This is a genomic window from Marivita sp. (assembly GCF_020055635.1).
In the GTDB taxonomy this organism is placed as follows: Bacteria; Pseudomonadota; Alphaproteobacteria; order Rhodobacterales; family Rhodobacteraceae; genus Marivita.
On the sequence record NZ_JAIPUT010000011.1, the window covers coordinates 1 to 55,743 of the forward strand.

56 protein-coding genes and 2 tRNA genes (1 of these 58 only partly in view) are annotated in these 55,743 nt (G+C 64.3%); 29 read left to right on the forward strand and 29 right to left on the reverse strand.

Features of this window, described 5'->3' with window-relative positions; all coding sequences use genetic code 11:
* Positions 1-1,675, forward strand: a 1,675-nt coding sequence (locus tag LCF60_RS07655) for an ASKHA domain-containing protein (protein WP_292290865.1), incomplete at its 5' end; no start/stop codon positions are given.
* 216 nt (positions 1,676-1,891) lie between these two features.
* Here the strand turns inward: LCF60_RS07655 and LCF60_RS07660 are convergent.
* Entirely contained in the window at positions 1,892-2,428 is a 537-nt protein-coding gene (locus LCF60_RS07660) for a hypothetical protein (RefSeq protein ID WP_292290866.1), read from the reverse strand.
* Positions 2,429-2,548: 120 nt separating this feature from the next.
* A complete protein-coding gene (locus tag LCF60_RS07665; protein WP_292290867.1) occupies positions 2,549-3,214 on the reverse strand; it encodes a cyclic nucleotide-binding domain-containing protein in 666 nt (221 codons plus the stop codon).
* Between the two features lie 261 nt (positions 3,215-3,475).
* Between LCF60_RS07665 and LCF60_RS07670 the strand changes: the two genes are divergently transcribed.
* Positions 3,476-3,549, forward strand: a tRNA-Gly gene (locus LCF60_RS07670).
* Positions 3,550-3,577: 28 nt separating this feature from the next.
* On the opposite strand, the gene LCF60_RS07675 is transcribed toward LCF60_RS07670, so the two are convergent.
* From LCF60_RS07675 to LCF60_RS07685, 3 genes are all read right to left on the reverse strand, one after another.
* Positions 3,578-5,233, reverse strand: coding sequence for a BCCT family transporter (locus LCF60_RS07675; RefSeq protein ID WP_292290868.1), 1,656 nt, complete (start codon positions 5,231-5,233; stop codon positions 3,578-3,580).
* Positions 5,234-5,314: 81 nt separating this feature from the next.
* Positions 5,315-8,791 carry a transcription-repair coupling factor gene (gene mfd / locus LCF60_RS07680; protein WP_292290869.1) on the reverse strand — a complete coding sequence of 1,159 codons (3,477 nt, stop codon included), beginning with the start codon at positions 8,789-8,791 and terminating at the stop codon, positions 5,315-5,317.
* A gap of 33 nt (positions 8,792-8,824) precedes the next feature.
* Positions 8,825-9,352 (reverse strand): component of SufBCD complex, encoded by a 528-nt coding sequence (locus LCF60_RS07685; protein WP_292290871.1) that lies wholly within the window; start codon positions 9,350-9,352, stop codon positions 8,825-8,827.
* Between the two features lie 174 nt (positions 9,353-9,526).
* On the opposite strand from LCF60_RS07685, the gene thpD reads away from it, so the two are divergent.
* From thpD to LCF60_RS07700, 3 genes are all read left to right on the forward strand, one after another.
* Positions 9,527-10,468, forward strand: a complete 942-nt coding sequence (gene thpD, locus LCF60_RS07690; protein ID WP_292290872.1) for an ectoine hydroxylase — start codon at positions 9,527-9,529, stop codon at positions 10,466-10,468.
* A gap of 94 nt (positions 10,469-10,562) precedes the next feature.
* Positions 10,563-11,564: a porphobilinogen synthase gene (hemB, locus tag LCF60_RS07695; RefSeq protein ID WP_292290873.1), complete on the forward strand. Its 1,002-nt coding sequence runs from the start codon at positions 10,563-10,565 to the stop codon at positions 11,562-11,564.
* A 127-nt stretch (positions 11,565-11,691) separates the two neighbouring features.
* Positions 11,692-12,249 carry a YSC84-related protein gene (locus LCF60_RS07700; protein WP_292290875.1) on the forward strand — a complete coding sequence of 186 codons (558 nt, stop codon included), beginning with the start codon at positions 11,692-11,694 and terminating at the stop codon, positions 12,247-12,249.
* Positions 12,250-12,530: 281 nt separating this feature from the next.
* Here LCF60_RS07700 and LCF60_RS07705 read toward each other — a convergent pair whose 3' ends face one another.
* Entirely contained in the window at positions 12,531-13,154 is a 624-nt protein-coding gene (locus LCF60_RS07705) for a thiamine phosphate synthase (RefSeq protein WP_292290877.1), read from the reverse strand.
* Positions 13,155-13,287: 133 nt separating this feature from the next.
* Here LCF60_RS07705 and LCF60_RS07710 point away from each other — a divergent pair, with 133 nt between their 5' ends.
* The 3 genes from LCF60_RS07710 to LCF60_RS07720 all read left to right on the forward strand — a co-directional run bounded on the left by LCF60_RS07710 (position 13,288) and on the right by LCF60_RS07720 (position 16,712).
* Complete coding sequence (locus tag LCF60_RS07710; protein ID WP_292290878.1) at positions 13,288-14,031, forward strand: RNA methyltransferase; 744 nt, start codon at positions 13,288-13,290, stop codon at positions 14,029-14,031.
* 63 nt (positions 14,032-14,094) lie between these two features.
* Positions 14,095-15,243 carry a heme A synthase gene (ctaA, locus tag LCF60_RS07715; RefSeq protein WP_292290879.1) on the forward strand — a complete coding sequence of 383 codons (1,149 nt, stop codon included), beginning with the start codon at positions 14,095-14,097 and terminating at the stop codon, positions 15,241-15,243.
* Positions 15,240-16,712 (forward strand): carboxypeptidase M32, encoded by a 1,473-nt coding sequence (locus LCF60_RS07720; protein ID WP_292290880.1) that lies wholly within the window; start codon positions 15,240-15,242, stop codon positions 16,710-16,712. The genes ctaA and LCF60_RS07720 overlap by 4 nt, the downstream gene beginning before the upstream one ends.
* Positions 16,713-16,794: 82 nt before the next feature.
* Here the strand turns inward: LCF60_RS07720 and LCF60_RS07725 are convergent, their stop codons facing one another.
* Positions 16,795-17,067, reverse strand: a complete 273-nt coding sequence (locus tag LCF60_RS07725; RefSeq protein ID WP_292290881.1) for an aspartate-semialdehyde dehydrogenase — start codon at positions 17,065-17,067, stop codon at positions 16,795-16,797.
* A gap of 204 nt (positions 17,068-17,271) precedes the next feature.
* Between LCF60_RS07725 and gyrA the strand changes: the two genes are divergently transcribed.
* Positions 17,272-20,016 carry a DNA gyrase subunit A gene (gene gyrA / locus LCF60_RS07730; protein WP_292290882.1) on the forward strand — a complete coding sequence of 915 codons (2,745 nt, stop codon included), beginning with the start codon at positions 17,272-17,274 and terminating at the stop codon, positions 20,014-20,016.
* Positions 20,017-20,779: 763 nt separating this feature from the next.
* Here the strand turns inward: gyrA and LCF60_RS07735 are convergent.
* The 3 genes from LCF60_RS07735 to LCF60_RS07745 form a co-directional block, all read right to left on the reverse strand.
* Positions 20,780-21,607, reverse strand: coding sequence for a lysophospholipid acyltransferase family protein (locus tag LCF60_RS07735; RefSeq protein ID WP_292290883.1), 828 nt, complete (start codon positions 21,605-21,607; stop codon positions 20,780-20,782).
* The gene (locus LCF60_RS07740; RefSeq protein ID WP_292290884.1) at positions 21,604-22,374 is read right to left on the reverse strand and encodes a GNAT family N-acyltransferase; all 771 of its coding nucleotides are present in this window, start codon (positions 22,372-22,374) and stop codon (positions 21,604-21,606) included. The genes LCF60_RS07735 and LCF60_RS07740 overlap by 4 nt, the downstream gene beginning before the upstream one ends.
* A 128-nt stretch (positions 22,375-22,502) precedes the next feature.
* Complete coding sequence (locus tag LCF60_RS07745; RefSeq protein ID WP_292290886.1) at positions 22,503-22,685, reverse strand: DUF3553 domain-containing protein; 183 nt, start codon at positions 22,683-22,685, stop codon at positions 22,503-22,505.
* A 33-nt stretch (positions 22,686-22,718) separates the two neighbouring features.
* On the opposite strand from LCF60_RS07745, the gene LCF60_RS07750 reads away from it, so the two are divergent.
* Positions 22,719-23,348, forward strand: a complete 630-nt coding sequence (locus tag LCF60_RS07750) for a histidine phosphotransferase family protein (RefSeq protein ID WP_292290887.1) — start codon at positions 22,719-22,721, stop codon at positions 23,346-23,348.
* Here the strand turns inward: LCF60_RS07750 and LCF60_RS07755 are convergent.
* The 4 genes from LCF60_RS07755 to bamE form a co-directional block, all read right to left on the reverse strand.
* Positions 23,328-24,431, reverse strand: coding sequence for an acetoin utilization protein AcuC (locus LCF60_RS07755; RefSeq protein WP_292290888.1), 1,104 nt, complete (start codon positions 24,429-24,431; stop codon positions 23,328-23,330). The genes LCF60_RS07750 and LCF60_RS07755 overlap by 21 nt on opposite strands.
* A gap of 88 nt (positions 24,432-24,519) precedes the next feature.
* On the reverse strand, positions 24,520-26,337 hold the full coding sequence (locus tag LCF60_RS07760) for an ABC-F family ATP-binding cassette domain-containing protein (protein WP_292290889.1): 1,818 nt from the start codon (positions 26,335-26,337) through the stop codon (positions 24,520-24,522).
* 9 nt (positions 26,338-26,346) lie between these two features.
* On the reverse strand, positions 26,347-27,141 hold the full coding sequence (locus LCF60_RS07765) for a GNAT family N-acyltransferase (protein ID WP_292290891.1): 795 nt from the start codon (positions 27,139-27,141) through the stop codon (positions 26,347-26,349).
* Between the two features lie 4 nt (positions 27,142-27,145).
* Positions 27,146-27,601: an outer membrane protein assembly factor BamE gene (gene bamE, locus LCF60_RS07770; protein ID WP_292290893.1), complete on the reverse strand. Its 456-nt coding sequence runs from the start codon at positions 27,599-27,601 to the stop codon at positions 27,146-27,148.
* A gap of 87 nt (positions 27,602-27,688) precedes the next feature.
* Here bamE and LCF60_RS07775 point away from each other — a divergent pair, with 87 nt between their 5' ends.
* The 8 genes from LCF60_RS07775 to LCF60_RS07810 all read left to right on the forward strand — a co-directional run bounded on the left by LCF60_RS07775 (position 27,689) and on the right by LCF60_RS07810 (position 33,371).
* Positions 27,689-28,246 carry a DUF177 domain-containing protein gene (locus LCF60_RS07775; RefSeq protein WP_292290895.1) on the forward strand — a complete coding sequence of 186 codons (558 nt, stop codon included), beginning with the start codon at positions 27,689-27,691 and terminating at the stop codon, positions 28,244-28,246.
* A 165-nt stretch (positions 28,247-28,411) separates the two neighbouring features.
* Entirely contained in the window at positions 28,412-28,618 is a 207-nt protein-coding gene (rpmF, locus tag LCF60_RS07780; RefSeq protein ID WP_292290897.1) for a 50S ribosomal protein L32, read from the forward strand.
* Positions 28,619-28,643: 25 nt separating this feature from the next.
* On the forward strand, positions 28,644-29,753 hold the full coding sequence (gene plsX, locus LCF60_RS07785; protein ID WP_292290899.1) for a phosphate acyltransferase PlsX: 1,110 nt from the start codon (positions 28,644-28,646) through the stop codon (positions 29,751-29,753).
* Positions 29,750-30,721 carry a beta-ketoacyl-ACP synthase III gene (locus tag LCF60_RS07790; RefSeq protein WP_292290900.1) on the forward strand — a complete coding sequence of 324 codons (972 nt, stop codon included), beginning with the start codon at positions 29,750-29,752 and terminating at the stop codon, positions 30,719-30,721. The genes plsX and LCF60_RS07790 overlap by 4 nt, the downstream gene beginning before the upstream one ends.
* 93 nt (positions 30,722-30,814) lie before the next feature.
* Positions 30,815-31,117 (forward strand): integration host factor subunit alpha, encoded by a 303-nt coding sequence (gene ihfA / locus LCF60_RS07795; RefSeq protein WP_292066769.1) that lies wholly within the window; start codon positions 30,815-30,817, stop codon positions 31,115-31,117.
* Between the two features lie 5 nt (positions 31,118-31,122).
* Complete coding sequence (locus tag LCF60_RS07800) at positions 31,123-32,046, forward strand: MerR family transcriptional regulator (RefSeq protein ID WP_292290902.1); 924 nt, start codon at positions 31,123-31,125, stop codon at positions 32,044-32,046.
* A 70-nt stretch (positions 32,047-32,116) separates the two neighbouring features.
* A tRNA-Pro gene (locus tag LCF60_RS07805) sits at positions 32,117-32,193 on the forward strand.
* 98 nt (positions 32,194-32,291) lie between these two features.
* Positions 32,292-33,371 (forward strand): 2'-deoxycytidine 5'-triphosphate deaminase, encoded by a 1,080-nt coding sequence (locus tag LCF60_RS07810; RefSeq protein WP_292290904.1) that lies wholly within the window; start codon positions 32,292-32,294, stop codon positions 33,369-33,371.
* Here the strand turns inward: LCF60_RS07810 and LCF60_RS07815 are convergent.
* The 8 genes from LCF60_RS07815 to LCF60_RS07850 all read right to left on the reverse strand — a co-directional run bounded on the left by LCF60_RS07815 (position 33,368) and on the right by LCF60_RS07850 (position 42,046).
* A complete protein-coding gene (locus LCF60_RS07815) occupies positions 33,368-33,508 on the reverse strand; it encodes a hypothetical protein (RefSeq protein ID WP_292290905.1) in 141 nt (46 codons plus the stop codon). The genes LCF60_RS07810 and LCF60_RS07815 overlap by 4 nt on opposite strands.
* A 159-nt stretch (positions 33,509-33,667) precedes the next feature.
* Positions 33,668-34,279, reverse strand: a complete 612-nt coding sequence (gene scpB / locus LCF60_RS07820) for an SMC-Scp complex subunit ScpB (RefSeq protein ID WP_292290988.1) — start codon at positions 34,277-34,279, stop codon at positions 33,668-33,670.
* Positions 34,280-34,329: 50 nt separating this feature from the next.
* The gene (locus LCF60_RS07825; protein WP_292290906.1) at positions 34,330-35,118 is read right to left on the reverse strand and encodes a ScpA family protein; all 789 of its coding nucleotides are present in this window, start codon (positions 35,116-35,118) and stop codon (positions 34,330-34,332) included.
* The gene (locus tag LCF60_RS07830; RefSeq protein WP_292290989.1) at positions 35,115-36,125 is read right to left on the reverse strand and encodes a glycoside hydrolase family 3 N-terminal domain-containing protein; all 1,011 of its coding nucleotides are present in this window, start codon (positions 36,123-36,125) and stop codon (positions 35,115-35,117) included. The genes LCF60_RS07825 and LCF60_RS07830 overlap by 4 nt, the downstream gene beginning before the upstream one ends.
* Positions 36,125-37,117, reverse strand: a complete 993-nt coding sequence (locus LCF60_RS07835) for an SPOR domain-containing protein (protein ID WP_292290908.1) — start codon at positions 37,115-37,117, stop codon at positions 36,125-36,127. Before LCF60_RS07835 ends, LCF60_RS07830 begins: the two co-directional genes overlap by 1 nt.
* A 75-nt stretch (positions 37,118-37,192) precedes the next feature.
* Entirely contained in the window at positions 37,193-38,938 is a 1,746-nt protein-coding gene (argS, locus tag LCF60_RS07840) for an arginine--tRNA ligase (RefSeq protein ID WP_292290910.1), read from the reverse strand.
* Between the two features lie 56 nt (positions 38,939-38,994).
* On the reverse strand, positions 38,995-40,824 hold the full coding sequence (locus LCF60_RS07845; RefSeq protein WP_292290912.1) for a sodium:proton antiporter: 1,830 nt from the start codon (positions 40,822-40,824) through the stop codon (positions 38,995-38,997).
* Positions 40,825-40,885: 61 nt separating this feature from the next.
* Entirely contained in the window at positions 40,886-42,046 is a 1,161-nt protein-coding gene (locus LCF60_RS07850) for a deoxyguanosinetriphosphate triphosphohydrolase (RefSeq protein WP_292290913.1), read from the reverse strand.
* Positions 42,047-42,130: 84 nt separating this feature from the next.
* Between LCF60_RS07850 and LCF60_RS07855 the strand changes: the two genes are divergently transcribed.
* Positions 42,131-42,454, forward strand: a complete 324-nt coding sequence (locus LCF60_RS07855) for an iron-sulfur cluster assembly accessory protein (RefSeq protein ID WP_292290915.1) — start codon at positions 42,131-42,133, stop codon at positions 42,452-42,454.
* 8 nt (positions 42,455-42,462) lie between these two features.
* Here the strand turns inward: LCF60_RS07855 and LCF60_RS07860 are convergent, their stop codons facing one another.
* Together LCF60_RS07860 and LCF60_RS07865 are read right to left on the reverse strand one after the other, a co-directional pair.
* Entirely contained in the window at positions 42,463-43,539 is a 1,077-nt protein-coding gene (locus LCF60_RS07860) for a hypothetical protein (protein WP_292290917.1), read from the reverse strand.
* 58 nt (positions 43,540-43,597) lie between these two features.
* Positions 43,598-44,080, reverse strand: coding sequence for a DUF6749 domain-containing protein (locus tag LCF60_RS07865; RefSeq protein ID WP_292290918.1), 483 nt, complete (start codon positions 44,078-44,080; stop codon positions 43,598-43,600).
* Between the two features lie 343 nt (positions 44,081-44,423).
* On the opposite strand from LCF60_RS07865, the gene xth reads away from it, so the two are divergent.
* The 4 genes from xth (at position 44,424) to grxD (ending at position 46,118) form a co-directional block, all read left to right on the forward strand.
* The gene (gene xth / locus LCF60_RS07870; RefSeq protein ID WP_292290920.1) at positions 44,424-45,206 is read left to right on the forward strand and encodes an exodeoxyribonuclease III; all 783 of its coding nucleotides are present in this window, start codon (positions 44,424-44,426) and stop codon (positions 45,204-45,206) included.
* Positions 45,207-45,279: 73 nt separating this feature from the next.
* Positions 45,280-45,522 carry a BolA family transcriptional regulator gene (locus tag LCF60_RS07875; protein WP_292290921.1) on the forward strand — a complete coding sequence of 81 codons (243 nt, stop codon included), beginning with the start codon at positions 45,280-45,282 and terminating at the stop codon, positions 45,520-45,522.
* Between the two features lie 103 nt (positions 45,523-45,625).
* Positions 45,626-45,763 (forward strand): hypothetical protein, encoded by a 138-nt coding sequence (locus LCF60_RS07880; RefSeq protein WP_292290923.1) that lies wholly within the window; start codon positions 45,626-45,628, stop codon positions 45,761-45,763.
* Entirely contained in the window at positions 45,756-46,118 is a 363-nt protein-coding gene (gene grxD / locus LCF60_RS07885; protein ID WP_292290925.1) for a Grx4 family monothiol glutaredoxin, read from the forward strand. The genes LCF60_RS07880 and grxD overlap by 8 nt, the downstream gene beginning before the upstream one ends.
* 76 nt (positions 46,119-46,194) lie before the next feature.
* Here grxD and LCF60_RS07890 read toward each other — a convergent pair whose 3' ends face one another.
* Complete coding sequence (locus LCF60_RS07890) at positions 46,195-46,587, reverse strand: cell division protein ZapA (RefSeq protein ID WP_292290928.1); 393 nt, start codon at positions 46,585-46,587, stop codon at positions 46,195-46,197.
* Positions 46,587-47,144 (reverse strand): hypothetical protein, encoded by a 558-nt coding sequence (locus LCF60_RS07895; protein ID WP_292290929.1) that lies wholly within the window; start codon positions 47,142-47,144, stop codon positions 46,587-46,589. The genes LCF60_RS07890 and LCF60_RS07895 overlap by 1 nt, the downstream gene beginning before the upstream one ends.
* Positions 47,145-47,379: 235 nt before the next feature.
* Here LCF60_RS07895 and tkt point away from each other — a divergent pair, with 235 nt between their 5' ends.
* Positions 47,380-49,425, forward strand: coding sequence for a transketolase (gene tkt, locus LCF60_RS07900; protein ID WP_292290930.1), 2,046 nt, complete (start codon positions 47,380-47,382; stop codon positions 49,423-49,425).
* A 236-nt stretch (positions 49,426-49,661) separates the two neighbouring features.
* On the opposite strand, the gene LCF60_RS07905 is transcribed toward tkt, so the two are convergent.
* Genes LCF60_RS07905 through LCF60_RS07915 form a run of 3 tightly spaced genes read right to left on the reverse strand, consistent with a single transcriptional unit; the run spans position 49,662 to position 51,350 of the window.
* A complete protein-coding gene (locus LCF60_RS07905) occupies positions 49,662-49,958 on the reverse strand; it encodes a hypothetical protein (RefSeq protein WP_292290932.1) in 297 nt (98 codons plus the stop codon).
* Between the two features lie 46 nt (positions 49,959-50,004).
* Positions 50,005-50,961: a DUF808 domain-containing protein gene (locus LCF60_RS07910; RefSeq protein ID WP_292290934.1), complete on the reverse strand. Its 957-nt coding sequence runs from the start codon at positions 50,959-50,961 to the stop codon at positions 50,005-50,007.
* A complete protein-coding gene (locus LCF60_RS07915; protein ID WP_292290935.1) occupies positions 50,958-51,350 on the reverse strand; it encodes a DoxX family protein in 393 nt (130 codons plus the stop codon). The genes LCF60_RS07910 and LCF60_RS07915 overlap by 4 nt, the downstream gene beginning before the upstream one ends.
* 181 nt (positions 51,351-51,531) lie before the next feature.
* Between LCF60_RS07915 and gap (LCF60_RS07920) the strand changes: the two genes are divergently transcribed.
* The 5 genes from gap (LCF60_RS07920) to gap (LCF60_RS07940) all read left to right on the forward strand — a co-directional run.
* On the forward strand, positions 51,532-52,536 hold the full coding sequence (gene gap, locus LCF60_RS07920; RefSeq protein ID WP_292290936.1) for a type I glyceraldehyde-3-phosphate dehydrogenase: 1,005 nt from the start codon (positions 51,532-51,534) through the stop codon (positions 52,534-52,536).
* 276 nt (positions 52,537-52,812) lie between these two features.
* Complete coding sequence (locus tag LCF60_RS07925) at positions 52,813-53,010, forward strand: hypothetical protein (protein WP_292290937.1); 198 nt, start codon at positions 52,813-52,815, stop codon at positions 53,008-53,010.
* A gap of 241 nt (positions 53,011-53,251) precedes the next feature.
* A complete protein-coding gene (locus LCF60_RS07930) occupies positions 53,252-54,511 on the forward strand; it encodes an MFS transporter (protein WP_292290939.1) in 1,260 nt (419 codons plus the stop codon).
* A gap of 88 nt (positions 54,512-54,599) precedes the next feature.
* Positions 54,600-54,743: a glyceraldehyde-3-phosphate dehydrogenase gene (locus LCF60_RS07935; RefSeq protein WP_292290941.1), complete on the forward strand. Its 144-nt coding sequence runs from the start codon at positions 54,600-54,602 to the stop codon at positions 54,741-54,743.
* Between the two features lie 113 nt (positions 54,744-54,856).
* Positions 54,857-55,743, forward strand: the 5' portion of a protein-coding gene (gap, locus tag LCF60_RS07940; protein ID WP_292290942.1) for a type I glyceraldehyde-3-phosphate dehydrogenase. The gene runs 115 nt beyond the window's last position; the window shows 887 of its 1,002 coding nt (coding positions 1-887); the start codon lies at positions 54,857-54,859; the stop codon falls past the right edge of the window.

Here is a 55,743-nt window from a genome sequence, read left to right on the forward strand (position 1 = left end):
GATCGAGATGGACCCGGCCACGCGGCTTTACTATATCGTCGTCGACGAGCCCGACATGCACACGCCCACCGGCGATCTGGAGCGCGTCTCGCGCGCCCTTCAGGACCAGTGGGACATCCCCGCGATCACCTGTGAATTCCCCGTCCTGACGCAGCTGCAAATCACCCTGCGTAGAGGCAAATGGGCGATCACCGTCGCCCTGCACAAGACCAGCGCCGATGCCACACCCAGCATCATCGCGACATGGCCCGGCCTGCACGAAACCGGGCTTTACGGGCTGGCCATCGACCTCGGCTCCACCACCGTCGCGGCCCACCTGACCAATCTCGACACCGGGCAGGTTATCGCGTCCTCGGGCATCATGAACCCGCAGATCCGCTTTGGCGAAGACCTGATGAGCCGTGTCAGCTATGCCATGATGAACCCCGGCGGTGATGCCGAGATGACCCGCGCGGTGCGCGATGCGATCAACACGCTGGCCGAGGAGATCGCCAGGGAAGCGGGCATCGCGCCAAGCCTCATTCTGGAAACCGTGTTCGTCTGCAACCCGGTCATGCACCACCTGCTGCTGGGCATCGACCCCGTGGAACTGGGCCAGGCGCCCTTTGCGCTGGCGACATCGAACCACCTCAACCTGACCGCCCGCGATCTCGACCTCACCGCCCTGCCCGCCAGCGCCCAGATCTACATCCTGCCCTGCATCGCGGGCCATGTGGGGGCCGATGCCGCCGCCGTCGCGCTGTCGGAACAGCCGGGCAAATCCGAAGATTTGGTGCTGATCGTCGATGTGGGCACCAATGCCGAGATCCTGCTGGGCAACACCAGCCGCGTGCTGGCCTGTTCCTCGCCCACTGGCCCCGCGTTCGAGGGCGCGCAAATCTCAAGTGGCCAGCGGGCGGCCCCCGGCGCCATCGAGGCGATCCGCATTGACCCCGAAACCAAGCAGCCGCGCTTCCGGGTGATCGGCTGTGACATATGGTCGGACGAAGACGGCTTCTGGGACGAGACCGCCGCCTCTGGCATCACCGGCATCTGCGGCTCGGGCATCATCGAGGCGGTGGCGGAACTGCGCATCGCCGGGCTGCTCGACCCGTCGGGCCTGATCGGATCGGCGTCGCAGACCGGCACCGACCGCTGCGTGGCGGAAGGCCGCACCAACGCCTACCTGATCCATGACGCGACAGCCGAGGGCGGCCCGCGCATCACCGTCACCCAAGGCGACATCCGGGCGATCCAGCTGGCCAAATCCGCGCTCTACGCGGGCGCGCGGCTGTTGATGGACGAGATGGGTGTGGACGTGGTGGACCGCGTGGTGCTGGCGGGTGCCTTCGGCGCGCATATCAGCGCGAAACACGCGATGGTGCTGGGGATGATCCCGGACGTTCCGCTCGACAAGGTGTCGAGCGCCGGCAACGCCGCCGGCACCGGCGCGCGCATCGCGCTCTGCAACCTCACCGCGCGGGCCGAGATCGAACGCACCGTGCGCCAGATCACCAAGGTCGAAACCGCCATCGAGCCGCGCTTTCAGGAACATTTCGTCGCCGCCAACGCCATCCCCCATGCCACGGACCCGTTCCCGGAACTGGGGAAGGTGGTGCAACTGCCCGAGGTCGGGTTCAACACGCAGGGGGACGGGAGTGACGGCGGTCGGGTAAGGAGAAGGCGGCGGGGGTGAGACCTTGGGCGGGCGTCAGACGCACAGTTGATCAAAGACCAAGCCTTCGCCCGGGCGAGAGGACACGCCGCCGCCGCATTCGCGACGACGAGGTAACCACCCGACATGTCCGCCAAAAACACGCCGTAGGGTGCGTGATCTCACGCACCACCCCAACGCAAAAGGTGCGTGCCAAGCACGCACCCTACCGATCGAGCCGCAATTCAGCGCCCGACGTCACTCTGCATCGCGACGGGCCAAGGTCGCCTGGAAATTCCCGTCCACCGTGACCGACGGCACCGAGCTGTCCAGCACAAGCTCTTCCGCGCCGCCTTCGATCAGGCGACCGGAGAAGCTGCCGGCCAGGACCATGCTGTTGCCCGAGATTTCCAGCGTTTCGAGGTCGAGATCGGCATTGGCGGCGCTGGCGGAATAGGTCTCGCCCGCCTCTCCGACAGCACCGTCCGACAGCAGGCGGATGGTGAAGTCCGTCACGTCCATTTCCGTGGGATTGCCCTCGGTCTGGATGTCGATCGTGAGCGCGCCTTCCGAGAGCGATGCGGCCTCGCGGCTCACCAGTCCGACCAACCGGACATCCACCGCGTTGTCGGTCCGGTCCCAACCGCTGCCGCCGGTGTCGTCAAGCGTGCTCACGTACCAGCTGGCGGGCTCCAGCCCCAGTGTTCCGGTGATGGTTCCCGAGACATCCTGGGCCGCCAGCGGCGTGGCGAGCAGAAAACCGGTGAGAAAAGCGGTGCGTGTTCCGGCGCGCATGAGGGAGGCTCCTTGCATCTGTTGCGGTCTTGTCGACGTTCCAAAGATCAACGGCCACCACGTTCGGTTGTTCCAATCCACGCACCCTCCGGGCCGCACGCGCAGCCCCGCGGCGCGCTCTCATCCTTGCTCGGAGCTGACCAACCGATCCCGTGCGACATTCCCGCGTTCCGACGCCAGCGTGTCGTGCAACCGGTGCTGGTTCTCCAGCAGGCGCGACGCGATCAACCGGGTCAGCGCGAGGGCGAAATCCGGGTGGTCGAGATACATCCTGATGACGGTTGCGCGGTCGATCCACGCGGCGGAGACCGCACCGACCGCGCGCACGGTGGCCGATCGCTGCTGGTCCGCCGCAAAAAGCCCCATCTCGCCGAAAATTCCGCCGGTGCCGATCTCGTGTCCGACCTCTTCGACACGGACCTCTCCGTCGAGCACGACATAGAGACGGTCCGCGGGATCGCCCTTGTCAAAGATCACCGAACCTGCGGGAAACCGGGCCTCTGTCATGAAGGGCACCAGCAAGCTGGTGTCCGGCGCTTCTTCGAGCATGCGGCGCAACCGCTGGCGCAGCCGCAATTGCTGTCCTGTCCGCCAGATATTCACCGGCAGCAGGACGGCGTGCAGGATGAGGATCGGCACAAGCCCGGCGGTGACGCCGTAGGCGATGAATAGCACGTTCGATGCGATCGCCACGAGGCGGAGCGGCAACAGCGTCTGCATGCAGAAGGTCAGGAAAACCAGCGCTGAAGCCGCAAAGCCGATCAATTCCACGATCTGAACCGACATTCGAAATTCCCGTCCTGGGGTGCGGCGCGACCGCTGGATGCACGCAACAGGCACACGGCCGACCTTGTGCTGCGCCTGCCCCGTCGAGGGAGTCCGTAAGGCTCCGGCGTGCCTGTCGGGGGAGTATGCGGCTTGTCTCCGATGTTGCAAGCGCCGCTTTCAAACCGGTGCCGCGATCCGTCGCCGGAACGCGGTGCGCCCGCCTGCCCTGCGCGCCCTCTTGACGCCCCACACGGCCAAGCGTATCTGATCCTCCAGAGCGCGGGTATGGTGAAAAGGTATCACGCGAGCTTCCCAAGCTTACGTTGCGGGTTCGATTCCCGCTACCCGCTCCACCCCGTCACCCGCTCCAACAATCGCCCGTCACGCCGACCTGTCCGCCGACTGCGGATCCTTGTCGTTTTCCGGATGGAATTCCTGCAATTCGGGTCGTGTGCCGATGTTGATATGGTCGATCTCCTCCTGTGCGAACCCCAGGATCAGCGACGGGATCATCATCGACACCAGCACGAAGATCGGCAGACCGACAACCGTGATGACCTGTTGCAGCGCCGTCAGCCCCGCTTCGCCTGCCAGGATGATCAGCATCGCGGCAACCAGCCCTTCGGCCGCGCCCCAGAACACCCGCTGGCGCACCGGACCCGGTGTCGGCTTGCCGGTGCAGAGCATGTCCACGACAAGCGACGCGGAATCCGACGAGGTGGCGAAGAAGATCGCCACCACGAGGATCGCGACGCCCTGAACCAGCCCGGTCAGGGGCAGGTTCTCGAAAAACGCGAACATCGCCAATGGCACGCTTTCGGCCACGGCGGCGCTCAGCTCACCCGCCTCGTCTCCCATGGCTGCGCGGGCGGCGCTGCCCAGCCCATCGAACTGCATCGCCTGCCAGCCGAAGATCGCGAACCAGATCAGCGTGAAGAGCGAGGGCGCCAAAAGCACGCCGAGCACGAATTCCCGGATCGTGCGGCCGCGCGAGATGCGCGCCACGAAAAGCCCGATGAACGGCGACCAGGTGACGGTCCAGGCCCAGTAGAACACCGTCCACGAGCCTTGCCAGTCCCAGTCATCGGTATCGGGGGTCTGATCGGCCAGCATGTCGTTCCAGAAGGCAAGCCGCGGCAGGTTGGCGAAATAGAGGCCGAATGTCTCGACCACGCCGCGCAACAGGAACAGCGTCGATCCGCAGACCAGGACGAAGATCATCAGCCCGACCGCCATGCCGATATTGAGGTTCGACAACAGCTTCACCCCCTTGTCGAGCCCCGCAACGATCGAAGTGATCGCCACCGCGGTCAGGATCGTCAGGATGACGACCTGCACGAAGGCTCCGTCGCCGGTGCCGAACAGCGCGTCCATCCCGGCCGCGATCTGGCTCGAGCCCAGACCAAGCGAGACCGCGACACCGAACAGCGTGCCAAGAATGGCGACAACGTCGATGGTCTTGCCGACCGGGCCGTAAATGCCGTCGCGCAACAGCGGATAGAACACCGACGACACGCGCACCGGCAACTCGTACCGGTTGATGAAATAGGCGAAGGCCAGCCCCGGAAGCGTGAAGATCGTCCAAGTGTGCAGACCCAGGTGATAGATCGCGATGGAAATCGCATCCTGCGCCGCCGCCTGGCTGAAGGGATCGACCCCGGGCAAGGGCGGGTCCGAGAAATGCGAGATCGGTTCGGCCACGCCCCAGAACATGAGCACCGTGCCGATGCCCCCGGCAAAGAGCATCGCAAACCAGCTTGCATTGGTGAATTCGGGCCGCGCGTCCTCGGGACCCAGCCGGATATGCCCGTGGCGCGACGTCGCTGCCCAGATCAGGAATCCCAGCCAGATATTGACCCCCAGAATGAAGAACCAGCCAAGGTTCACCACGATCCAGGCCCGCCCGGCGGCAAAGGCGGCGCCGATGGGGTCGGGAAAGAGCACGAGGGCGATGACGAAGATAATTGTGAAGCCTGCGGCGGAGAAAAAGATCGTCGGGTCGGTCTTCAGACCGAGTTTCTGTGCAAGCTTGTCCACGGGGCCCACTTTTCATTTTGCAATCAGTGCAAAACGCGTCCGCTCCCCGGATCGTTCCGAAATTTCCCGGCACCCGGCAGGTCATGCCTTGGCGGTCTTGGCCTCTTTGACTTTCTTCGCCAGATCCTGCGCGATGGCGAAGGCGCCCTTGATCTTGTCGCTGTCTTTCTTCCAGTCGCGGCGGACGACGATCTTGTTGTCCTTCACCTTGGCCAGACCGTTCTGATCCTTGATGAAATCCACCAGACCCTCTGGCGAGATGAACTTGTCGTTGTGGAACTGGATCGTCGCGCCTTTCGGACCGCCATCAAGCTTGGCGATCCCGGCGCGTTTGCACATCGCCTTGATCCGCACCACGAGCAACAGCGTGTTCACCTCGCGCGGCAGGGTGCCGAACCGGTCTATCAACTCGGCGGCGAAACCTTCGAGTTCGACCTTGGTCGACAGCGACGACAGGCGGCGATACAACCCCAGACGCACGTCGAGATCGGGCACGTATGTGTCGGGAATCAGCACCGGCACACCGAGGTTGATCTGCGGCGCCCATTGGTCATCGGCCTCGGCCAGACCTTCCATCTCGCCCGAGCGGATCTTGGCGATCGCCTCTTCCAGCATCTGCTGGTAGAGTTCATACCCGACATCGCGCATCTGTCCCGACTGCTCCTCGCCCAAGAGGTTGCCCGCGCCGCGAATATCGAGGTCCTGGCTGGCCAGCGTGAACCCCGCCCCCAACGTGTCGAGCGACCCCAGAACGCGCAGGCGCTTCTCGGCCGTGGTCGTCAGCTTGGCGCGCGGTTTGGTGGTCAGGTAGGCATAGGCGCGGGTCTTCGACCGACCCACCCGGCCCCGGATCTGGTAAAGCTGGCTGAGCCCGAACATGTCGGCGCGGTGAATTACCATCGTGTTGGCGGTGGGAATGTCGAGCCCGGATTCGACAATCGTCGTGGCCAGCAGCACGTCATATTTGCCGTCGTAAAACGCGTTCATCCGCGTATCCAGTTCACCCGCCGCCATCTGGCCATGCGCCACGACATAAGACACTTCGGGCACCTGATCGCGCAGGAATTCCTCGATCTCGGGAAGGTCGCTGATGCGCGGCACGACGAAAAAGCTCTGCCCGCCGCGGTAATGCTCGCGCAGCAGCGCCTCGCGTATGGTGATCGCGTCGAATTCGCTGACATAGGTGCGGATCGCCAGCCGGTCGACCGGCGGCGTGCCGATGATGCTCAGATCGCGCACGCCGGACAGCGACAATTGCAACGTGCGCGGAATCGGCGTGGCGGTCAGGGTCAGCACGTGGATGTCGGTGCGCAGCTGCTTGAGCCGCTCCTTGTGGCCCACGCCGAAATGCTGTTCCTCGTCGATGATGAGCAGGCCGAGATTCTGGAACCGGATGCCCTTGGCCAGAAGCGCGTGTGTGCCGACGACGATATCGACGGTGCCGCGCGCCAGACCGTCCTTGGTGGCAGCGGCATCCTTTGCGGAAACAAAGCGCGACAAGGGTCTGACTTCCAACGGAAATCCGCGGAACCGTTCGGCAAAGCTCTTGTAATGCTGGCGCGCGAGCAAGGTGGTCGGGGCGATCACCGCAACCTGCACGCCCGACATGGCGGCGACAAAGGCGGCGCGCATGGCAACTTCGGTCTTGCCGAAACCCACATCGCCGCAGATCAGACGGTCCATCGGCTGGCCGGAATGCATGTCTGCCATGACGTCTTCGATCGCGCGCAGCTGGTCGTCGGTTTCCTGGTAGGGGAAACGGGCCGCGAAACTGTCCCATGCGCCCGGCGGCGGATCCATGATCGGGGCCTTGCGCAGCGCCCGTTCGGCGGCAACGCGAATGAGCTTGTCCGCCATCTCGCGGATGCGCTCTTTCAGACGCGCCTTCTTGGCCTGCCAGGCGCCGCCCCCCAGCTTGTCGAGAAAGCCTTCCTCGTGGCCGTAGCGCGACAGCAGTTCGATGTTTTCGACCGGCAGGTAAAGCCTTGAGCTTTCGGCATATTCCAGAAGCAGGCATTCATGCGCAGCCCCGGCGGCGGTGATCACCTCCATGCCAAGATACCGCCCGATGCCGTGATCCACATGCACCACCAGGTCGCCCGGAGACAGCGATTGTGTCTCGGTCAGGAAGTTCTCGGCCTTGCGGCGTTTCTTGGGGGATCGGATCAGTCGGTCGCCCAGCACATCCTGCTCGGACACGACCGTGATCCGCCCGTCTTTGCCCGCACCACCCCACGGCGCCTCGAATCCCTGTTCGAGCGGCCAGACCGTCAGGTGCAGACCGCGCTTGCCGACGCGGGTCAGGTCGGTGACCGGGATGGTTTCGGCCAGCCCTTCGTCCTCGATCAGGCCGGACAGGCGTTCCCGCGCGCCTTCCGAATAGGACGCGATGACCACCGGGCCATCCTGCATCTTTGCGCGAACATGATCGGCCAGGGCACTGAAGAGGCTTATGTTTTCCTGCTGGCGTTCGGGGGCGAAATTACGCCCGATCCGCCCGCCCGCATCCACGACGCTCGGGCCGGAGGCTTGCGCCAGGGGGTGGAACTGCACCACGCGACGGTCGCCCAGGGCCTCCACCCACGCGGCATCGTCAAGGTAGAGCTGCTCTGGCGGCACGGGCTTGTAGACCGTGTCCATCCGCGATTTCTGCGCCAGCGCTGCCTTGCGGGTCTCGTACTGGTCGACGATCCCGTCCCAACGGGACAGCCGCGCGGGCGTGATCTGGTCGTCCTGGGTGACCGGCACGCCGGGCATGTAGTCGAACAGCGTTTCCAGCCGGTCATGGAAGAACGGCAGCCAATGCTCCATCCCGGCCTGCTTGCGGCCCGCGCTGACCGCCTCGTACAGCGGATCGTCGCTGCCCGCCGCGCCGAACTCGATGCGGTAATTCTGCCGGAAGCGCGTGATCGCCGCCTCGTCGAGAATGACCTCGGACACCGGCGCCAGTTCCACCAGGTCAAGCTTTTCCGTCGTGCGCTGCGTTGCCGGATCGAACCGCCGCGCGCCGTCCAGCACGTCGCCGAACAGGTCAAGCCGCACAGGCCCGCCCTCACCCGGCGGATAGATGTCGATGATGCCGCCCCGAATGGCATAGTCGCCGGGCTCCAGCACCGTGGGCGCCTGCGAAAACCCCATGCGCACAAGAAAATTGCGCAGCGCCTCTTCGTTGACGCGGTTGCCCACACGCGCGGTGAACGCCGCTTCGCGCAGGATGTCGCGCGCGGGCACGCGCTGGGTGGCGGCGCTCATGGTGGTCAGCAACACGTATTGCGACGGCATCGCGTGGGTCAGCGCCGCCAATGTGGCCATGCGCGCGGCCGAGATATCCGGGTTCGGCGACACCCGGTCATAGGGCAGACAATCCCAGCCCGGGAAAAGAAAGACCGGCATGTCGGGGGCAAAGATCCGCAGCGCGTCGCGCATCTGCGCCAGACGGCGGTCGTCGCGCGCGACATGGCAGACCGCGCCGCCGTGTTTCTCGGCTTCGGCCAGAACGAGGCGCGCGTCGAAGCCTTCGGGCGCGCCACCCATGGTGATATGTCGGGACATGCTCATAGCGCGGTCATGTGGCCTTCGGCACAGCCCACGTCAACCGCCAAGCACGCCGATGCTCATGTTTACGTACATCCCCCACATCGCGGTGACGAAGATCGACACCATCCCGATCGCCTGCACGGCAAGCCGGTGGCGCGCGAGGCGCTTGTAGACCGCCTCGAGATCCTGATCGGTCTCGTGCAGCTTGCGCGCGGTCCGGACGCTCAGCAGGCTGACCAGCGACATCGGAAAGCCGAGCAGGAACAGCGCCTGCGCGATCTCGACATGATAGACCCAGCCCAGCACCACGAACCCCGCCAGGAAGAACGTGCCCGCGGCCACGATCAGGAACCCCGCCTCTTCGGCGATGTAAAGCAGCCGTCCGGTGTTGATGCGCAGGAGATCGGTCAGGTCGTCCTCGGCCTTGGCGCCGCGGCGACGAGCCCGCGTGACCATGTCATATGGGACGCCCAGGATCCAATGGCTGGCCGACGACCAGATCACGGCGAGGACGATCCAGAACCAGAGATTGGAAAAGGAGCGCAAGTCAATCAGTTCGAATACACTGCTGTACCAGTCCACGCGGCGGTCCCCATTCGTCGTTTCGCCTTCTCTAGCTTGGCTTCACCCGATTGCCCAGTACCCCTTGACGTCGCGCCACAGGTCCTCGGACCGCTGTTGTTTTTGGAACTTCGCGGATCGTCCCGCATTCCATCTTCACAATGTTTTCGAGCACCCAAAAAAAGGAGCAAAAAAATGCCGCTTGAATATGATCATACGGAAAGCCTCTCAAAAACAGACCTTTATCCGACGCGCCGACCGGATCGGGAACGCTGGATGGACCGGAGCGACCCGGTGCTCTGGCAGGACTGGACCGACATGGCCCCGATCTCGCGCGATCAGGCCGCTTCCTTCGATCGCGACGGGTTCCTGGTTCTCAAGGACCTGTTCTCGACCGATGAAATCTCGGCACTGGTCGATCAGGCGGCCGCCCTGCGCAGCGATCTGGCAGGAAGCGCCGCCGACGAGGTGGTCACCGAACCGGGCTCGGACGCGGTGCGCACCGTGTTCAATCTCGAACGTCACCATGCGCTGATGGACCGGCTGTCGCGCGACACCCGTGTCGCCGGGGTCGCCCGGTTCCTGCTGGGCGACGAGGTCTACATCCACCAGAGCCGCCTGAACTACAAACCCGGCTTCACCGGCAAGGAGTTCTACTGGCACTCGGATTTCGAGACCTGGCACGCCGAGGACGGCATGCCGCGGATGCGGGCGGTGTCGGCGTCGCTGCTGCTGACCGACAACCGCGCCCATAACGGCGCGCTGATGCTGATGCCCGGATCGCACCGGACCTTCGTGTCCTGCCAGGGCGAGACCCCGGACGCGAACCACGAAAGCTCGCTCAAAAAGCAGGAGGTCGGCACACCCTCGCAAGAGAGCCTGCGCGATCTCGCCCGGATGCACGGTATCACCGATGCCGAAGGCCCGGCCGGCACGCTCGTGCTGTTCGACTGCAACACGATCCACGGCTCGAACGGCAATATCACGCCCGATCCGCGGTCGAACGCGTTCTTCGTCTACAACGCGGTGTCGAACGCCTTGGCCGATCCCTTTGCCGCCAAGGCACCGCGCCCGGATTACCTCGGCCATCGCGGCACGCCCGAGCCGCTGACGCTGCAGGGCGGCGCGCTGGTCTGAGCCGCTTTTGAACAGGCCGCGCGCAGGTCCGGGACTGGACATGCGCGCGGCTGGGGTGCATCCCTTTGCCGATGAGACCAGACAGGTAAGACAGATGCACCCGATCACCCCCCCGTTTCCCGCCTCACGCCTGCGTCGCTTGCGTCGCTCCGAAGGACTGCGCGCCATGGTGCGCGAAAACACCCTGACGCCGGATGACTTCATCTGGCCGGTCTTCGTGCGCGATGGTGACGGGATCGAGGAACCGGTGGCCTCGATGCCCGGCGTGGTGCGGCGATCGGTCGACAAGGTGGTCGAGGCGGCCCGCGAGGCACATGCCCTGGGCATCCCGGCGATCTGCCTCTTTCCCTACACCAACCCCGCGCTCAAGACCGAGGATTGCGTCGAGGCGTGGAACCCCGAGAACCTGTCGAACCGCGCCACCCGCGCCATCAAGGACGCGGTGCCGGACATCATGGTGATGACCGATGTCGCGCTGGACCCCTACAACATCACCGGCCATGACGGATACATGGACGAGACCGGCTATATCGAGAACGACCGCACGGTCGAGGCGCTGGTGAGGCAGACGCTGAGCCAGGCGCGCGCCGGGTCCGACATCATCGGTCCGTCCGACATGATGGACAGCCGCATCGCCGCGATGCGCGGCGCGTTGGAGGGCGAAGGGTTCTCGAATGTCGCGATCCTCAGCTACGCCGCGAAATATGCCAGCGCCTTTTACGGGCCCTTCCGCGATGCGGTGGGGGCCTCGGGCGCGTTCAAGGGCGACAAGAAGGGCTACCAGATGGATCCCGGCAATTCCGACGAGGCGATGCGTCTGGTGGCGCGGGACCTGTCGGAAGGGGCCGACATGGTGATGATCAAGCCGGGCATGCCGTATCTGGACATCTGCCGCCGCACCAAGGACATGTTCGGCGTGCCGACCTTTGCCTACCAGGTGTCGGGCGAATACGCGATGCTGGCGGGTGCCGCCGAGCGTGGCTGGCTCGATCACGACCGGGTGATGCTGGAAAGCCTGATGGCGTTCAAACGGGCGGGTTGCGACGGGGTGCTGACCTATTTCGCGCCCGCGGCGGCCCGGCTTCTCAACGGATAGCGCTGCGCCGCCGACGGTGATCTATCCTTGGTGACAACGCGACGGCATGTCGCTATAGTGGTGCCAACCGGCGAGACAGCCGGACCACGAGGCTTTGGTAATTCTTCGGCAGAGAAAGAGCAGACAGATGACATCCCTGACACGACGTGAGCTGGCTTTTGGCCTCGGCGGCACTTTCCTGTTGGCGGGTTGTGCCAATGGGGTGGGCGGAAACGGCGCCGCGCGGATCGACGCGCGGGTCGACGCGACGCTGGCGGAAATGTACCGCCGCTATCCCGGAACCCAGAACCTGGCGTCCAATGCCAACGGTCTTCTGGTGATGCCCCTGGTGACCGAGGCCGGTCTGGGCCTGGGCGGCGCCTTCGGACGCGGTGCGCTGCGCGTCGGTGGCGTGACGGTGGACTATTACTCCACGACCAAGGCCAGCGCCGGCTTGCAGATCGGTGCACAGCAATATGCCCATGTGCTGTTCTTCATGACCGAGGACGCCCTGATGAATTTCCGCCGCTCGCCGGGCTGGGCGGCGGGGGCCAATATCGAATACGCGATCCCCGAAGGGGGCGAGACCATCGCGGCCGAAACCACCACATCGCTGGCCCCCGTCATCGCGGTGATCTTCGGCCAGGCCGGCCTGCGACTTGGCGCGACGCTGGAAGGCGTGAAATACACGCGGATCATTCCCTGACGCGGCGACAATGCGATGACGCATTGTTCCGGGTCCATTGATGGACCCGTCGGGGGCTCTGCCCCCGAACCCCCGGGATATTTGGAAACCAGAGAAGGTCCGTCGTCCGGTCCACCCCTTGCACAAGGGCAAGGGGCTTCTCCGGTTACGGCCATCGGCGTCCCCGCCTGTACCGCACCTTGCAGACTGCCGCGTCAAGGTTAACAATCCGTTACTTCTCTGGTTCAGAAATATCCCGGGGGAGCGCCGAAGGCGCGGGGGCAGAGCCCCCTCCTGCCCGGTCAGCCAGCCATCGCAGATGTCAGCGTATCGAGCGCCGCCACCGGGTCTTGGCTGCGCCAGATCTCTTCTCCGATGCCGAAGAAATCTGTCATCGGTGCAAGGCGGCGGATGATCTCGGCATCGAGACCGCCTTCGGCGACCACGGGGATCTCGATCATTTCCGACCACCATTCGAACAGCTCTTCTTCGGCGCGGGATCCGTCGCCAAGCGCGGTTGCGCCCACGGGACCGAAGCTGACATAGTCGGCCCCCGCCTCGCCCGCGCTCATCCCGTCATGGCGCAGCTGGCCGCAATACGCGCCGACGATGGCATCCTCGCCCAGTTCCTTGCGTGCCATGCGCACCGACCGCGCGCCATCGGTCAGGTGCACGCCGTCAAGGCCAAGGCGCTGGGCCAGCACCACATGGGTGTCGATCACCAGCGCCACATCGAACCTATGCGCCACCTCGCGCACGGCATCTGCGGCGCGCAGGATCAGGTCTTCGTCACGGGTGGCCAGGGACAGACGGATGCAGGCGATATCCGTGGTGTCGAGAACCCGCGCCAGATCGGTGGGGAACAGGCTCAGTTCGATTTCGGGTGGCGTGATCAGGTAGATCTGTGGCTGCTCTGCATCGGACATCTTCGGCCCCTTCCTTGGTGGTCGCACTCCTATATCGTCATTTTGTGCCCTGCGCCAAGGCCTTGCGCGGCTTGCCCTTTGACTGCGCCCGCAATAGTCAGGCGCGACCCTTTTGAACTTCGAGGTTCCTGCCATGCCAAGCGACTTGCCCCAGCCCAGTTTCGTGCTGGTCCGCCCCCAGATGGGCGAGAACATCGGCGCTGCTGCGCGCGCGATGCTGAATTTCGGGCTGGACCGGATGGCCCTGGTGGCGCCGCGCGATGGCTGGCCCAACCCCAAGGCGGTGGCGATGGCCTCGGGCGCAGGGCGTGTGCTGGACGATGCGGTGCTGGTGGAGCGCACGGTCGATGCGGTGGCCGGGTGTTCCTATGTCTTTGCCACCACGGCCCGGCAGCGCGGCATGACCAAGCCGGTGATGACACCCGAGCGCGCCATGGAGGTGGCGCGCGACAGGATCGCCGCAGGGGAAAAGGTGGCGGTGCTGTTCGGGCCGGAACGCGCGGGGCTGGAGAATGACGATATCGCGCTGGCCAATGCGATCATCTCGGTGCCGGTGAACCCGGAGTTTCCGTCGCTCAACCTTGCGCAATGCGTGCTCCTGACGGGCTATGAGTGGCGGAGGAAATCGGTCGAGATCCCGTCCGAGACCACGGAGATGGCGGGCACCGACTGGGCCAGTGCGATCGAGAGGGACAGGTTGGCGGAACATTACGAGGACACGCTGGACAGGGCGGGGTTCTTTTTCCCCGAGACCAAGGCCGACAGCATGAAGCTGAACCTGCGCAACCTGTGGTCGCGCATGCCGCTGACCCGGTCGGATGTGCAGATGCTGCATGGCGTGCTGCGGCAAATGGTGCGCTGGAAGGACAAGGGCTGAGCCATCGGCTTGAAGCCCCCCCACCCCACGCCTAGTCTTTCGTCCAACAAGGAGACCCCGCGCATGAGCCCCAAACGCAGCATCTTTGAAGAGGTCGGTGACGAGACACCGCGCAAGGACGTCCCCAAGGGCGGCATGATCGACGCGGGCAAGCGCGGCGCGCGGGGCGCGATCCGCATCTGGCTGATGGTGCTCTTTGCGCTGGTGATGGTCATGATCGCCGTCGGCGGGCTGACCCGATTGACCGATAGCGGTCTGTCGATCACCGAATGGCGGCCGCTGACCGGGGCGCTGCCGCCGATGAGTGCCGAGGACTGGCAGCGCGAATTCGATCTCTATCGCGCGATCCCGGAATACCAGTTGCAGAACCAAGGCATGAGCCTTGCCGAGTTCCAGTTCATCTATTGGTGGGAATGGGGCCATCGGCAATTGGGCCGGGTCATCGGGCTGGTCTGGGCGCTGGGCTTTTTCGGCTTCCTGCTGGCGCGCAAGATCCCGACGGGCTGGACCGGGCGGTTGTTGGTCCTTGGCGTGCTGGGCGGCGTGCAGGGCGCGATCGGCTGGTGGATGGTGGCCTCGGGGCTGACGGGCACCATGCTCGACGTGGCCTCCTACCGGTTGGCGACGCATCTGGGGCTGGCCTTTGTCATCCTTGGGTTCATCGCGTGGTACGTTTTCGAGCTGGGCCGCGAGGACCGCGACCTGATGCAGGCGCGGCGGTCGCGAGAGGGCAAGCTTTACGGGCTTGGCACGGGGCTCTTGCACTTCACCTTTCTGCAAATCCTGCTGGGCGCGCTGGTGGCGGGGATCGACGCCGGGCGCACCTATAATGACTGGCCGCTGATGGCCGGCGCGTTCCTGCCGCCCTACCCGTTCGAACTGGAGCCGGTCTGGCGCAACTTCTTCGAGAACGCCGGCCTTGTGCAGTTCATGCACCGGATGGCGGGTTACCTGCTGCTGGCGTTTGGCATCGTGGTCTGGCTGCGGGCGCGCAAGTCGCCCAATGTCGACACGCGGTTCCGGTTCAACGCGGTCTTCGCGATGCTCTGGGTGCAGATGGCGCTGGGCGTCGTGACGGTGCTCTACATGGCGCCCTGGCAGATCGCGATTGCGCATCAGGTGGGCGCCGTGATCCTGTGGGTGTTGATCCTGCGGGCGCGGTTCGGTGCGCAATATCCCGTCCAACAATCCATCCGAGGAGCGACAGCATGAGCACGGCCTATGACGATTTGATGGCGTTCACGCGCGAGACCGAGGCGTTGAGCCAGATTGCCGGGCGTCTGGGCTGGGACCAGGAAACCACCATGCCACGGGGTGCAGCGGCGCAACGCGGCGAGGAAATGGGCGCGATGGAATCGGTGTTGCACGCCCGCCGGATGGATCCGCGCGTGGGTGAGTGGCTTGAGGCGGCCCATGCCGATGGGGACGAGGCCACGGCGCATCTGCGCCACATCCGGCGCGCGTTTGAACGGGCCTCCAAGGTGCCGGGCGATCTTGCGGCGGAACTGGCGCGGACGACCTCTGTGGCGCAGGGCGTCTGGGCCGAGGCGCGCGCGAAGGACGATTTCGCCGCCTTTGCGCCGACGCTGGAGCGGGTGCTTGATCTGCGCCGACAGGAAGGTGCCGCGCTGGCGGATGGCGGCGATCCCTATGACGCGTTGTTGCAGGATTACGAGCCGGGCGCGACGGCGGCTGAGCTTGACGCGATGTTCGGTGCGTTGCGGCCCCGGCTGGTGGATTTGCGCGACCGGGTTCTGGGCGCGCCGGAGCCGGCCGTGCTGAGCGGAACCTTCGACGAGAGCGCGCAGATGAAGCTGTCGCGCCAGATCGCCAAGGTGTTTGGCTATGACATGAGCCGGGGCCGCGTCGACAAGGCGGTGCATCCGTTCAGTTCCGGGTCCGGCAATGACGTGCGCATCACCACGCGCACCAATCCGATCGACCCGTTCAACTGCATCTATTCCACGATCCACGAGGTCGGGCACGCCGCCTACGAGCAGAATATCGACCAGGCCTACCTGCTGACGCCGCTGGGGCGTGGCGTGTCGATGGGGGTGCATGAAAGCCAGAGCCGCATCTACGAGAACCAGCTGGGACGCTCGCGGGCGTTCACCGGCTGGCTGCATGGCCAGATGACCGAGGCGTTCGGGGATTTCGGGATCGCTGACCCGGACGCGTTCTATGCCACGGTGAACCGGGTGCATCGGGGCTTCATCCGCACCGAGTCGGACGAGGTGCAGTACAACCTGCATGTTCTGTTGCGCTTCGACCTCGAGCGCCAGCTGATCGCCGGATCGCTCGACGTGGCGGATCTGGAAGAGGCCTGGAACACGCGGTTCGAGGCCGATTTCGGCTACACCGTGGACAAGCCGTCAAACGGCGTCTTGCAGGACGTGCACTGGTCGGTGGGGCTGTTCGGGTATTTCGCCACCTATTCGCTGGGCAATGTCTATGCCGGGTGCCTGTTCGAAGCGCTGCGCAAGGCGGTGCCGGATCTGGATGCGCAGCTGGCAACAGGCGACACCTCGGCAGCGACGGGATGGTTGCGGGACAACCTGCAACGCCATGGCGGGCTTTACGAGCCGCGCGAGGTGATCGAGCGGGCCTGCGGGTTTGCGCCATCGGAGGCGCCGCTGCTGTCCTATCTCGAGGCCAAGTTCGGCGCGATCTACGGGGTGTGAGGCGCAAGCCCGTTCGAACGGGCTTGGGATGCGGTTTCGAAACCGCATTCCAACGCCCTTCGAAGGGCGTTGGCCCATGGGGTCAATGGAGCGTGAACTCTCCGACCAATTGCTGCCATTCGCCGGAGGCCAGCATCTTGCGGTGGGTGTATTGCACCGAATGCAGCGGCCCATCGATGCTGTCCTGCCAGAATTCGATGAACTCGAACAGCTTGGGATGGTCGGGGGCCAGATCGTATTCCTGCCAGACAAAAGTGTTCAGCACGTTCCGGTAATCCGGCATCCTGTAGTACAGTTGCGCCGTGGTCAGCCCGTAGCCGCGCAACATCAACTCGGTTTCACTCATCTCGGTCATGGGAACCTCATTTGTTTTTTCTTATGACTCCAAATCTGTCACGAATTTCTTGCTTTTCAATAAAAACAATGTGTTAGCCACCATCATCCCTGAGTGCCAAGGCAGGTTTGCCACTAATTTGGCCAAGTGGATTGCAGCCTACATCCTGTCTCTGATATACAGGCTCATAACAAAATATAGAAATGCAGACAGCAGGCCATCCACGTGAGCGATACGCCAGAACCCCCTGAGAACACTGCGGATTTGCCGCCCGAGCGCCCCAAGCACGACGGCCCGCAGATCTCGATCACCGATGAGATGAAGTCGTCCTATCTCGATTACGCGATGAGCGTGATCGTGAGCCGGGCGATCCCCGACCTGCGCGACGGACTGAAACCGGTGCACCGGCGCATTCTCTACGCGATGCACGAATCCAACAACGGGCATGACAAGCCCTACCGCAAATCGGCGCGGCCGGTGGGCGACGTGATGGGCAAGTACCACCCGCATGGCGATTCCGCGATCTATGACGCTCTGGTGCGGATGGCGCAGGATTTCTCGATGTCGCTGCCGCTGCTGGACGGTCAGGGCAATTTCGGGTCGATGGATGGCGATAACCCGGCGGCCATGCGCTATACCGAAGTGCGCATGGACAAGCCCGCGGCCTATCTCCTGGCCGATATCGACAAGGAAACCGTCGATTTCCAGGACAATTACGACGGCAAGGACCGCGAGCCCACAGTCCTTCCCGCGCGCTTTCCCAACATGCTGGTCAACGGCGCGGGCGGGATTGCCGTGGGGATGGCGACGAACATTCCGCCGCACAACCTCGGCGAGGTCGTGGACGCCACGCTGGCGCTCATCGAAGAGCCCGATCTCAGTTCCGAACAGCTGATCCAATATGTGCCCGGCCCCGATTTTCCGACCGGCGGCATCATGCTGGGCCGCTCCGGCGCGCGCAAAGCCTATCTCGAAGGGCGCGGGTCGGTGATCATCCGCTCGAAGACGCGGGTCGAGGAGATTCGCAAGGATCGCTGGGCCATCGTGATCGAAGAGATCCCCTACCAGGTGAACAAGTCGACGATGATCGAACGCATCGCCGAGGCGGCGCGCGAGAAGCGGATCGAGGGCATCGCCCATGTGCAGGACGAATCCGACCGCAATGGCGTGCGCGTCGTTGTCGAGCTCAAGCGCGATGCCACGGCGGAGGTGGTGCTGAACCAGCTGTTCCGCTTTACCCCGATGCAGGTCTATTTCGGCTGCAACATGCTGGCGCTGAATGGCGGCCGGCCCGAGCAGCTGACGCTGCGCAAGTTCCTGACGGCGTTCATCGATTTCCGCGAAGACGTGGTGGCTCGGCGCACCGCGTACCTGTTGCGCAAGGCGCGCGAACGCAGCCATATCCTGTGTGGTCTGGCCGTGGCCGTTACCAATATCGACGAGGTGGTCGCGACCATCCGGTCGTCGGCCGATGCCGCCGAGGCGCGTGAACGGCTGATGACGCGCAAATGGCCGGCCGAGGACATCCTGCCCTATATCGCGCTGATCGACGATCCGACCCATACGGCGAATGCCGACGGCACCTACAACCTGTCCGAGGCCCAGGCTCGCGCCATTCTGGAACTGCGCTTGCAGCGCCTGACCCAGATCGGCGTCAAGGAAGTCACCGACGAGCTCGAGGAACTGGCGGGCAAGATCCGCGAATACCTCGAAATCCTGGGCTCGCGCGACCGGATCATGGGGATCATCGCCGACGAGCTGCGCGAAGTGCGCGAGCTGTTTGCCGTGCCGCGCCGCACCGAGATCGTCGACTGGTCCGGCGACATGGAAGACGAAGACCTGATCGAGCGCGAGGACATGGTCGTGACGGTCACGCAGTCCGGCTATATCAAGCGCACGCCGCTGGCCGATTTCCGCGCCCAGAAGCGGGGCGGCAAGGGGCTGTCGGGCATGTCGACCAAGGATGACGACGTCGTCACCACGCTGTTCGTCGCCAACACCCACACGCAGCTGTTGTTCTTCACCACCGAGGGCATGGTCTACAAGCTCAAGACCTGGCGTCTGCCGCAGGGGGGGCGCACCGCCAAGGGCAAGGCCATCGTCAACATCCTTCCGATCCCGACCGGTGTGTCGATCGCCGCGATCATGCCGGTGGACCGCGACGAGAAGGACTGGGACGATCTGCAGATCGTCTTCGCCACCAGCGCCGGCGACGTGCGGCGCAACGCGCTGTCGGATTTCACCAACGTGATGCGCAACGGCAAGATCGCGATGGACCTGCCCGAGGGGGTGGAACTGGTGAATGCGCGGATCGCGTCCGAGCACGATGACGTCATGCTTGTCACCGACTCGGGGCGCGCCATCCGTTTCCCGACAACCGCCGTGCGTGTCTTCAAGGGCCGCAAGTCCACCGGGGTCCGGGGCATCCGGCTCAACAATGGCGACCGCGTGGTGAGCATGGCCGTGATCCGGCATTTCGAGGCCGATCCGGCGGAACGGGCCGCCTATCTCAAGATGCGCCGTGCGGTGGCCGGTCTGGCGGATGATGCCGAGGTCGAGATCGAGGATGACGAGGATGCGGCCGCACCGGGGTCGATTACGCAGGACCGCTATGCCGAGATGTCGGCGGCGGAGAACCTGATCCTGACCATCACCGCCAAGGGCGCGGGCAAGCTGTCCTCTTCGCATGACTACCCGGTCCGGGGCCGTGGCGGCCAAGGCGTTCAGGCCATCGACAAGGGTCTGCGCGGCGGTGCCATCGTGGCGTCCTTCCCGGTCGAGATGGATGACCAGATCATGCTGGCGACGTCGCGCGGGCAGTCGATCCGCGTCCCGGTCGAGGGCATCTCGTTCCGGTCGCGCAGTGCGGGGGGCGTGAAGGTGTTCAGCACCGGCACCGATGAAGAGGTCGTGTCGGTCGCCTGGATCGCCGACCAGGGCGATGCCGAAGCCGAGGACAGCGAAGGCTGATCCGGGGCCGGGTGAAGCCCGGTTCCGTCCGAAATACTGCAAAAGGCGCGAGACATCCTCGCGCCTTTTGCATGTCTGTTACGCGGCCCGTTTAACGACGTGCGTATTGCAGACAGGACTTTGACGGACATGGCTTTCGACGGTTCACACCAATTTCACGCGAAAACTGCCCCGGGGTCAGGTATTCCAGACCTGCGTTTACTTTAAGTCAATTTTAGAAAGACCGAGAAAGGATTGTTCAATGTGGCTTGCAGGACCGACAGTTTGTTTCCCCCGTCGGTTCCCTTCCTTCCCTGGGTCAAGGCATGTTGAACCATTTTCGAGTATCGTTCGGTTTGAGTAAATCCTTTCTCACGTCAGTGTCGGAGGCGTCCCTCATTTGCCTCCGACACATTTTTCAAGAGCCTCGGCCCGACCTCCGTCATCCCGCGGCGGTCGGGTCTATTCTTCCGGAGCCCGCTCATGTCGGACCTCATTCAGGCAATACGCGCCTATCCTGAATTGTTGCAGGTCTGCGGTGTGCTTGGTTCCCTTCTCTACATTGGCGGTTTTGCCCTGCTTCAGACCGGGCGCATCTGTGGCAATGGACCGATCTATTCCTGCAACCAGCTGACCGCGGCAACGCTTGTTCTTGTCAGCCTTTTCGGAGCCTTCAACCTCGGGGCCTTCCTGGTCCAGATCGGCGTTGTGACCTTCGGCACCTACGGGTTGATCCGGCGGCTTCGGATGCGGCGCCGTGGAACCTATCCCGCGGGCACCGGACTCATTCGATCCGTCGCGAATGGGCAGAGCGCACCTGCGCCTCGAGATGACTTGCAAGCGACTTGCGATTGGGAAACTCATCGACCCGAACCGGCGGGTGGTAGACCAGTTCCACCTTACCCTGCGGCCGCTGCGCCAACACCCTGAGCAGGTGGTCGCCGAATCCCATGTCACCCCACCAGCCGTAAAATCGCGGGTCCGTGCCGTCGGGCGGATGATAGATCACCGTGACCGGTTGGATGCGCATGTCATGCACCAGCGAATCGGAAAAGAACGGCGCAAAGAGCGTCGGCTTGAACGACAGGACACGCTGCCCGTCGGTCGAGGTGCCTTCGGGAAAGAACAGCAGCCGATGGCCGTGCTGCAACCGCTCTTCGAACAGAGCGACCTGCTCCCGGACGTCGCGCGGGTCGCGCCGGATGAACACGGTCCCGGTGGCGCGCGCCAGCCAGCCGATGCCGGGCCAGGAGGCGACCTCGGACTTGGAGACGAAATAGACATTCTTGCGCGCGTTGAGCGCGAAGATGTCGAGCCATGAGCTGTGATTGGCGACAACCGCGCCGCGCGCCTTCATGCGCGGACCCCGCACCAGAAGCGCCATGCCCAGGATCGCAAAGGCCGACCGGCAGACGCCCTGGGTGATATAGGGTGTCACCGGGCGGTCGACGCCGCAGAGCGGCCGTTCGATCAGACGCACCAGCAGCAAGAGCCCCAGCCCGCCAAAGACGACCGTCCCAAGAACAAGGCCCCGCAGGCAAGCCCTGACCCAACCGAGGGGCGAAATCCGGTCTTGTTCCAGCGGCTCCTTGCTGTCCCATGTCGGGCTCATGGGTCACGCCGGGGCATGCGACGCAGCGATGCATGATCGAGCCTGTCGGTTTCGAGGATCAGGCAGACGTCGGTCGTGTTGAAGGCGTGATCGACATAGACCCCCTGCCCGATCATGCCCCCCAGCTTGAGATAGGACTTGATCAGCGCGGGCGTGTCGCGCATCGCCGTCTTGCGGTCGATCCGGTCCGGCGGCAAGAGCGCGGTGGTCTGCGGCATCCGGGCCGTCACGCGCAGGTTTTCGGGCGCGAGATAGACGGCATGCAGATGCGAGATCGGCTGGATCAGACGGTTTTGGTCGGTGCCGTGAAAACTCGCGGTGCCGAAAAGCAGGTCGATTTTGCGCAGGGCCACGTACTCCGCCAGCCCCTGCCACAGCGCCAACAGCCCCGCCCCGCCGCGGTGGTCGGGATGCAGGCAGGACCGCCCCAGTTCAAGCAGGGTGCGGCCGCTGGAGACGAGCTTTGACAGATCGAATTCCGACGCTGAATAGAACCGTCCCGCGGCGGCGGCATGGTCTTTGGTCATCAGGCGATAGACGCCCACCACCCCGTCCGTGTCACTATCCAGCCGGCGCGCATCGCGTAGCAAGAGGTGATCCGCATGGGCATCGAACGCATCGGTCTCGAGCCGCCTTGCGTGGTCCACGCCGTCGCCCGTGCCGCCAAGTTCGGTGACGAAGACGTCATAACGCAGGCGTTGCGCCGCGCGGAGATCGTCCTCCGTGCGGGCCAGAGACACATGAAGGGATGGTGCGTTCTGCAACATGAGGAACTGCCCGGCTCGGTCGCCGTCACTCTAGTCGCCGGACCGGTGACGCGCAACGGCGTCGGGCTGACCGGAAATACCCGGCCCGCTGCGCGCATTAAGGCTTTATCAACCATTGGTTGTGATGCTTACTCATCGAAGACAGGAAGCAGTGAAACCCGCGATCCATCGATCACCACCTTGCCCACCTCGCGGAAGTTCACGGTGATCCTGTCGCCGATATTCGACTGTACCTGCCCGACACCCCAGTCCGGTTCACCGGGATGACGGACAAGGGCGCCAGGTTCCAGCAGGCCGTTGAGGTCAGACATGTTACTGCTCCTTGGTGTTTGAAAGAGTATATAGTGCGTCACGACGAGTCTTCACTTGCCGCCCTGATCGGATCCCGCATCTGCCATGACCTGATCAACCCGATCGGCGCCATTTCCAACGGGCTCGAACTGGTTGGCATGGGCGGTGCGGCGCCGGACGGGCCGGAAATGTCTCTCATCCAGCAAAGCTGCGACAATGCCACGGCGCGCATCCGGTTCTTTCGTGTCGCCTTTGGCAGCGCCGGTGACGTCCGGCCGTTCCCCGCTCCGCAGGCGCGCCGCACGCTGATCGACCACTATGCCGGCATGCGCGTGCTCCCCGATTGGCGGATCGGGACCGATCTGCGGCGCGACGTGACGCAATTGGCCTATCTGTGCGTGCTCTGCCTTGAAACGGCGCTGCCCCAGGGCGGGCGGATCGTCGTCGAAACCTGCCAGACCGATCTTGTCGTGACAGCCGAAGCCGCGTCCCTGCGCAGCGATGGCGGGCTCTGGGAGATGCTGACGACAGGTGGTCCTGAACCGGTCTGTGATCTGCGCCCCGCAGACGTGCAATTCGCCCTTCTGGCGCGGCTTTGCGACGATATGGACATCCTGCCACGGCTGAGTCGCGAAGAAGCCAAAATGAGTCTTCGCATCGCGTTACCCGACCAGCCCCGCTGACCGGGCTTTCAGCGCCGCCACGGCCATTCGGACCGGCTCGGAGATCGGACCATCGCGGGGCGCGTCCAGCAGCGTCGTCAGCATCGCGTCTCCCGGTCGGGCCTGCCGCGTCCAGCTGAGCGCGCGCAGGATGTCCGAGGCCTCGGGCGCAAGCCTGTCGGGGATCTCGTGCCCCGCAAGCGTGGCCCAGACACAGGACCAGGCGCGCCCGACGCTCCAGGGGTTGTAGCCGCCGCCGCCCGACACGATCAGGCGCGGCGCCAGCGCCCGCAGCGCGGTCACGGCCCGGACATGGCATTGGTTGGACAGGGTGAGCCGCGACAGCGGATCTTCGGTCACGGCGTCTGCGCCGCATTGCAGGAAGATCGCCTCCGGCCTCTGCCGCGCGACCGCAGGCAGGATCACCTCGTTCAGGATCAGGTCGAACTCGGTGTCGTTGAACCCCCGCGGCACCGGGATGTTGATCGCGGCGCCGCCCGCCTCGTCCTCCAGCGCGCCGGTGAAGGGCCAGCGCCGGTCCTCGTGCACCGAGATCATCTGCACCTTGTCCGAGCCGTGAAACGCCACCGCGACGCCGTCGCAATGATGCGCGTCGATATCGACATAGGCGATGCGGCTCAGCCCCATGGCCAGCAGCCGCTGGATCGTCAGCACCGGTTCGTTGATGTAGCAGAACCCGTTGGCGCGGTCGGGCAGCCCGTGATGCGTGCCGCCGCCGGGGTTGTAGACCACGCCGCCATTGCGCACGAGCTCCGCCGCCAGCAGACCACCCCCGGTCGCGGTGGCGGGGCGGCGGTAGACCTCGGGGAAGACCGGGTTCGACAGCGTGCCAAGATCGAAGGCGGGATTGGCGTCCTGCGTCGCTTCGGCCTCAAGCAGCGCGTCGACATAGGCCTGCGTGTGAAACCCCAGAAGCGCGGCGGGCTTGGCGCAGGGGCTGGTGCGGTAACGCTCGGGCGGCAACCAGCCAAGGCTGCGGCAGAGATCGGTGACCGTCGGCACGCGCGGGATCGACAAGGGATGGCGCGGGCCATAGCTCGACCCACGATAGATGCGGGCGCCGATGAAGACGGAGTCGGTCATGGGGGGGGAGCTAGGTCAGCGCGCACCATCCGCCACGCAGCGCGCCAAAACGCGTCGACGCGTTTTCGCGCTTCCGTCAACGGAAGCGTCACCCGGCCTCGGCCTTTTCCGACAATTCCAGCCACAGGTCCTCGGCCTCGGCCAGCGCCGTTTGCCGTGCCGCCAGCGCCTCGGTCGCTTTTTTGAACTTCATCGGCTCGCGGGTGAAAAGCTCGGGGTCGGCCATCAGCTGTTCCAGCTTGGCGATCTCGGCGGTCAGGCGGTCGATCTCGCCGGGCAGCTCTTCAAGCTTGTGTTTCTCGGTAAAGCTGAGGCCCGACCTGGCCTTTTGCGACGGCGCGGGTTTCGCAGGTGCCTTGGGTGCGGATTTCGACGCCGGGGTCTCGGTGTCGTCCACCGCACCGCGTTGCGCGCGATAATCGCTCCAGCCGCCCGCGTAGACGGTGGCGCGGCCCCGTCCTTCCATCGCGACGGTCGTGGTGGCGACCCGGTCGAGGAAATCGCGGTCGTGGCTGATCAGCAGCACGGTGCCGTCATACTCGCCCAGCAGGTCCTGCAACAGGTCGAGCGTTTCGACATCGAGATCGTTGGTCGGTTCATCGAGCACCAGCAGGTTCGATTCCCGCGCCATGATCCGCGCCAGCAGCAGACGCGCCTTTTCCCCGCCCGACAGCGACCGCACCGGTGCGCGGGCCTGCGCCTCGTCAAAGAGGAACTCCTTGAGGTAGCCGACGACGTGCTTCGGCATGCCGCGCACCATGATCTGATCGGCCTTGCCCGAGACCCGCATCTCGGGATCGCCGGTCAGGTTTTCCCACAGGCTCAGGTCGCCGTTCAGCTGCGCGCGGGCCTGGTCGAACACCGCCGGGACAAGGTTCGTGCCCAGCTTGACCGTGCCCGCATCGGGTTCGATCTCGCCCACAAGCATCTTGATCAGGGTGGTCTTGCCGACGCCGTTGGGGCCGACAAAGGCCACCCGGTCGCCACGCTGCACGGTCAGGGAAAAGTCGCGCACGATCGCGGTGTCGTCAAAGGTCTTGGTCAGGCCCTTGGCCTCGATCACCTTGCGGCCCGATTTCGGACCCGAGGCGAGATCCATCGCGGCGGTGTCCTGGCGTCTGATCATCGCGCCGCGTTCGCCGCGCAGGTCCTGCAGGGCACGCACCCGGCCCATGTTGCGCTTGCGCCGGGCGCTGATGCCCTCGACGGCCCAGCGGGCCTCGGCCTTGATCTTGCGGTCCATCTTGTGGCGCTGGAGGTCTTCTTCCTCCCAAATCCTGTCGCGCCAGGCCTCGAACGCCTCGAACCCCTTTTCCTGCCGCCGCACCTGCCCGCGGTCGATCCAGAGCGTGGCGCGGGTGAGTTCCGACAGGAACCGGCGGTCGTGGCTGATCAGCACGAATCCCTTTCGGGTGCGTTTCAACTCGTCCTCAAGCCAGCCGATGGCCTCGATATCCAGATGGTTGGTCGGTTCGTCCAGCAGCATCAGTTCGGGGTCCTGCGCCATCAGACGGGCCAGCGCGGCGCGGCGGCGTTCGCCGCCCGAGGCGGTCTCGACCGAGCGGTCGGGGTCGAATTTCAGCCCTTCGCCCGCGCGTTCGACCTTGTAGAGCTCGGACGGGTCGAGCCCGTGCATCGCGTAGTCGCCCAGCGTGGCGTATTGGCCCAGGTCGGGATCCTGCTCCATGTAGCCGACGCTCACTCCCGGCGACACGACGCGGTCGCCGCCATCGGCTTCGACCAGCCCGGCCATCACCTTCATCAACGTGGATTTGCCCGACCCGTTGCGGCCGACAAGGGCCACCCGGTCGCCCGGTTGCACCACGAGGCTGAGGTCATGGAACACCGGATCGCCCCCGAAGGTGAGCGAGATGTCGTTGAGTTGAAGAAGCGGTATGATGGCCATGGCCTCGCGCTACGGCGCGTCGGGCGCAAGGTCAAGGGGTCTGGTGCCGGGGGTCTGCGCCGCCCGCGCCAAAGCGCGCAGATGGCGCGCACGCCGCGGCGGAATGTCGGCCACGCAGAGGCCGGTGAAGACATGCACCGTACCAAGCTGCGGGTCCGGAACGGCATGGTCGCCGACCCATCCACCCATGTTCAGATAGCTGCGCAACAAGTGTGGCAACGAAGCGCGCGACGGTGCGCCCTCTGGCAGGTCGATGGCGGTTGCGTCCCTGCGCAAGGGGCACAGGCTGGCCGGCCCCAGGTGATGCGCCCGCAGGGTGGCGAGGGCTGCGTGGTGCTGCGCCGGGTCGGTTCCTGCAAAGGAACTGCACCCGATGAGCATCCGCACCCCCGCCGCATCGACCAGCGCGCCAAGCGCCGCCCAGACCAGCCGCAGCGCCATCAGGTCGGACGGCCCCGGGCCCTGGCAGACACGGCCAAGCTCGAGATAGGGTCCGGCGTGACGCGCCAGCGGGGCAAGGTCGTAGAATTGCGCGGTGTAACTGTCCCCGAGCCCGGCGGCATCCGGAAAGAGCCGCGTCCGCAGCGCAAGCTGCGTCTCGCCCCTGGCATTGCGAACGATCCCGTGCAGGCAGATCGAGTCGAACCGGTCTTCGTCCGGACCACCGGACCGGAACGCCGTGGCGCGCAGCCCGAGCGCGTCCTCGCGCAGGTCTGCGGCATCGCCGATGCAGGCGCTGTAGCCGCCCAGAGACAGCGACACCGCAGGACCCGGTGCAGCGGCGGTATGTGCCGCTGCGCTCATGACCTCAGTTGAGGAAGTCCGCGGCGTTGATCCCGCCGATATTGCCGAAGAGCTTGCGGATGAACCCGATATCGCCATCGCCCGACCGGGTGATGCGGCGCGCCAAGGGCACGACCTGACCATCCTCGAGCCCGTAGCGTTCGATATTCTCGACCACGCCATCGGTATCGAAGGTGATCGCCAGAACCTCGCGGTCGACCACTTCGGGGCGCTGCCACGCGAAATGGCGCACATCGCTTTCGATGTAATAGAACCCGGATTCGTTCAGGGTGCCCGATGTCGAGGGAACCCCGATCAGGTCTTCCACCGTGCCGCGCGTATCCACACCCGGCACGATCTGCTGCAATTCGTCTTCCGCCGGAACATAGCCATGCGTGCGATAGCGCGCGGAGCATCCGGCAAGCGATATGCACAGAAGCGTCACAAGCCCGATCCTGACTGTCGATCTGATGCCCTGCATGGCGCCTCTCTTGCGTTGGCGTTCGCTGCCTTTTATCTCGATTACACGGCCTTTGGCCTGTGTTCAAGCAAAGGGTGCACACAAGATATGCCACAACAGGTTCTGAAACCCGGAGAATTTCGTGTAAGCGACCTGCCGACTCGCCGTCCGACCCGGTTCGAGCTGCATCCGGACGCAGAAGCACGCACGGCGATTGCAGAGCGTCTCAACCTGTCTTCGCTCAGGAAACTGCGCTTCGAGGGCGAGATTTCGCCATCCGGGGCGCGCGGGTGGACACTGACCGCCACCCTGGGCGCGACGGTGGTGCAGCCCTGCGTGGTGACGCTCGATCCGGTGACGACGCGGATCGACGAGACCGTCCAGCGGGTCTACCTGCCGGCCGATCTTCTGGACGAGGCCGAAAGCGGTGCCGAAACCGAAATGCCCGAGGACACCAGCACCGAGCCTTTGGGCCACGTGATCTCGGCGCATGACGCGATGATCGAATCGCTGTCGCTGTCGCTGCCGCAATACCCGCGCGCCGACGAGGCCGATCTGGGCGACGCGGTGTTCGCCGAGGATGGTGTGACGCCGCTCCGGGACGAGGACACAAAGCCCTTTGCCGGGCTGGCCGGCTTGCGCGACAAGCTGGACAAAAAGTCCTGATCTGCGCACCAGAAAAGCCTTGCGGATTTCACGATTGCCCCTATGTTCGCGCCTTCATCCGAGGTGGGGGTTGCCCCCCGGACCGGTTTCCACGTAAGAGGCCGGACACACCCGAAACGCGGCATGGCGCTCATGCCACCGGTTATAGACAATTGAGGTTGAGACATGGCTGTCCAACAGAACAAAGTATCCAAGTCGCGTCGCAACAACCGTCGCGCACATGACGCCCTGACCGCAGCAAATCCGAACGAATGTTCGAATTGCGGCGAACTGAAGCGTCCGCACCACGTGTGCCCGTCCTGCGGTCACTACGCGGATCGTGAAGTCGTGGCGCAGGCCGACGAAATCGACCTGGACGAAGACGCGGCATAAGCAACGATTGGGCGCACCCCTCCGCATGACCTCATCGCAGGATCATAAAAAGGTGGGTGACGCGCCAATTGTGCTATCGATCGACGCGATGGGCGGCGATCTGGGGCCGGAGGCAGTTGTCTCCGGCATGTCTCATTCCGCCAAGGCGAATCCCGACATCCGGTTTCTGGTCCACGGACCCGAGCAGAAGCTGCACAAGCTGATCTCGCGCAAGAAGGCCCTGGCCGAGCGGTGCGAGATCCGGGATGCGTCGGGCGTCGTGTCGATGGGCGACAAACCCAGCCAGGTGGTGCGCAACGGTCAGGGCACGTCCATGTGGGCGGCCATCGAATCCGTGCGCAACAAGGAAGCCACCGTCGCGGTGTCCTGCGGCAACACCGGCGCGCTGATGGCGGTGTCGATGATCCGGTTGCGCAAGCTGCCGGGCGTGAACCGTCCGGCCATCGCGATTCTGTGGCCCTCGCGCAATCCGCAGGGATTCAACGTCATGCTGGATGTCGGCGCCGATGTGCGCGCCGATGCCGAGGATCTGCTGCAATACGCGCTGATGGGCGTGTCCTATGCCCGCAACGGGTTGAACCTCGAGCGCCCGCGCGTCGGTCTGCTCAACGTCGGCACCGAAGAGCACAAGGGCCGGTCCGAGCTGAAGGCGGCGCATGAGCTGATCGGCAAGGCGGCGGCGCGCGCGCAGTTCGATTTCGTCGGATTCGTCGAAGGCGGCGACCTGCCGGGCAAGGATTGCGACGTGATCGTCACCGACGGGTTTACCGGCAATGTCGCGCTGAAGACCGGCGAAGGCACGGCGTCGCTGATCGGCGACCGGCTGAAGGAAGCGTTTGCCTATTCGCCGCTGTCGCGCCTGGCCTCGCTGCTGGCGCTGACCTCGCTGCGCCGCTTGCAGAAAAAGATCGACCCGCGCCGCGTCAATGGCGGCGTGTTCCTTGGCCTGAACGGCACGGTTGTGAAATCGCACGGCTCGGCCGATGCGACCGGCGTGTCGGCAGCCATCAAGCTGGCCTTTCAACTCGCGCATTCCGGTTTTTCCGACCGGCTGGCGGCGCGGCTGGCCTCGATCACCGATATCGAGGCAGACCATATCGAAAATTCCGAAACGAACGAGGAGAGCCCGAGATGACCATACGCGCGGTTGTTGTGGGGCTTGGGCACTACCTGCCGGACCGGGTGGTTCCGAATTCGGAATTCGAAGCGTCGCTCGACACGTCCGACGAATGGATCAGGTCGCGCTCGGGCATCGAGCGTCGGCATTTCGCGGCCGAGGGCGAAACGACCTCCGACCTCGCAACCCAGGCGGCGAAAAGGGCCCTCGCGGATGCCGGGCTTGAGGCCAATGACCTCGACGCCATCGTTCTGGCGACCTCGACCGCCGACCTGACCTTCCCCTCTGCCGCGACGATGGTGCAGTCGGCTCTGGGCATGAACCGGGGCTTTGCCTTTGACGTCCAGGCGGTCTGTGCCGGTTTCATCTACGCGATGGCGAATGCCAACGCGCTGATCGTGTCGGGCCAGGCCAGGCGGATCATGGTGATCGGCGCGGAAACCTTCAGCCGGATCATGGACTGGAACGACCGGTCGACCTGCGTGCTGTTCGGCGACGGCGCCGGCGCGGTGATTCTCGAAGCGCAGGACGGCGCGGGCGACAAGACCGACCGGGGCATCCTGTCGATCGACCTGAATTCCGACGGCCAGCATCGCGAGATCCTCTATGTCGATGGCGGCGTGAGCACGCAAACCACCGGCTTCCTGCGCATGCAGGGCAAGGAGGTGTTCCGCCACGCGGTCGAAAAGCTTGCCAAGACGGCGACCATCGCGATGGACAAGGCCGGAATCGCCAGCGACGAGGTCGATTGGGTGGTGCCCCATCAGGCCAACATCCGCATCATCCAGGGCACCGCCAAGAAACTCGGCCTGTCGATGGATCATGTGGTCGTCACGGTCCAGGATCACGGCAACACCTCGGCAGCGTCGATTCCGCTGGCCCTGTCGGTGGGTGTCGAACGCGGCCAGATCAAGCGCGGCGATGTCGTCGTCACCGAGGCGATCGGCGGCGGACTTGCCTGGGGTGCGGTGGTTTTGCGCTGGTAGGGGAAGCCTGCCCAAAATCCCTCGTGCAAGCCATTGATATTGACTCGGAAAATCGCACAGCGCATGCTGCCCCGAACCGGGGAGACTTGTGCAATGGGACAAAAGACACTGACACGGATGGACCTCAGCGAAGCGGTGTTTCGCGAAGTCGGCCTGTCGCGCAATGAAAGCGCCGATCTCGTGGAAACGGTATTGAACCACATGTCAGACGCGCTGGTGGCCGGGGAACAGGTGAAAATCTCGTCCTTCGGCACGTTTTCGATCCGCGACAAGGCAGCCCGTGTCGGACGCAATCCGAAGACCGGCGAAGAAGTGCCGATCAACCCGCGCCGGGTCCTGACCTTCCGCCCATCGCATCTGATGAAAGACAGGGTGGCCGCGGGCAACAAGGGCTGACGGTCATGAGCAAATCCGCGGACGCCTTTCGAACCATCAGCGAAGTGGCCGAATGGCTCGATACACCGGCGCATGTCCTGCGGTTCTGGGAAAGCAAGTTCACCCAGATCAAACCCGTCAAGCGCGCTGGTGGCCGGCGCTATTACCGCCCCGCCGACATGCGGCTTCTGGGCGGTATCAAGAAGCTTCTGCACGAAGACGGCATGACCATCAAAGGTGCGCAAAAGGTCCTTCGAGAACAAGGCATTAAGCACGTATCTTCGCTTTGTGAATTAAGCTTGGGCGACGAAGAGGACGGGTTTGACGATGTCTTCGAACACGTGCCCGCGTCGGAACCCGTCGACACCGTGGTGCCGTTTGCCAAGCCCGAGGAGGCAACGCCGGACGCTGTCGAGCCAGAGGCAGAGTCAGAGCCAGAGACAGAGCCGGTGACCCAGGATTTGACGGGGACGGAACCCGTCGCAGAGGAGCCTGTCGAACAGGAGCCACCGGCAGAGACCCCCTCGGCTGCAGAGCATGACGAAGCACCGTCAGAGATCGAACATGCCGAACTGCCGCAGAGCGACAGCACGGAGGTCGCGCCGGACGCCGAACCGGTCGACACCGACCCCGCGTCGGTGGTCGACCCCGAGGTGGCGCTGGCCGACAGCTCCGAAGACCCGGCACCTGCGGCTGAACCGCACGCGGAACCGAAAACCGGAAACGGCGCCCTGCCCGGCTTTCTTCAGCAGTCGATGGACGACCGTCGCGACGACGCCGCGGCCGAGTCGCAGCCGACACGCGAGGTCCCGAAGCCCACACCGCCCCCTGCCACAATCGAGCCCGCGCCGGGGGCGCTGACACATCTGTCGCGGATCACCCGCCTGTCCGCCGGGTCGGCCCGCCAGATCGCACCGATTCTGGAGCAGTTGAAGCAGGTTGCGCGCTGAGACAATCCTGTGCCGCAGACGAAATTTCGCACTTGCGGCCAGATCCAAAACCGTTATGACAGGCGGCAGTCGGGCTATGGCGCAGCCTGGTAGCGCGTCCGTCTGGGGGACGGAAGGTCGCAGGTTCGAGTCCTGCTAGCCCGACCAATCATTTCATCCGCTATCGTTACCGCCACGCGAAAACGCCCTCGCAAGGGGCGCAACTGCTTGCTATGCAAGGCAGAACGCGGATGAGGGGACCTGGGATGACGGGTGTTTTGGCCAATCAGCAGATCACGGCATTGAGGGACAGCGGAGTCATTGCGTCCGAGATCCCGTTTGCCGACGGACAGGTGCAACCGGCCAGCCTCGATCTGCGTCTTGGCACGATCGCCTACCGTGTGCGGGCGTCATTCCTTGCGGGCAAGGGACGCCGCGTCGAAGACCGGCTGGCGGATTTCGAAATGCACCGGATATCGCTCGAGGGTGGCGCGGTTCTGGAAAAGGGCTGCGTCTATCTCGTGCCGTTGATGGAACGGCTGGCGTTGCCCGAGGGCCTCAGCGCGGTTGCAAATGCCAAGAGCTCGACCGGGCGGCTGGACCTGCTGACGCGCATGATCACCGACGAGGGCACCGAGTTCGACCGCGTCGCCGCCGGATACCAAGGACCGCTCTATGCCGAGATCTGCCCGCGCTCGTTCTCGGTGCTGGTGCGTCCGGGGATGCGGCTGAACCAGATCCGGTTCCGCAACGGACAATCGGTGCTGGACGATGACACGCTGCGTGCGTTGCATGCCGAACAGACCCTGGTGACCGGTGGTCCTGCGGTGATCGGCGACGGGCTGGGGTTTTCCGTCGATCTCAAGCCCGTCGAGGGCGATCTCGTGGGCTACCGCGCCAAGCCGCATACCGGGGTGATCGACCTCGACAGGCTGGGGCATTACGCGCCGTCGGATTTCTGGGAAGAGCTGCGAACCACCAATGGCCAGATCATCCTTGATCCGGATGCGTTCTATATCCTTGTCAGCCGCGAGGCGGTGCATATCCCGCCGGACTATGCAGCTGAAATGGCGCCGTTTCTTGCGATGGTGGGCGAATTCCGGGTGCATTACGCCGGGTTCTTCGACCCCGGCTTCGGCCATGACGCGGCGGGCGGAATGGGGTCACGCGGCGTTCTGGAAGTGCGCTGCCACGAGGCCCCCTTCGTGCTGGAACACGGGCAGATCGTCGGGCGGTTGGTCTACGAACAGATGGATCAGCCCCCGAGCCAGCTTTATGGCGCGGGGATCGCATCGAATTACCAGGGACAGGGTCTGAAGCTGTCCAAGCATTTCAGGGCGAATTAGCGGGACGTCTTGTCCTGCGCCTTGGCCTTGGGCTTCTTGCGGTTGGTGACGGCGTTCATCCCGGCATTGATTCCGGAATTGACCACGCGGCGCATCACGGTGCGCATCACCATGTTGATGATCGTGTTGAGGTTCATGTCGTCCTCCTGCTGGGTGTGTCTGCCTCGGACAGCGATATAGAAAACAAATACGACGATTTTCGGGCATTGGTTCACCAATCCGCAACGGTTTCGTGATCGCGACGGGGCCGGCGATGCGTCGACGCATCGCATCTTTCCGTTGACGGAAAGACCCGCTCAATCCTCGAAAAGTTCGGACTGGCCTTCTTCGGTGGCTTCCTCGGCATCGACGTCGCCTTCGCCCATCTGCGGCATGGTGCCGGGCGGCGGGCGGTTCTCCAGCAGGCCGGCGGCACGCAGTTCCTTGAGCCCCGGCAGGTCGCGGGCCGATTCGAGGCCGAAATGATCGAGGAAATCCTGGGTCACCACAAATGTCACCGGGCGGCCGGGTGTCATCCGCCTGCGGCCGAAGCGAATCCATTCCATCTCGAGCAGCTGGTCCACCGTGCCCCGGCTGACCGACACGCCGCGAATCTCTTCGATCTCGGCGCGGGTGACGGGCTGGTGATAGGCGATGATCGCCAGCGTTTCGATGGCGGCGCGGCTGAGCTTGCGGGTTTCGACGGTTTCCTTCTGCATCAGGAAACCGAGATCGGGTGCTGTGCGGATGGCCCAGGCATCGCCGACCCTGACCACGTTCACACCCCGGCCCTCGTAGCGTTTGCGCAGGTGAACCAGCGCCTCGGCGGCGTCCGATCCGTGCGGCATGCGGTCGTTCAGCTCCTTGACGGTCACCGCTTCGGCGGTGGCAAAGAGGATCGCCTCGACCATGCGTTCCTGTTCGCCCATCGGCGGGGCCTCGAACAGGCTTTGTTCGAAATCTGTCCCGGTTGCGTCACTCACCGCCCGTCTCTCCGGCGCAGTTCGATGGGTGCGAACGTGTCGGACTGGCGCAGCTCGACCTTGCCTTCCTTGGCAAGTTCCAGTGATGCGGCAAAGGTCGAGGCCGTCGCCGACCGCCAGCGCACCGGGTCGACGTCCCAGCCGTCGGGCATGTAGGTCGAGATATCTGTCCAGGTGCCGGCAAAGCCGATCAGACCGCGCATCCGTTCCAGCGCCTGTTCCATCGTGAAGACGGCGTCGCGGTCCATCACGAAGGGGCGGAATTCGTCCCTGGTGCGGATCCGCGCATAGCCCTGCATCAGGTCCAGCAGCGTCGCTGTGTAGTCGATCTTGCGCACCCGTTCGACCTGCTGGGTCACGCCTCGGGCAAAGAAGTCCCGGCCCAGCTGGTCGCGCGCCATCAGCCGGGCGGCGACGTCGCGCATGGCTTGCAGGCGTTCCAGCTGAAACGCCAGATGCGCGGCGAGGTCTTCGCCCGACGGGCCCTCTTCCTCGGGATCGGGCGGCAGGAGCAGGCGCGATTTCAGGAAGGCGAGCCAGGCCGCCATGACAAGGTAGTCCGCCGCCAGTTCGATCCGCAGCGCCTTGGCCTGATCGACAAAGGCCAGGTATTGCCGCGCCAGTTCCAGCACCGAGACCTTGCGCAGATCGACCTTCTGGGTGCGGCTCAGGCTGAGCAGCAGGTCGAGCGGGCCTTCGAACCCGTCCACGTCGACGATCAGCGCCTCGGCGGCAAGCCGGTCGGCGACTGTCGTGTCGAACCCGTCTGACGTGCTTTCGGTCATGCCCCGCGCCCCTGTTCCAGTGCCGCAAGCTTGGCCCTGAGGGCGTCAATGTCAACATCATCGGGGGTGGTTCGGCTGGCCAGCGCCGCCTCGGCGCGGGATTGGCTGGACTGCGGCATCTCTCCGACCGCCTGCATCAGCGCGACGCGCTCGGGCAGGTCGCCGTTGCAATGCAGGATCACGTCGCAGCCCGCCTCCATCGCCGCGGCCCCGCGTTCGGCCACCGTGCCGGACAGCGCCTGCATCCCGATATCGTCGGTCATCAGCAGGCCGCTGAAGCCGATATCGCGGCGGATGCGGGCAATCATGTCGGCAGAGGTGGTGGCGGGCCCGGTTTCGCCGAAGGCGCTGTAGACCAGATGCGCGGTCATTCCCATCGCCACGTCGGCAAAGGGGCGGAAGGCGGCGAAGTCTGTCGCGTTCAGCATGTCTTCGGGCGCGTCGATGCGCGGCAGGTCGAGGTGGCTGTCCATCTGCGCGAGCCCGTGGCCGGGAATGTGCTTGACGACCGGGAACACGCCGCCCTGCCTGTGGCCCTCGACCACGGCGCGGCCGATCTCCACCACCTGCTCAAGCCGTGATCCGTAACACCGGTTGCGCAGGAAGGGATGCGTTTCGGGTCGCGCCACGTCGAGCATGGGAGCGCAGTTCGCGTCGATGCCCAGAGCCAGCAACTCGTGCGAGATGATCCGGTAGCGCAGGCGCATGCCTTCTTCGGCGTCAGGCCCAAGCTGTGCGACGTGATCGAGCGGCGGCAGCCAGTCGGTGGCCAGGGGCGCGCGCAGACGCTGCACGCGCCCACCCTCCTGGTCGATGAAGACGGGGGCGTTCCAGCCCACTGCATCGCGCAGATCGGAGGTCAGCGCGCGGACCTGGTCGGAGCTGTGCAGGTTGCGGTCGAACAGGATGAAACCGAACGGGTTGGCATCGGCAAAAAACGCGCGCTCGTCGGAAGACAGGCGCGCGCCATCGCAGCCGAAAATGGCCGCTCCGAACGGTCGTTGGATCACCGGCTGACCACGGGGATGCAATCGGCGCCTTCGGCCACCAGCGCGGCACAGAAGCGGCGCGAGTCGCTCAGATCGGCAAAGCCATGCGCCCGCAGGCGGTAGAAGACGCGCCCGCCCGAGGTGGCTTCTTCGATCACGCGGTCCTTGTTGTCCAGGTATTCGCCGAACCGCGCCTGCAGCGTGCCCCATTGCTCGCGGGCGATCTCGGGGCTGTCATAGGCCCCGAACTGGACCAGCCGCGTGCCGGCAGGGATGTCGCCCGGATCGCGCTCGGACACGCCCGAGGGCACGATCGGCGCGGTTGCGGCAAGCGAGACGCGCTTCAGGTCGGCGGGGCGTTTCGACGGGCGCAAGGACCGCGCCACGCCGGGGATCGACGCCGGGATGATCGACGCCGTCGAGGCGGTCTCCTGCGGTTCGACATCGCTGTCGAACACGCCGGTGTCGGGAGCCGGGTCAATGTCGGTGAACGGCTTGGCCTCGGCGGCGATCTGTTCGGCCAGCGCCTTGATCGGATCATCCGCGTCGGAAATATCGGTCAGGGCAAGCGCCCGCGGCTCCGGTTCGACCTCTTGCCGAAGCGACGCCAGCGCCACCTCTTCGCGCCCTGTCGTGTCTGCGGGGGCCGCGTTCGACGCGAGCGCCGCGACCGGCACGTCCTCGTCCGTGATGTCGAGCGGACGCGGTGCCAGCACGATCTGGTCGGGGGGCGGTGCCGAGGTTCCGGTGCCCGCAATATTGTTCACCGCCAACCCTTCGTGGCGCGCGATCTGGCCGCCCGGATTGTCGGGCGCAACGCGCATCGGGCCTTCGATGGCCTGCACCACCGGGACACCCGACACGTCCCGCACGATCAGCCTGTAACCCCAGATTCCGACCCCGACGATCAGCGCCAGGGACAGGGCTGCACCCGCCCAGTTGGCCGCCGAGGCCAGATTGCCCGACGCCGTTGCCCCGCGCGCGGAGTCCGTCATATGCATGTCTGCCATGTCTGCCTCATTGCCCGGAGGCCCGTGGCCGCCGGTGATTTCTTGCCTTTGCCTCACCCGGTCACGACGCTTTTGTCAGCGCATTTCCTCGACCGGTGTGACGCCCAAGATACCAAGGCCCGCGGAAATAACAACAGAGACAGCCCGCGCGAGGGCGATTTTCGCCTGTGTGGCGTCGGTGTTGCCTTCCTGCAAAAAGCGCAGTTCGGGCACGTCGTTGCCCTTGTTGTAGAGCGCGTGCAGATCCGAGGCGAGTTCGTAGAGGTAGAACGCCACCCGGTGCGGTTCGTTGGTGCGCGCGGCGATTTCCACAAGGCGCGGCCATTCGGCGAGTTTGCGCGCCACGGCCAGTTCGCTGTCATGGGTCATGCCCGACAGATCGACTCCGGCCAGCGTGGCGTCATCGACCGTGACACCGGCCTCGACCGCCTTGCGCAAGACCGAATGCACGCGGGCATTGGCGTATTGCACGTAGAAGACCGGGTTGTCCTTGGACTGTTCCAGCACCTTGTCGAAATCGAAATCCAGCGGCGCGTCGTTCTTGCGGGTCAGCATGTGGAACCGCGTCACGTCCGGCCCCACCTGTTCGACCACGTCGCGCAGGGTGACGAAGGTCCCTGCCCGCTTGGACATCTTGAACGGCTCGCCGTTCTTGAAGAGCTTCACAAGCTGCGTCAGCTTGATGTCGAGCGGCGTCCTGCCATCCGAGAGCGCGCTGACCGCGGCCTTCATCCGCTTGACATAGCCGCCGTGATCCGCCCCGAACACGTCGATCAACAGGTCATAGCCGCGCTGCACCTTGTCGTAGTGATAGGCGATATCGGGGGCGAAATAGGTCCAGGAGCCATCCGATTTCATGATCGGCCTGTCCACGTCATCGCCGTGCTCGGTGGATTTGAACAGCGTCTGTTCGCGCGGTTCCCAATCTTCGGGTTTCTTGCCCTTGGGCGGTTCCAGCACGCCGCGATAGATCAGGCCCTTGTCCTTGAGGCTGTCGATGGCCGCTTCGATCAGGCCGGTGCCATAAAGCGACTTCTCGCTGAAGAACATGTCCATCTCGACGCCCAGCATGCCCAGGTCGGCACGGATCAGCAGCATCATCGCGTCGGTGGCGAAATCGCGCACCTCTTCCAGCCAGACATCCTCGGGCTGACCGACATAGGCGTCGCCAACCTTGTCCCTGAGCGCTTCGCCCACCGGGATCAGGTAGTCGCCCGGATAGGTGCCATCGACAAAGGCGACCTCCTGGCCATGCGCCTCGAGATAGCGCAGGTAGACCGACCGGGCGAGCACATCGACCTGTGCGCCACCGTCGTTGATGTAGTATTCGCGCGTGACATCAAAGCCCGCGTAGGCCAGCAGGGACGCCAGCGCATCGCCGAAGACCGCGCCGCGCGTGTGCCCGACATGCAACGGGCCGGTCGGATTGGCCGAGACATATTCGACGTTGACGCGCCTGCCCTGCCCCATGCCGGATTTGCCGTAGGCCACACCCGACGACAGGATCGCCTTCGGCAGGCTCTGCCACACCGCATTGTCCAGACGCAGGTTCAGAAAGCCCGGCCCGGCCACCTCGGCGCTCGACACGCGGGGGTCGTCCGACAGCCTGGCGGCCAGCGCCTCGGCGATGTCGCGCGGCTTTGCACCTGCGGGTTTCGCCAGCACCATCGCGGCATTGGTCGCCATGTCGCCATGCAGCGGGTCGCGCGGCGGTTCCACGGTCACATTGGCAAAGTCGAGACCACCCGGAATCGCGCCATCGGCCACCATCGCGTTCAGGCTGTCGATCACAAGCGTCCGGATATCGGAGAAGAGGTTCATGTCACACGTCCTTTGTTCGGCATGTCCTCTACCACCTTGGCGCGCCGCGTCAAATGTCAGGCTTGGCCCTCGGCGCGGGCGCGATGCTCTTTCTTCGGCAGCATGGCGATCAGGCGCGTGCCCCTGGTTTCCTTCGGCTGGTCCTCGGGTCCGAGAATGCGCAACGTGCCGCGCGGGCCGATATCGGCGATCGGAATGCCTTCGGGATGGGTGTCGTACCAGTTCTGGAGGGTGAATTCGTCCGACAGCGTGGTGCTTCGGAATTCCCACCCGTCCCACATGCGGCGCTGCACCTCCCAATAGGTCTCGCCTGCGCCAAGCGCCCGCCCGCCCAGTTTCGGCGGCAAGGCATAGCGCGCGGATTCCGAGGTGTCGCGGTTGAGCTGGTAGACGTTTTCGCGCCCGAATTCCGGCGCGAGATCGGTGGCGACCAGCGTGTTGTACGCGTCATTGTCGGTCGCGGCGATCACCGTGGCATAGGCCATCAGGTCAAGCCGGTGCTCGGCCCCTTCGGACAGGATGTCGCCGGTGTAGATCTGCAACCCGGCCGCGCGCGCGTCGCGCAAATGGCTGCGGTTCGGATCCGAGATCATCACCGGCAGGTCGAGCTTGTTGAGAAGTGCGCCCAACTCCACGGTCCAGCGACTGCCTCCCACCAGCAGCACGCCGGGGGTCGTGGACGCGGTGAGGCCCAGAAGCCGGGCAATCGGCTTGAGCGTGAAGCCATGCAACACCACCGTGCCCGCGACCAGCGCGAAGGCCAGGGTCGAGATCTGTGCCGCGTCCTCGATCCCGGCCTGCACCAGTCGGTCCCCGAAAAGCCCGGCCACCGCGACAAGGACCACCCCGCGCGGACCGGTGAAGGCCACCAGCAACCGTTCCCGCCACGGGACATCCGACAGCGCCAGCGACACCAGCACCGTCACCGGGCGGGCGAACAGGATCACCGCCATCACGGTCGCGAGCGTCTGCCAGTTCATGCTGAGCAGGGTTTCGCGGTTCATGTTGGCGGCCAGCAGAATGAACACGCCCGACACCAGCAGGATCGTCGCGTGTTCCTTGAAGCGGTGCATTTCGGCGTGGCTGGGCAGATGCGCGTTGGCGATCCAGACGCCCATGATGGTGACCGCCAGCAGCCCGCTTTCATGCAGCAGCGCGTCCGACGCGGCAAAGGCCACCAGCACGCTGACGAACAGGACCGGCACCTTCATGTATTCCGGGACCCAGCCACGCGAAAAGGATTTCGCCACGCCCCAGCCGCCGGCGAGCCCGACCAGCGTGGCGACAAGGATGCCGATGGCAAGCGTGGTGACGGCCTCTTGCACCGTCGCCGCGGTCTGCCCGACCAGCACCACCTGGAAAGCCAGGACGGCGGCCAGCGCGCCCACCGGGTCGTTGACGATGGCCTCCCATTGCAACAGCGCCGCCGGGCGACGTTTCAGACGCGCCTGCCGCAGCAGAGGGGCGATCACGGTAGGTCCGGTGACGATCATGATGCCGCCAAAGACCGACGCCGTGGCCCAGCTCAGACCGCCGACATAGTGCAGCACCCCGGCCGAGAGCAGCCATCCCACCGGACCGCCGATCAGGACAAGCCGTTTGACCCCGGTCGCGGCATCGGTCAGCGACTTGAAATTCAGCGTCAGCCCGCCTTCGAACAGGATGATCGCCACGGCAATCGCCACAATCGGTTGCAGCAGGTCCCCCATCGCGACCGACGGGTCCAGAAAGCCGAAGACCGGGCCGACCAGAAGCCCGGCCACCAGCATCAGAACGATGGCCGGCAGGTTGAGCCGCCAGGCAAGCCACTGGGCACCCACGCCAAGCGCCCCGACAAGGGCGAAGGCGGTGACCGGACTCAGTCCGACTTCGGAGGGCGTCGCCATAAGGGTTCCTTTCGGGATCGGGTCGGGATCGGGTCAGGGCGGGGATCAGGTTGGCACCGGGTCAGGATCGGGCGGAAATCAAATCGGCCCCGGTCAGCCGTGCATGTTCCTGAAGTGCGAAGCGGTCGGTCATGCCGGCAATGTAGTCGGCCACGATGCGCGCCAGTTCCGTCTCCGAGCGGATCTCGGCCACGTCCTTGCGCCACTGTTTGGGCAACATGGTGGGGTCCGACATGAACAGCGGGAACAGTTCGTTGATGACATGGGTGACCTGCGCGCGCATCTCGACCACGTCCGGCGCTCGGTACATGCGGTGGAACAGGAAGGTTCGGATCACCTTGAGATCGGACCACAGACCGGGCGAGAATTGCACCATCATCCGCCCCGCCGCGCGGATGTCCTCGGGCGTCTGCGGGTCCAGTCCGGCCAGGTTGGCGCGGGTCACGGTGATGACGTCGCTGACCAGCACGCCGAAGAAGCGGCGCAGCGCCTCGTGCCGGCGACGATAGTAGTTGAGATCAGGATAAAGCCGATCCACTTCGGCAAAACAATCACTTACGATGGGAAGCTCGGCCAGTTCATCGGTCGAGAACAGCTCGGCCCGCAGCCCGTCATGCAGATCGTGGTGATTATAGGCCACGTCGTCGGCCAATGCGGCGACCTGCGCCTCTGCGCTGGCATGGGTGTGCAGCTCCAGGTCGTGCCGCAGGTTGTAGTCGGACAGCGCATAGGGCACCGGATCGCCCACCGGGCCATTGTGTTTGGCAAGGCCTTCAAGGGTTTCCCAACTGAGGTTCAGCCCGTCGAAATCGGCATAGTGCCGTTCGAGCGACGTCACGATGCGGATCGCCTGCGCGTTGTGGTCGAACCCGCCGTAAGGCTGCATCAGGGCATCGAGCGCGTCTTCTCCGGTATGCCCGAACGGCGGGTGACCCAGGTCATGCGCCAGCGCCACCGCCTCGGTCAGCTCCAGGTCCAGCCCCAGCGTCTTGGCGATGGTGCGCGCCACCTGCCCCACCTCGATGGAATGGGTCAGCCGGGTGCGGAAATAGTCGCCCTCATGTTCGATGAAGACCTGTGTCTTGTGCTTGAGCCTCCGAAACGCCGAGGCATGGATGATCCTGTCCCTGTCGCGCTGGAAACACGAGCGGAATTCGCTTTCCTCTTCGGGGTAAAGCCTGCCCCGCGTCTTCGTCGGGTCGCACGCAAATCGCGCCGTCATCGCAGCACCGCCTGTTCTTGTTCCCTGTCCCGTTCGCCCTTATATTGTGTTACGCATACAAGTTAAAGCAAACCCGAGGATGACATGCAGCTTCCACCGAAAGTGACCGAACGGGCCTTCGAACGCCTGTCGGAAATTGGCGCAAGCGCCGAGGGCATGGCGCTGCGCGTCGCCGTCGAGGGCGGCGGATGTTCCGGGTTCCAGTACGAGATCAAGCTCGACGCACCGGCAGAGGACGATCTGGTTCTCGAAGGCCAGGGCGAACGGGTCGTGGTGGATTCGGTGTCCCTGCCCTTTCTGGCCGATGCGGTGATCGACTTTTCCGAAGAACTGATCGGCGCCAGGTTCGTGATCCAGAATCCCAATGCCACATCCTCTTGCGGATGCGGCACCAGTTTCTCGATGTAGAGCGCGGGTCAGTGCGGGTGGGTTCCGCCATCTGCGCGCGCGAAGCCGTGAAAGAATTCCTCGAAATGATGCGATGACGTTTCCGCCTGGGCAAGAACGGTCATCGCCTCGGGGGACAGACGTCCCTCCATGTGCATCCGCATGGTCATCCAGTCACCGCTGCGGGCGTCGTCCAGATGGAACATCGCCTCGGACATCTCGCGCATCGGGGCGGCCCGGTCCATGCTTCGGTCGAACCGCATGCGGCCCTCGACGAACCCCTTGGAAAACGCGCCATGGCCGGTCATCGCCTGGTGCCAGTTGCAGACCAGGAATTCGTGATAATCGTCCTGAACGCTGACCGCAGCGCCATCGGAGACCGAGAACAGGGCGGTTTCACGGGTCAGCCAATCGGTCCAGAGCGCGGGCGGCACGTCGCCGGCATAATGCATGGCGATGCAGATTTCCGACAGCAGGTCGGCGTTCTGTTCGATGAAGGCAAGCAGCCCGGCAAAGTGCAGGCTGCGCCGGGCGGCCGCGTCCAGTTCCGGATCGCAGCGGCCATATTCGCTGAGATAGAACACGATATGCGTCAGCTCGTACGCCGCCTTCTTGTTGGGCAGCGCAAAGGTGTCGGATCGCGCCATGAAGGCCCGCGCGCGGTGTTCGAGCGCCAGCACATCGTCGCTGGCCGACACGTCGCGGCGGGCAAAGAGGCGCACCGCTTCAAGTCGTTGCAGGTCGGACAGTTCGGCTTGTGGCAGGGTCTGGTCATGCGCCCACTGAACCAGTTGCTCGGCCTGGTCGCCGGGCATCCCGAGATCCTCGAGATCGAGCGCGATCGACAGGAAGAACCGGTAATATTGCGGAAAGAACCGAAGACGTTTTCCGACGGTCTCGTAAAATCCCGCGTAGACATCCAGAGCCGCATCGCCCGGCGCCGTGCCGGTGCATTCCAGGATATTCAGGATCTCGGCGTTTTCCTTGAGCCAGAAAACATCGTCCCCGAAGCGGCGGTGCGTGGCAAAGCAGCTCAGAAGCGCGCCGAGGCGCGCTTCCTGTGAGTTGATCCGGGACGGGGGGGTAAGTTGGATGACGTTTGTCATGTTCCATGCCTCCTAGGGAAAAACAGGACGGCCACCCCGTCCCGGGTCAGTCGCGCGCTTACGATGCAGAGGTGAACAGGGCGCAGCCTTCGCCGTCGTCCGTGGTCTTGGCGGTGACAGGGCTCGATGCCGAGGTGAAGGCCTCGACCGCATCACCAGTGCGGGCGTCGGACGTGGTCGGCGTGGAGGCAGAGGTGAACGCCTCGACCGCGTCGCCAGTGCGGGCGTCGGACGTGGTCGGCATGGAGGCCGAGGTGAACGCCTCGACCGCGTCGCCGGTGCGGGCGTCGGACGTTGTCGGCGTGGAGGCCGACGTGAACGCCTCTACCGCATCGCCGGTCCGGGCGTCGGACGTGGTCGGCATGGAGGCTGAAGTGAACGCCTCGACCGCATATCCCATGAGGGCGTGAGAGGCAGAAGGCAGCGACGCGGATGTGAACATTTCGGTCGCATCTCCGTGATGAAGATCCGCTTCACCTGCATTATTGCGCTGAGTCTGAACGGAAATCTCGGTAACGTCGAATTTACGAAGTGCGGTCATGGTATGGCCTCCTATTGGCTGGTTGAATGAGCCAAGGCTGGCACGTAAAAATTGAATAGTAGAAGCGAAAAAATCGTTAAACGTGTGTATTCGGCGATTATCCACACGAGCTTTCACCCCTAGGTTGTTCCGATTGCACCGCTCCTCGAGTTATCAACAAGTTGCAGAAAACTGGGGATAACTTTCTGGCGGGGCGGTCCGGCTGTCTGTCGGGCCGGCGTCACGGGCGATTGAAGCCGCGACTCACCCGTGATGAAACAAGTTTCGCAGACGGATTCGGGGCGATCCCCGCTTGTGTGCGCTCCTGCTTCTTGGGATAGAGAGGCAATCCGGGAGGCCCTTTATGAAAATCGCCACGTTCAACATCAACGGGATCAAGGCCCGCCTGCCCGCTCTGACGGATTGGTTGACCGAAAGCGCCCCTGACGTTGCGTTGCTTCAGGAAATCAAGTCGGTCGACGCAACATTCCCGCGCGAGGCTCTGGAAGATCTTGGATACCGGGTCGAAACCCACGGCCAGAAGGGTTTCAACGGCGTGGCGATCCTGTCGAAACTGCCGCTGGAAGACGTGACGCACGGATTGCCGGGCGATGACGGCGACGAACAGGCCCGCTGGATCGAGGCGACGGTGATCGGCGACACCCAGGCGGTGCGGGTCTGCGGGCTGTATCTGCCCAATGGCAACCCGGCGCCGGGGCCGAAATACGATTACAAGCTGGCCTGGATGAAACGGCTCGAAGCGCGGGCGCGCGATCTGCTGGCAGACGAGATGCCCGCCCTGATGGCCGGTGACTACAACGTCATTCCGCAGGCTGAAGATGCGGCAAAGCCGGAAAGCTGGATCAACGACGCGCTTTTCCTGCCGGAAACCCGTGCGGCGTTTCGGCGCGTCCTGAATCTTGGATATACCGAGGCCTTTCGCGCCCGCACCCAAGGCGGCGGACATTATTCCTTCTGGGATTACCAGGCCGGCGCGTGGGAGCGGAACAACGGCATCCGCATCGACCATTTCCTTCTGTCGCCCGCCTGTGCCGACCTGATGACAGAGTGCTGGATCGAAAGTGCGGTGCGCGGTCGTGACAAACCGTCGGATCACGTGCCGGTCTGGGTTTCGCTGACCGCTTGAAATACCGGGCTGCTTGCGGAATGGTCGACCGCGTCATACATCTTTGCAAAGTCCAGATACGGAGAACAGCGTCATGGCCATCCAAGCGCAGGAAATCGAAGACCTGATCCGCGCGGAGTTCCCCAATGCCCGGATCACGATCACGGATCTGGCGGGCGACGGGAACCATTATGCCGCCGAAGTGGTCGACGAAAGCTTCAAGGGCAAGAACCGGGTCCAGCAGCAACGCGCGGTCTATGCGGCCCTCAAGGGCAAGATGGACGGATCGCAGGGCGAACTGCATGCCCTCGCCCTGACCACCAAGGCACCGGACTGATGCCAGCGCGGCTCTGGAACATCGCGATGATCCTGCTTGTCGGGCCGTTTGCCTGGTGCGTGTGGAAGACGCCGCATGCCGGGCCGACGGAAACGGCACGACCATGATGACCTTCCTGATGAATACCTGGCCGATGTTTGCTGCCATCGGGCTTGTCACACTGATCACCATTGGCGCCACAATGCCCTATATCCGAAAGGACCGGGCCCGCCGAGACCACATGGAGAAAGACAATGACTGACGCGAAACAGAAGATCGAAGACACCGTAAAGGCCAATGACGTGGTGCTTTACATGAAAGGCACCAAGTCCATGCCGCAATGCGGGTTCTCCAGCCGGGTCGCGGGTGTGCTGAATTACATGGGCATCGACTTCAAGGACGTGAACGTCCTCGAGGACGAGACCATCCGCCAGGGGATCAAGGATTTCTCCGACTGGCCGACCATCCCGCAGCTTTACGTCAAAGGCGAATTCGTCGGTGGCTGCGACATCATCACGGAAATGACCCTCTCGGGCGAGCTGGACCAGCTCTTCGAAGAGAACGGCGTGACCTATGACAAGGATGCGGCAGACAAGATCCGCCAGGCAAACGCCTGAGCCCCGGGCCAGTCTCTGGACATGAAAACGGCGCCCCGACAGGGCGCCGTTTTTCGTTCAACGGAATGCGTCGCCGTCAGCCGGCCTTTTCCTCGACATCGCGCGCCAGAGCCTCGGCACGGGCGGCGATCTCCTGCAGGGATTCGGTCACATCCGTCGGCACCACCGGCACCTCGATGCGTTCGGGCTCGGGCGGCGGCGCATCCTTGAGGGCGCGCAGCTCCGACAGGTAGCCGGCCGCGCGATCCTCGGTCTCGCGCAGCTTGTCCTCAAGCCCTGCCGTCTTGTCCGCCAGCATCAACCCGGCCATCAGCAACATCCGCGCCTCGGGAATGCGCCCGACCTGCTGGACCAGCACCTCGGCCTCGGTGTTCAGCATCTTGGCGGCGGAATAGAGATACTGTTCCTCGCCTTCCTGGCAGGCCACGTCGAAATTGCGGCCGCCGATGGTGATTTCGACTTCGGGCATCAGTTGGCCTCCTCGGTTTGCGCCGCCGCTTCCAGCAGCGGCGTGAGCGACGCGATGAGCGCCTGGGTCTCGGCCGCCTCGACCGCCCGCGCGGCGCGCAGCCCTTCCAGTTCGGCCAGCATCGCCTTGTTGATCAGATGCGGTTCGCCGACATTCTCGGCCAGCGCCTTGCGCAGTTCCTCGTTGGTGGCGCGCAGCATCTCGTTGGACTGGCGCAGGCGTTGCAGATCCAGATCCAGTGCGGCGACATCAATGCCCGGCGCAGATGCCGGTTCAGGAGAAGGGGCAGCGGAAGCGGCGGCGTCGGCCCTGGCAGCCTCAAGCTCCTCGCGATGGGTTTCGTGCAACTTGCGCACCCGCTCTTCAAGCTGGGCATTGGCCAGCTTTTCCTCGTCCAGCGCATCCTGCAGGCGCGCCACCTCGGCAGGATCGATTCCGGGCTGCGCGGGTTCGGCCGGAACCGCCTGTGCAACACGCTCGTCAAGCCGGGCCACACCCTGGGCCACCCTGTCCAGCGCGGCCGTGATGCGGTGTTGTAACTCGTCAATCTGGGTCATTTGCCTGATCCCCGTTTCTTGTTGGTCCGACCTGAACACGAGGTCCAGACCGCAATTTTCCGTGCTCTCGGAACGAATCGCTCCGCCCTCTTAATGTGAAAGTTTAACAATCCGCACCGAAAAATGCGCCCCCTTATACGCAGCGGAACGGTGCGTCCGGCTTGAACTTGTCGGTCACACTGGTATGAGCGCGCGTGACGACCCCATCCTCCCCATGACAAGGACGACCCGGCCCGTGGATATCGAGACCCTCAAAGCGCAGAACCCTGACCATTGGACCAAGGCCGCCGCGATCCGCGCGCTGACACTGGATGCCGTGGCCGCGGCGAATTCCGGTCACTCGGGCATGCCCATCGGCATGGCGGACGTGGCCACCGTGCTTTATGAAAAGCACCTGAAATTCGACGCCGCCCATCCAAACTGGCCCGACCGCGACCGGTTCATCCTGTCGGCGGGTCACGGCTCCATGCTGCTTTACGCGCTGCTCTATCTTTCGGGCGACGCGGAAATCACGCTGGATCAGGTCAAAAACTTTCGCCAATGGGGCGCCAAGACCGCCGGACATCCCGAGAACTTCCTCGCGCAAGCCATTGAAACCACGACCGGGCCGTTGGGTCAGGGGCTTGCCAATTCTGTCGGCTTCGCGATGGCCGAGGAATCGCTGCGCGCGCGCTTCGGCAAGAAGCTGGTCGATCACCACACCTATGTCATCGCGGGCGATGGCTGCCTGATGGAAGGTGTGAGCCACGAGGCCATCGGCATTGCCGGGCGCCAGGAACTGTCGCGGCTGATCGTCTTCTGGGACAACAACAGCATCACCATCGACGGCAAGGTCGAATTGTCCGACCGCACCGACCAGATCGGCCGGTTCACTGCTGCGGGCTGGCATGTGCAGGAAATCGACGGGCATGATCCGCAGGCGATCGATGCCGCGATCGTGGCGGCCAAGAAAGACAAGCGGCCCTCGATGATCGCCTGCGAGACGCATATCGCCCTCGGCCATGCCGCGCAGGACACCTCGAAGGGTCACGGCGCGCTGACCAATGCGGATCAGAATGCCGAGGCCAAGGCCGTCTGGGGCTGGACCACCGGCCCGTTCGAAGTGCCCGCCGAGATCAAGTCGGCCTGGGAAGAGATCGGCCGCCGCGGCGCCGCCGACCGTGCCGACTGGGAAGCAAGGCTGGCAGAGACATCGGCGTCACGTCAGGCCGAGTTTGCCCGCACGATGGCGGGGGAGCCGCCGAAAAAGCTGACCTCGACGATCAAGGCGCTGAAGAAGCAGATCAGCGAGACCGCGCCCAGCGTGGCGACGCGCAAGAGCTCGGAAATGGTGCTGGAAGTGGTCAACCCGATCCTGCCCGAAACCATCGGCGGCTCTGCCGACCTGACCGGGTCGAACAACACCAAGACCGGCGACCTGGGCGTGTTCGACGTGGACAACCGCAAGGGCCGCTATGTCTATTGGGGCATCCGCGAGCATGGCATGGCGTCGGCGATGAACGGCATGGCGCTGCATGGCGGCATCCGACCCTATGGCGGCACGTTCATGTGCTTCACCGATTACGCCCGCCCCGCGATGCGCCTGTCGGCCCTGATGCAGGTGCCGACGGTCTACGTGATGACGCATGACAGCATCGGCTTGGGCGAAGACGGCCCGACGCACCAGCCCGTCGAACATCTGGCGATCAGCCGTGCGACCCCGAACACGCTGGTGTTCCGCCCCGCCGACACGGTGGAAACCGCCGAGGCCTGGGAGATCGCGTTCACCCAGACCAAGACACCGTCGGTGTTGTCCTTGACGCGGCAGAATCTGCGCACAGTGCGGACCGAGCACAAGACCAAGAACCTGACCGCACAAGGCGCCTATGTGCTGGCCGATGCCGAGGGCAAGCGTCAGGCGATCCTGATGGCCACCGGTTCGGAAGTCGAGATCGCCATGGCGGCGCGAGACATCCTACACGCCGAAGGGATCGGCACACGGGTTGTGTCCATGCCCTGCTGGGAGCTGTTCGAGGAACAGGACGAGAAGTACCGCAAGCGCGTGTTGCCGGGTGGCCCGGTGCGGGTGGCGGTCGAGGCCGGCATGCGGTTTGGCTGGGACCGTTGGTTGTACGGCGAGCGTGGCAAGCGCGAGAAGTCCGGGTTCATCGGCATGCACGGCTTTGGCGCGTCGGCGCCTGCGGAGACGCTGTACGAGAAGTTCGGAATCACGGCAGAGGCGGTGGCCCAGAAAGTGCGCGATCTCGTGGAAGGCCGCTGGCAGGCCGATCCGCGCACGTAAGAGATCGGGCGGCCCTGACGTTTCGCAGGGCCGCCGGTTTTCGATGCAGTGATGCATCGCGTGAACGCGTTGACGCGTTCGATGGCGCGCAGATTTCCGATAGCCGCCTTCATTGCGCTGACGCAATGCCAAAACGCCTTGAGGCGTTTTATTCGAGAGACCGCTGGGCGGGCACGCTGCGTTGACGCAGCGACAAAATGCGTTGACGCGTTTTGGGCCTGCACGGGCGCGCGTCCCTAAATCCCCGTGGCCCCGTCGCGCGCGGCAGTCGGCCACGCCCGTTGCGACAGTTTCGGTGGATCGCGGTCGACCAGCAACCGAACCGGATCGCGATTGCAGAACACCACCAGTTGATCGCCGTTTTCAACCATAGTGAAGCCGCGCTTTCGCACCTCGTACACAAAGGCATCGCGGCCTGCATAGCGTTCGACATCGCGGGCGGCACGGTGGATCACGCCACCCCGCCCCACCGCCTTGGCGGAGAACACGTTGCGGATCCAGTTTTCGGAATCGAGGTAAGAGGGTATCGTCATGACACCCATATTGGCGCGACCCTGCTTAAGACAGGATTAACGCCGGTCAGGCCCCCTTCGGCATGACGGCGCTCCAGATCGGACCGACGATCTTGACCCCGACCGGGATCAGGATCAGCCCCCAGATCAGCCCGAGCACGAAATCGATACCCGCCGTGATGCCCCATTCGAAAAACGGCTGCCCCGCGCCGTAGGCCACGGCGACATCATGAATTGCGTCTTCCGGCACATGCCAGCCCATCTGCGCAACCGAATGCACGATGATCGACCCGCCGACCCATAGCATCGCCGCCGTGCCCACCACGGTCAGCCCCTTCAAGAGCCATGGCATGAACTTGACGATCCCGCGCCCCAGTGCGCGGGTCAGGCCAAGCCGCCCCACCTTGCTGAGCCAGAGACCGACATCGTCCATCTTCACGATCACCGCCACCGCGCCATAGACCGCCAGCGTCACCATGATGCCCACAAGCGCAAGCGTCGCGCCCTGCATCCAGATGTTGTCGACCTCGATCACCGACAGCGCGATGGTCATGATCTCGGCCGAGAGGATGAAATCGGTCTTGATCGCGCCCTTGACCTTTTCTTCCTCGAGATGCAGCGGATCGGCGACATCGTGGCTGCCATCCGGCCCGCCGGAATGGTCGTCATGCGGCATCACCACATGGGCGATCTTCTCGGCGCCTTCGAAACACAGGTAGCTGCCGCCCAGGATCAGCAAGGGCGGGATCAGCCACGGTGCGAAACTCGACATCAGGAGCGCTGCAGGCAGCAGGAAGACCAGCTTGTTGATCAGCGATCCGCGCGCGATCCGCCAGATGATCGGCAATTCGCGGGCCGGTTCGAACCCCTGCAGGTATTTCGGCGTCACCGCCGCGTCGTCGATCAGCACGCCCGCCGTCTTGGACCCGGCCTTGGCCGCTGCCGCGCCGATGTCGTCCACCGAGGCCGCGGCCACCTTGGCAATCGCTGCCACGTCGTCCAGAAGGGCCAGTAGTCCGCTCATGGGGTCGCTCCGTTTTTAAGTCCGCTCAAGACATAGCGCCCCGGGCCGTGGGCCGCCAGCACCAGACATCCCCCGGCAATGGCCCAGTTCTTGACGAAGATGCTCATTTGCCAGGGATCGTCCGGGATCAGGTGAAACACGCTGGTGAGGCCGCAATAGAGCGCCAGAAGCGCCGCGACCGGACGCACCGCCCATCCCGCGACAAGCATGAGACCCGCCAACGCATTCAACAGCAGCGCCGGCCAGATCAGCACCGCGGGCAGATCGCGGTCGGTCAGCAGCGTCATCGCCGCGTCCGGGTCGACGATCTTCTGCACCGCCCCGCCCAGGAACAGAATCGCCAACAGGCACCTGCCCAGCAGCACCGCAGCATCGGCCATCCGCATCATTCTTTCCGATTCCGAAACATGGGTCGCCTGTTACCGCAAACCATCCCGATACGTTAGCGCGAACATGTTCCGACTTGCGACCTTTTGCGCTAACATGCTGGGAAATATCGTGTTTTTTACTTTCCGGATGCAGCATGCCGACGTATACCGTTCGCAATTGCATCGCGCTGGAGAACCTCTCATGACCGTCACTCTTGGAATCAACGGTTTCGGTCGGATTGGCCGCTGCACCCTCGCCCATATCGCCGAAAGCTCGCGCAATGATGTGCAGGTGGTCAAGATCAACGCAACCGGCCCGATCGAAACCAACGCCCACCTGCTGCGCTATGACAGCGTGCATGGCCGGTTCGGCGGTCAGGTGACGGTCAAGGGCAACACGATGGATCTGGGCCGCGGCCCGATGCAGGTGTTTTCGACCTACGACCCGCAGGAACTCGACTGGTCGGGATGCGACGTTGTTCTGGAATGCACCGGGACCTTCAACGACGGCGACAAGGCCAGCGTGCACATGGAGCGCGGCGCGAAATCCGTGCTGATCTCGGCCCCGGCCAAGAACGTTCAGAAAACCATCGTTTACGGCGTGAACCACCGGGCGCTGGCCGAAGGCGACACGATGATCTCGAACGGGTCCTGCACGACGAACTGTCTGGCCCCGCTGGCCAAGGTGCTGGACGAGGCGATCGGGATCGAGTCGGGCATCATGACGACGATCCATTCCTATACCGGCGACCAGCCGACGCTGGACCGGCGCCATGCCGATCTCTACCGCGCGCGGGCGGCGGCGATGGCGATGATCCCGACCTCGACCGGGGCCGCCAAGGCGCTTGGCGAGGTGCTGCCGAACCTCAAGGGCAAGCTTGATGGCTCGGCCGTGCGCGTGCCGACGCCGAATGTCTCGGCAGTCGATCTGACCTTCTACGCGGGCAAGGACGTGACGGTCGACGATGTGAACGACGTCGTCCGCGCTGCGGCGGCAACCCATATGGGCACTGTTCTGGCCTATGATCCGGAACCCAAGGTGTCGATCGACTTCAACCACACCACGCACTCGTCGATCTTTGCGCCCGACCAGACCAAGGTCGTGGGCAAGCGGTTGGTGCGGGTGCTTGCCTGGTACGACAATGAATGGGGCTTTTCGGCCCGGATGGCCGACGTGGCGGGCGCGATGGGACGTTTGTTGCACTGATCCGCCCCGGGCACAGCTTCCGGCCTTTTGAGACCAGACCTCGCCTCGACCGGCGGGGTCTTTTCGTTTCGCGGACCCCCGTCCCATTGCACGGCACCGCGCAGGCCGGGCGGGAGGGACGAAGTCGGAACAAGTTTATCGGGTTACAAAACCGGTCCGTAATGGCCAAATTGCTGCCCCAATCTGCGGGCCTGGTGTCGATGAAGACAGGGCATGCGCATGCGGACAGATCGCTTGCCGTCCCGACAGACGCCGAAACGAGACATGTTATGGGTGATGGAGACCGCAGTGATCCAGTTCCTGAAATCCTTTTGCAAAGCCGATGACGGCGCCGTCACCGTTGACTGGGTCGTCCTGACCGCTGCTGTGGTCGGGATGGCCTTCCTTTCCTATGTGGAGTTGCAGAACAACACCGACCAGGTGCTGACATCCACCGGCGAGGCGCTCCTGACCGCGCAGGACTACCTTGAGTGACCTTGCGGTCCGGCGCTCCGCTCGCATGATCCTGCGATCTGGCTGACGGTCCGAAAGCCAAGACCCTCCGCAGGATCGACATCATCCTGTTTTCATACCCGCTTTTGCCGCGTCTTTACGCAGGGCGGCGCAAAACGTCGCCATGAGGCGTCAAAAAGGCGTTCCGGAATGTCCGCACTTGTGGTTTCGCGGTAGGGTCCCCCGACCTTCACCGACACCGCCGATTCAAGGAAATGCTGACATGATGAACGTGCTGGCCGGTATCTGGGCGCTGCTGATCGGCATCGTCTTCATCATGCTGGGCAACGGCATGCATTTCACGCTGATCGGCCTGCGCGGCGGGATCGAAGGGTTCTCCGCGGCGGAACTTTCTATCGTGGCATCGGGGTATTTCCTGGGCTTCCTGTCCGGGGCGCGGCTGACGCCCGAGATGATCCGGCGGGTCGGCCATGTCCGCGTCTTCGCGGCGCTTGGCAGTTTCATGTCGGCCGGGCTGATCGCCTTCGCGCTGTTCACCGATCCGATCTCCTGGACGCTGCTGCGGATCGTCATCGGCTTTTGCATGTCGGGGATCTACGTGACCGCCGAAAGCTGGCTCAATGCCTCGGCCACCAACGAGACACGCGGCAAGGTTCTGTCGGCCTACATGATGGCGCAGACGCTGGGGATCATCGGGGCGCAGGGGCTTCTGACGCTGGGCGACGCGGCGACGGCGGGGCTGTTCATCGGGGCGTCGATCCTGGTGTCGATCTCGTTTGGTCCCATTCTTCTGTCGGTGACGCCGACACCCGCCGCCGAAGTAACGCGCCCGATGCCGCTGCGCGAGCTGTTCCGTGGCACGCCGCTTGGTACGGTGGGCATGTTCCTGCTGGGCACGATCTATGCCACGCAATCCGGGCTTGGCGCTGTCTATGGCACGCAGATCGGCCTGACGGCGGACCAGATCGCGCTGTTCATCGCCATGCTTTTCGCCGGGGCGCTGTTCCTGCAATATCCGATCGGCTGGCTGTCCGACCGGATGGACCGCCGCACGCTCATCTTCGGATGCGCCGTGTTGGGCGCGGTGTTCAGCCTGGGGGGCTGGGTCTTCGGTGGCGATCTGTGGATTCTGATGGCCATGGCGTTCCTGACCGGAGGCGTCACAACGCCGCTGTATGCGCTGATCCTCGCCTATACCAACGACGCGCTTTCGGCCGAAGACATGCCTGCGGCCTCGGGCGGATTGGTCCTGACCTTCGGCGTCGGCGCGATCCTGGGTCCGTTGGGCGCCGGCTGGGGCATGCAGGTGTCCGGCCCCGCCACCTTCTGGTTGGCGCTGAGCGTCGTCTTCGTGGCGATTGCGCTGTATTCCGCCTATCGCATGACGCGGCGGCCGACGCCTGCGGCAGAGGACACCGACAGTTATCTCGGCGTCCTGCCCACCGCGTCACCGGTCGCGGTCGAGGCCGCCGGGGTCTGGTCCGCCGAACAGGGCGAGCTTGACCGCGAGGGGGACGACTGACCCGGCAGCACACATCGCGCACGCGGTGGCGTGACACCACCCCTGCCCTCTGGCATTCTGCGCGCCAAGAGGCAGAGGGACAGGCGCGATGACCAATTCAATCGCAATCGGTTTGGGACTGTTGATCCTGGGCGGAATTGCTATCGACGCATTCCTGACCGGGGGGGACGGGCTGTTGTTTCTTGCGGTCAAAGGCATAGATTTAGTCGAATGGATCGCCTTCTGGCGGTAAGCTGACGTGCGGAGCATTGCTTGACAGCTTTGCGGCGTTCTGTTTGTTAGCGGTAACAGCCTCAGGCTACCACCAGAACGCACCACCTGCCGGAACCAGCGAGGAGTCATCTAATGAGCACCAAAGTCGCCATCAACGGATTTGGACGCATCGGCCGCAACATCCTGCGCGCGATCATCGAATCCGGCCGCACCGATATCGAGGTCATCGCGATCAACGATCTGGGCCCGGTCGAGACCAATGCGCATCTGCTGCAATATGACAGCGTGCATGGCCGCTTCCCGGTCGAGGTCACGCATGACGATGACAGCATCGACGTGGGCCGCGGGCCGATCAAGGTGACGGCGATCCGCAATCCCGCTGACCTGCCCTGGTCGGATGTGGACGTGGTTCTGGAATGCACCGGCATCTTCACCAGCAAGGAGGCGTGCCAGGCGCATCTTGAGAACGGCGCAAGCCGGGTCCTGATCTCGGCCCCCGGCAAGGATGCTGACAAGACCATCGTCTACGGCGTCAACCATGACGCCCTGACCGCGGATGACCTGATCGTGTCGAACGCCTCCTGCACCACCAATTGCCTGTCGCCTGTGGCCTATGTGCTGAACAACACGATCGGCATCGAGCGGGGATTCATGACGACGATCCACTCCTATACCGGCGATCAGCCGACGCTGGACACGATGCACAAGGATCTCTACCGCGCGCGCGCCGCAGCGCTCAGCATGATCCCGACCTCCACCGGGGCCGCCAAGGCCGTGGGCCTGGTGCTGCCCGAACTGAACGGCAAGCTCGATGGCGTGGCGATCCGCGTGCCGACGCCCAACGTGTCGGTGGTCGATCTGACCTTCACCGCCGCGCGCGACACCACGGCCGAGGAAATCAACGACGCGATCCGCGCCGCCGCCGACGGGCCGCTCAAGGGCATCTTGGGCTATACCGACAAATCGCTGGTGTCGTCGGATTTCAACCACGATCCGCATTCGTCGATCTTTCACACCGA

Excerpts from the sequence above, each read along its gene's own strand:
- LCF60_RS07765 (WP_292290891.1), bottom strand. The coding sequence starts at position 27,141 with ATGAGCGCAGCGGCACATACCGCCGCTGCACCGGGTCCTGCGGTGTCG.
- LCF60_RS07855 (WP_292290915.1), top strand. The coding sequence starts at position 42,131 with ATGCAGCTTCCACCGAAAGTGACCGAACGGGCCTTCGAACGCCTGTCG.
- LCF60_RS07815 (WP_292290905.1), bottom strand. The coding sequence starts at position 33,508 with ATGAACCTCAACACGATCATCAACATGGTGATGCGCACCGTGATGCGC.
- LCF60_RS07800 (WP_292290902.1), top strand. The coding sequence starts at position 31,123 with ATGAGCAAATCCGCGGACGCCTTTCGAACCATCAGCGAAGTGGCCGAA.
- LCF60_RS07875 (WP_292290921.1), top strand. The coding sequence starts at position 45,280 with ATGGCCATCCAAGCGCAGGAAATCGAAGACCTGATCCGCGCGGAGTTC.
- LCF60_RS07825 (WP_292290906.1), bottom strand. The coding sequence starts at position 35,118 with ATGACCGAAAGCACGTCAGACGGGTTCGACACGACAGTCGCCGACCGG.
- gap (WP_292290936.1), top strand. The coding sequence starts at position 51,532 with ATGACCGTCACTCTTGGAATCAACGGTTTCGGTCGGATTGGCCGCTGC.
- argS (WP_292290910.1), bottom strand. The coding sequence starts at position 38,938 with ATGAACCTCTTCTCCGATATCCGGACGCTTGTGATCGACAGCCTGAAC.
- LCF60_RS07665 (WP_292290867.1), bottom strand. The coding sequence starts at position 3,214 with ATGTCGGTTCAGATCGTGGAATTGATCGGCTTTGCGGCTTCAGCGCTG.
- plsX (WP_292290899.1), top strand. The coding sequence starts at position 28,644 with ATGACCTCATCGCAGGATCATAAAAAGGTGGGTGACGCGCCAATTGTG.
- bamE (WP_292290893.1), bottom strand. The coding sequence starts at position 27,601 with ATGCAGGGCATCAGATCGACAGTCAGGATCGGGCTTGTGACGCTTCTG.
- ihfA (WP_292066769.1), top strand. The coding sequence starts at position 30,815 with ATGGGACAAAAGACACTGACACGGATGGACCTCAGCGAAGCGGTGTTT.
- LCF60_RS07740 (WP_292290884.1), bottom strand. The coding sequence starts at position 22,374 with ATGTTGCAGAACGCACCATCCCTTCATGTGTCTCTGGCCCGCACGGAG.
- LCF60_RS07890 (WP_292290928.1), bottom strand. The coding sequence starts at position 46,587 with ATGCCCGAAGTCGAAATCACCATCGGCGGCCGCAATTTCGACGTGGCC.
- LCF60_RS07935 (WP_292290941.1), top strand. The coding sequence starts at position 54,600 with ATGACCAATTCAATCGCAATCGGTTTGGGACTGTTGATCCTGGGCGGA.
- LCF60_RS07755 (WP_292290888.1), bottom strand. The coding sequence starts at position 24,431 with ATGACCGACTCCGTCTTCATCGGCGCCCGCATCTATCGTGGGTCGAGC.
- LCF60_RS07850 (WP_292290913.1), bottom strand. The coding sequence starts at position 42,046 with ATGACGGCGCGATTTGCGTGCGACCCGACGAAGACGCGGGGCAGGCTT.
- LCF60_RS07775 (WP_292290895.1), top strand. The coding sequence starts at position 27,689 with ATGCCACAACAGGTTCTGAAACCCGGAGAATTTCGTGTAAGCGACCTG.
- thpD (WP_292290872.1), top strand. The coding sequence starts at position 9,527 with ATGCCGCTTGAATATGATCATACGGAAAGCCTCTCAAAAACAGACCTT.
- LCF60_RS07700 (WP_292290875.1), top strand. The coding sequence starts at position 11,692 with ATGACATCCCTGACACGACGTGAGCTGGCTTTTGGCCTCGGCGGCACT.
- LCF60_RS07735 (WP_292290883.1), bottom strand. The coding sequence starts at position 21,607 with ATGAGCCCGACATGGGACAGCAAGGAGCCGCTGGAACAAGACCGGATT.
- LCF60_RS07860 (WP_292290917.1), bottom strand. The coding sequence starts at position 43,539 with ATGACAAACGTCATCCAACTTACCCCCCCGTCCCGGATCAACTCACAG.
- rpmF (WP_292290897.1), top strand. The coding sequence starts at position 28,412 with ATGGCTGTCCAACAGAACAAAGTATCCAAGTCGCGTCGCAACAACCGT.
- xth (WP_292290920.1), top strand. The coding sequence starts at position 44,424 with ATGAAAATCGCCACGTTCAACATCAACGGGATCAAGGCCCGCCTGCCC.
- LCF60_RS07790 (WP_292290900.1), top strand. The coding sequence starts at position 29,750 with ATGACCATACGCGCGGTTGTTGTGGGGCTTGGGCACTACCTGCCGGAC.
- hemB (WP_292290873.1), top strand. The coding sequence starts at position 10,563 with ATGCACCCGATCACCCCCCCGTTTCCCGCCTCACGCCTGCGTCGCTTG.
- LCF60_RS07725 (WP_292290881.1), bottom strand. The coding sequence starts at position 17,067 with ATGACCGAGATGAGTGAAACCGAGTTGATGTTGCGCGGCTACGGGCTG.
- LCF60_RS07810 (WP_292290904.1), top strand. The coding sequence starts at position 32,292 with ATGACGGGTGTTTTGGCCAATCAGCAGATCACGGCATTGAGGGACAGC.
- LCF60_RS07660 (WP_292290866.1), bottom strand. The coding sequence starts at position 2,428 with ATGCGCGCCGGAACACGCACCGCTTTTCTCACCGGTTTTCTGCTCGCC.
- LCF60_RS07745 (WP_292290886.1), bottom strand. The coding sequence starts at position 22,685 with ATGTCTGACCTCAACGGCCTGCTGGAACCTGGCGCCCTTGTCCGTCAT.
- LCF60_RS07905 (WP_292290932.1), bottom strand. The coding sequence starts at position 49,958 with ATGACGATACCCTCTTACCTCGATTCCGAAAACTGGATCCGCAACGTG.
- mfd (WP_292290869.1), bottom strand. The coding sequence starts at position 8,791 with ATGAGCATGTCCCGACATATCACCATGGGTGGCGCGCCCGAAGGCTTC.
- LCF60_RS07865 (WP_292290918.1), bottom strand. The coding sequence starts at position 44,080 with ATGACCGCACTTCGTAAATTCGACGTTACCGAGATTTCCGTTCAGACT.
- scpB (WP_292290988.1), bottom strand. The coding sequence starts at position 34,279 with ATGGGCGAACAGGAACGCATGGTCGAGGCGATCCTCTTTGCCACCGCC.
- LCF60_RS07930 (WP_292290939.1), top strand. The coding sequence starts at position 53,252 with ATGATGAACGTGCTGGCCGGTATCTGGGCGCTGCTGATCGGCATCGTC.
- LCF60_RS07705 (WP_292290877.1), bottom strand. The coding sequence starts at position 13,154 with ATGTCCGATGCAGAGCAGCCACAGATCTACCTGATCACGCCACCCGAA.
- LCF60_RS07720 (WP_292290880.1), top strand. The coding sequence starts at position 15,240 with ATGAGCACGGCCTATGACGATTTGATGGCGTTCACGCGCGAGACCGAG.
- LCF60_RS07910 (WP_292290934.1), bottom strand. The coding sequence starts at position 50,961 with ATGAGCGGACTACTGGCCCTTCTGGACGACGTGGCAGCGATTGCCAAG.
- grxD (WP_292290925.1), top strand. The coding sequence starts at position 45,756 with ATGACTGACGCGAAACAGAAGATCGAAGACACCGTAAAGGCCAATGAC.
- ctaA (WP_292290879.1), top strand. The coding sequence starts at position 14,095 with ATGAGCCCCAAACGCAGCATCTTTGAAGAGGTCGGTGACGAGACACCG.
- LCF60_RS07925 (WP_292290937.1), top strand. The coding sequence starts at position 52,813 with ATGGAGACCGCAGTGATCCAGTTCCTGAAATCCTTTTGCAAAGCCGAT.
- LCF60_RS07915 (WP_292290935.1), bottom strand. The coding sequence starts at position 51,350 with ATGATGCGGATGGCCGATGCTGCGGTGCTGCTGGGCAGGTGCCTGTTG.
- LCF60_RS07835 (WP_292290908.1), bottom strand. The coding sequence starts at position 37,117 with ATGGCAGACATGCATATGACGGACTCCGCGCGCGGGGCAACGGCGTCG.
- LCF60_RS07760 (WP_292290889.1), bottom strand. The coding sequence starts at position 26,337 with ATGGCCATCATACCGCTTCTTCAACTCAACGACATCTCGCTCACCTTC.
- LCF60_RS07845 (WP_292290912.1), bottom strand. The coding sequence starts at position 40,824 with ATGGCGACGCCCTCCGAAGTCGGACTGAGTCCGGTCACCGCCTTCGCC.
- LCF60_RS07895 (WP_292290929.1), bottom strand. The coding sequence starts at position 47,144 with ATGACCCAGATTGACGAGTTACAACACCGCATCACGGCCGCGCTGGAC.
- LCF60_RS07710 (WP_292290878.1), top strand. The coding sequence starts at position 13,288 with ATGCCAAGCGACTTGCCCCAGCCCAGTTTCGTGCTGGTCCGCCCCCAG.
- LCF60_RS07880 (WP_292290923.1), top strand. The coding sequence starts at position 45,626 with ATGATGACCTTCCTGATGAATACCTGGCCGATGTTTGCTGCCATCGGG.